The 57,671-nt window shown below is 71.0% G+C and carries 50 protein-coding genes (1 of these 50 only partly in view); 30 read left to right on the forward strand and 20 right to left on the reverse strand.

What is annotated here, in order from left to right:
* Positions 1-107 precede the first annotated feature (107 nt).
* From HJG52_RS10730 to HJG52_RS10740, 3 genes are read right to left on the reverse strand one after another with little or no spacing between them, the layout of a single operon-like run.
* Positions 108-1,703, reverse strand: coding sequence for an acyl-CoA mutase large subunit family protein (locus tag HJG52_RS10730; protein ID WP_171243583.1), 1,596 nt, complete (start codon positions 1,701-1,703; stop codon positions 108-110).
* A 34-nt stretch (positions 1,704-1,737) separates the two neighbouring features.
* Positions 1,738-2,529, reverse strand: a complete 792-nt coding sequence (locus HJG52_RS10735) for a methyltransferase domain-containing protein (protein ID WP_171243584.1) — start codon at positions 2,527-2,529, stop codon at positions 1,738-1,740.
* 10 nt (positions 2,530-2,539) lie between these two features.
* Positions 2,540-3,031, reverse strand: coding sequence for a GbsR/MarR family transcriptional regulator (locus tag HJG52_RS10740; protein WP_171243585.1), 492 nt, complete (start codon positions 3,029-3,031; stop codon positions 2,540-2,542).
* Positions 3,032-3,084: 53 nt separating this feature from the next.
* Between HJG52_RS10740 and HJG52_RS10745 the strand changes: the two genes are divergently transcribed.
* Both HJG52_RS10745 and HJG52_RS10750 read left to right on the forward strand, forming a co-directional pair.
* A complete protein-coding gene (locus HJG52_RS10745) occupies positions 3,085-4,014 on the forward strand; it encodes an ABC transporter ATP-binding protein (RefSeq protein WP_206070509.1) in 930 nt (309 codons plus the stop codon).
* Positions 4,011-5,603 (forward strand): ABC transporter permease, encoded by a 1,593-nt coding sequence (locus tag HJG52_RS10750; protein WP_171243587.1) that lies wholly within the window; start codon positions 4,011-4,013, stop codon positions 5,601-5,603. The genes HJG52_RS10745 and HJG52_RS10750 overlap by 4 nt, the downstream gene beginning before the upstream one ends.
* A gap of 11 nt (positions 5,604-5,614) precedes the next feature.
* Here the strand turns inward: HJG52_RS10750 and HJG52_RS10755 are convergent, their stop codons facing one another.
* Positions 5,615-6,697: a mannose-1-phosphate guanylyltransferase gene (locus HJG52_RS10755; protein ID WP_171243588.1), complete on the reverse strand. Its 1,083-nt coding sequence runs from the start codon at positions 6,695-6,697 to the stop codon at positions 5,615-5,617.
* Between the two features lie 136 nt (positions 6,698-6,833).
* Here HJG52_RS10755 and HJG52_RS10760 point away from each other — a divergent pair, with 136 nt between their 5' ends.
* The 6 genes from HJG52_RS10760 (at position 6,834) to HJG52_RS10785 (ending at position 12,993) form a co-directional block, all read left to right on the forward strand.
* A complete protein-coding gene (locus tag HJG52_RS10760) occupies positions 6,834-7,991 on the forward strand; it encodes a glycosyltransferase family 4 protein (RefSeq protein ID WP_346767682.1) in 1,158 nt (385 codons plus the stop codon).
* Between the two features lie 230 nt (positions 7,992-8,221).
* Positions 8,222-8,614 carry a succinate dehydrogenase, cytochrome b556 subunit gene (gene sdhC / locus HJG52_RS10765; protein ID WP_171243590.1) on the forward strand — a complete coding sequence of 131 codons (393 nt, stop codon included), beginning with the start codon at positions 8,222-8,224 and terminating at the stop codon, positions 8,612-8,614.
* 11 nt (positions 8,615-8,625) lie between these two features.
* Entirely contained in the window at positions 8,626-9,087 is a 462-nt protein-coding gene (locus HJG52_RS10770) for a succinate dehydrogenase hydrophobic membrane anchor subunit (RefSeq protein WP_171243591.1), read from the forward strand.
* A gap of 14 nt (positions 9,088-9,101) precedes the next feature.
* Positions 9,102-10,883, forward strand: coding sequence for a succinate dehydrogenase flavoprotein subunit (gene sdhA, locus HJG52_RS10775; RefSeq protein WP_171243592.1), 1,782 nt, complete (start codon positions 9,102-9,104; stop codon positions 10,881-10,883).
* Complete coding sequence (locus HJG52_RS10780; protein ID WP_171243593.1) at positions 10,883-11,647, forward strand: succinate dehydrogenase iron-sulfur subunit; 765 nt, start codon at positions 10,883-10,885, stop codon at positions 11,645-11,647. The genes sdhA and HJG52_RS10780 overlap by 1 nt, the downstream gene beginning before the upstream one ends.
* Before the next feature lie 77 nt (positions 11,648-11,724).
* On the forward strand, positions 11,725-12,993 hold the full coding sequence (locus HJG52_RS10785; RefSeq protein WP_171243594.1) for a D-alanyl-D-alanine carboxypeptidase: 1,269 nt from the start codon (positions 11,725-11,727) through the stop codon (positions 12,991-12,993).
* Here HJG52_RS10785 and HJG52_RS10790 read toward each other — a convergent pair.
* The 7 genes from HJG52_RS10790 to HJG52_RS21280 are packed head-to-tail and all read right to left on the reverse strand — an operon-like array spanning position 12,980 to position 18,865.
* The gene (locus HJG52_RS10790) at positions 12,980-14,062 is read right to left on the reverse strand and encodes a YhjD/YihY/BrkB family envelope integrity protein (RefSeq protein ID WP_171243595.1); all 1,083 of its coding nucleotides are present in this window, start codon (positions 14,060-14,062) and stop codon (positions 12,980-12,982) included. The genes HJG52_RS10785 and HJG52_RS10790 overlap by 14 nt on opposite strands.
* Positions 14,059-14,607 carry a 2'-5' RNA ligase family protein gene (locus HJG52_RS10795; RefSeq protein WP_346767683.1) on the reverse strand — a complete coding sequence of 183 codons (549 nt, stop codon included), beginning with the start codon at positions 14,605-14,607 and terminating at the stop codon, positions 14,059-14,061. Before HJG52_RS10795 ends, HJG52_RS10790 begins: the two co-directional genes overlap by 4 nt.
* A 10-nt stretch (positions 14,608-14,617) precedes the next feature.
* Positions 14,618-15,652 (reverse strand): tryptophan--tRNA ligase, encoded by a 1,035-nt coding sequence (gene trpS / locus HJG52_RS10800; RefSeq protein WP_206070510.1) that lies wholly within the window; start codon positions 15,650-15,652, stop codon positions 14,618-14,620.
* 32 nt (positions 15,653-15,684) lie between these two features.
* The gene (locus tag HJG52_RS10805) at positions 15,685-16,617 is read right to left on the reverse strand and encodes a carbohydrate ABC transporter permease (RefSeq protein WP_171243597.1); all 933 of its coding nucleotides are present in this window, start codon (positions 16,615-16,617) and stop codon (positions 15,685-15,687) included.
* Positions 16,614-17,507, reverse strand: a complete 894-nt coding sequence (locus HJG52_RS21625) for a carbohydrate ABC transporter permease (protein WP_346767684.1) — start codon at positions 17,505-17,507, stop codon at positions 16,614-16,616. Before HJG52_RS21625 ends, HJG52_RS10805 begins: the two co-directional genes overlap by 4 nt.
* Before the next feature lie 18 nt (positions 17,508-17,525).
* Positions 17,526-18,368: an ABC transporter substrate-binding protein gene (locus tag HJG52_RS10815; protein ID WP_277352123.1), complete on the reverse strand. Its 843-nt coding sequence runs from the start codon at positions 18,366-18,368 to the stop codon at positions 17,526-17,528.
* Positions 18,254-18,865 (reverse strand): extracellular solute-binding protein, encoded by a 612-nt coding sequence (locus HJG52_RS21280; protein ID WP_277352124.1) that lies wholly within the window; start codon positions 18,863-18,865, stop codon positions 18,254-18,256. Before HJG52_RS21280 ends, HJG52_RS10815 begins: the two co-directional genes overlap by 115 nt.
* Positions 18,866-19,159: 294 nt before the next feature.
* Between HJG52_RS21280 and HJG52_RS10820 the strand changes: the two genes are divergently transcribed.
* From HJG52_RS10820 to galK, 3 genes are read left to right on the forward strand one after another with little or no spacing between them, the layout of a single operon-like run.
* Positions 19,160-21,148, forward strand: coding sequence for a beta-galactosidase (locus HJG52_RS10820; protein WP_171243598.1), 1,989 nt, complete (start codon positions 19,160-19,162; stop codon positions 21,146-21,148).
* Positions 21,149-21,150: 2 nt separating this feature from the next.
* Positions 21,151-21,957 (forward strand): DeoR/GlpR family DNA-binding transcription regulator, encoded by an 807-nt coding sequence (locus tag HJG52_RS10825; protein ID WP_171243599.1) that lies wholly within the window; start codon positions 21,151-21,153, stop codon positions 21,955-21,957.
* Between the two features lie 14 nt (positions 21,958-21,971).
* Positions 21,972-23,150: a galactokinase gene (gene galK / locus HJG52_RS10830; RefSeq protein WP_171243600.1), complete on the forward strand. Its 1,179-nt coding sequence runs from the start codon at positions 21,972-21,974 to the stop codon at positions 23,148-23,150.
* A 23-nt stretch (positions 23,151-23,173) separates the two neighbouring features.
* Here the strand turns inward: galK and HJG52_RS10835 are convergent, their stop codons facing one another.
* Complete coding sequence (locus tag HJG52_RS10835; RefSeq protein ID WP_171243601.1) at positions 23,174-25,012, reverse strand: Type 1 glutamine amidotransferase-like domain-containing protein; 1,839 nt, start codon at positions 25,010-25,012, stop codon at positions 23,174-23,176.
* Positions 25,013-25,105: 93 nt separating this feature from the next.
* The gene (locus HJG52_RS10840; RefSeq protein ID WP_171243602.1) at positions 25,106-25,909 is read right to left on the reverse strand and encodes an exodeoxyribonuclease III; all 804 of its coding nucleotides are present in this window, start codon (positions 25,907-25,909) and stop codon (positions 25,106-25,108) included.
* A 51-nt stretch (positions 25,910-25,960) separates the two neighbouring features.
* On the opposite strand from HJG52_RS10840, the gene HJG52_RS10845 reads away from it, so the two are divergent.
* The 5 genes from HJG52_RS10845 to HJG52_RS10865 all read left to right on the forward strand — a co-directional run bounded on the left by HJG52_RS10845 (position 25,961) and on the right by HJG52_RS10865 (position 31,972).
* On the forward strand, positions 25,961-27,523 hold the full coding sequence (locus HJG52_RS10845; protein ID WP_171243603.1) for a S10 family peptidase: 1,563 nt from the start codon (positions 25,961-25,963) through the stop codon (positions 27,521-27,523).
* A 73-nt stretch (positions 27,524-27,596) separates the two neighbouring features.
* A complete protein-coding gene (locus HJG52_RS10850; protein ID WP_171243604.1) occupies positions 27,597-28,406 on the forward strand; it encodes a hypothetical protein in 810 nt (269 codons plus the stop codon).
* The gene (locus HJG52_RS10855) at positions 28,403-28,675 is read left to right on the forward strand and encodes a hypothetical protein (protein ID WP_171243605.1); all 273 of its coding nucleotides are present in this window, start codon (positions 28,403-28,405) and stop codon (positions 28,673-28,675) included. The genes HJG52_RS10850 and HJG52_RS10855 overlap by 4 nt, the downstream gene beginning before the upstream one ends.
* A gap of 107 nt (positions 28,676-28,782) precedes the next feature.
* On the forward strand, positions 28,783-29,580 hold the full coding sequence (aqpZ, locus tag HJG52_RS10860) for an aquaporin Z (protein ID WP_171243606.1): 798 nt from the start codon (positions 28,783-28,785) through the stop codon (positions 29,578-29,580).
* A 175-nt stretch (positions 29,581-29,755) separates the two neighbouring features.
* Positions 29,756-31,972, forward strand: a complete 2,217-nt coding sequence (locus HJG52_RS10865; RefSeq protein ID WP_171243607.1) for an NADP-dependent isocitrate dehydrogenase — start codon at positions 29,756-29,758, stop codon at positions 31,970-31,972.
* A gap of 91 nt (positions 31,973-32,063) precedes the next feature.
* Here HJG52_RS10865 and HJG52_RS10870 read toward each other — a convergent pair whose 3' ends face one another.
* On the reverse strand, positions 32,064-32,759 hold the full coding sequence (locus tag HJG52_RS10870) for an arsenate reductase/protein-tyrosine-phosphatase family protein (RefSeq protein WP_171243608.1): 696 nt from the start codon (positions 32,757-32,759) through the stop codon (positions 32,064-32,066).
* 105 nt (positions 32,760-32,864) lie between these two features.
* On the opposite strand from HJG52_RS10870, the gene HJG52_RS10875 reads away from it, so the two are divergent.
* The gene (locus HJG52_RS10875) at positions 32,865-34,250 is read left to right on the forward strand and encodes a C39 family peptidase (protein ID WP_171243609.1); all 1,386 of its coding nucleotides are present in this window, start codon (positions 32,865-32,867) and stop codon (positions 34,248-34,250) included.
* Positions 34,251-34,275: 25 nt separating this feature from the next.
* Here HJG52_RS10875 and HJG52_RS20770 read toward each other — a convergent pair whose 3' ends face one another.
* On the reverse strand, positions 34,276-35,280 hold the full coding sequence (locus HJG52_RS20770) for a GNAT family N-acetyltransferase (RefSeq protein ID WP_346767685.1): 1,005 nt from the start codon (positions 35,278-35,280) through the stop codon (positions 34,276-34,278).
* Between the two features lie 113 nt (positions 35,281-35,393).
* Here HJG52_RS20770 and HJG52_RS10890 point away from each other — a divergent pair, with 113 nt between their 5' ends.
* Both HJG52_RS10890 and HJG52_RS10895 read left to right on the forward strand, forming a co-directional pair.
* Positions 35,394-37,208, forward strand: a complete 1,815-nt coding sequence (locus HJG52_RS10890; RefSeq protein ID WP_171243610.1) for a Xaa-Pro dipeptidyl-peptidase — start codon at positions 35,394-35,396, stop codon at positions 37,206-37,208.
* Positions 37,209-37,382: 174 nt separating this feature from the next.
* Positions 37,383-38,372 carry a malate dehydrogenase gene (locus HJG52_RS10895; protein WP_171243611.1) on the forward strand — a complete coding sequence of 330 codons (990 nt, stop codon included), beginning with the start codon at positions 37,383-37,385 and terminating at the stop codon, positions 38,370-38,372.
* Between the two features lie 126 nt (positions 38,373-38,498).
* Here the strand turns inward: HJG52_RS10895 and HJG52_RS10900 are convergent, their stop codons facing one another.
* Both HJG52_RS10900 and HJG52_RS10905 read right to left on the reverse strand, forming a co-directional pair.
* Positions 38,499-38,768 carry a DUF3017 domain-containing protein gene (locus tag HJG52_RS10900; RefSeq protein ID WP_206070514.1) on the reverse strand — a complete coding sequence of 90 codons (270 nt, stop codon included), beginning with the start codon at positions 38,766-38,768 and terminating at the stop codon, positions 38,499-38,501.
* Between the two features lie 11 nt (positions 38,769-38,779).
* Positions 38,780-39,649 (reverse strand): bifunctional methylenetetrahydrofolate dehydrogenase/methenyltetrahydrofolate cyclohydrolase, encoded by an 870-nt coding sequence (locus HJG52_RS10905; RefSeq protein WP_171243612.1) that lies wholly within the window; start codon positions 39,647-39,649, stop codon positions 38,780-38,782.
* 236 nt (positions 39,650-39,885) lie between these two features.
* On the opposite strand from HJG52_RS10905, the gene HJG52_RS10910 reads away from it, so the two are divergent.
* Together HJG52_RS10910 and HJG52_RS10915 are read left to right on the forward strand one after the other, a co-directional pair.
* Positions 39,886-40,449 (forward strand): hypothetical protein, encoded by a 564-nt coding sequence (locus tag HJG52_RS10910; protein WP_171243613.1) that lies wholly within the window; start codon positions 39,886-39,888, stop codon positions 40,447-40,449.
* A gap of 130 nt (positions 40,450-40,579) precedes the next feature.
* Positions 40,580-42,211 (forward strand): alpha/beta fold hydrolase, encoded by a 1,632-nt coding sequence (locus HJG52_RS10915; protein ID WP_206070518.1) that lies wholly within the window; start codon positions 40,580-40,582, stop codon positions 42,209-42,211.
* A 31-nt stretch (positions 42,212-42,242) separates the two neighbouring features.
* On the opposite strand, the gene HJG52_RS10920 is transcribed toward HJG52_RS10915, so the two are convergent.
* Both HJG52_RS10920 and HJG52_RS21630 read right to left on the reverse strand, forming a co-directional pair.
* Entirely contained in the window at positions 42,243-45,311 is a 3,069-nt protein-coding gene (locus HJG52_RS10920) for an oxamate carbamoyltransferase subunit AllG family protein (RefSeq protein WP_171243614.1), read from the reverse strand.
* On the reverse strand, positions 45,308-46,129 hold the full coding sequence (locus tag HJG52_RS21630) for an oxamate carbamoyltransferase subunit AllH family protein (protein WP_171243615.1): 822 nt from the start codon (positions 46,127-46,129) through the stop codon (positions 45,308-45,310). The genes HJG52_RS10920 and HJG52_RS21630 overlap by 4 nt, the downstream gene beginning before the upstream one ends.
* 65 nt (positions 46,130-46,194) lie before the next feature.
* On the opposite strand from HJG52_RS21630, the gene HJG52_RS10930 reads away from it, so the two are divergent.
* The 7 genes from HJG52_RS10930 to HJG52_RS10960 all read left to right on the forward strand — a co-directional run bounded on the left by HJG52_RS10930 (position 46,195) and on the right by HJG52_RS10960 (position 55,048).
* Positions 46,195-47,889: a PucR family transcriptional regulator gene (locus HJG52_RS10930; RefSeq protein ID WP_240977788.1), complete on the forward strand. Its 1,695-nt coding sequence runs from the start codon at positions 46,195-46,197 to the stop codon at positions 47,887-47,889.
* Between the two features lie 273 nt (positions 47,890-48,162).
* Complete coding sequence (locus HJG52_RS10935; protein WP_171243616.1) at positions 48,163-49,674, forward strand: uracil-xanthine permease family protein; 1,512 nt, start codon at positions 48,163-48,165, stop codon at positions 49,672-49,674.
* A 19-nt stretch (positions 49,675-49,693) separates the two neighbouring features.
* The gene (locus tag HJG52_RS10940; RefSeq protein WP_171243617.1) at positions 49,694-50,554 is read left to right on the forward strand and encodes an FAD binding domain-containing protein; all 861 of its coding nucleotides are present in this window, start codon (positions 49,694-49,696) and stop codon (positions 50,552-50,554) included.
* A complete protein-coding gene (locus tag HJG52_RS10945; protein ID WP_171243618.1) occupies positions 50,551-51,057 on the forward strand; it encodes a (2Fe-2S)-binding protein in 507 nt (168 codons plus the stop codon). Before HJG52_RS10940 ends, HJG52_RS10945 begins: the two co-directional genes overlap by 4 nt.
* Positions 51,054-53,498: an aerobic carbon-monoxide dehydrogenase large subunit gene (gene cutA, locus HJG52_RS10950; RefSeq protein WP_171243619.1), complete on the forward strand. Its 2,445-nt coding sequence runs from the start codon at positions 51,054-51,056 to the stop codon at positions 53,496-53,498. The genes HJG52_RS10945 and cutA overlap by 4 nt, the downstream gene beginning before the upstream one ends.
* Positions 53,495-54,151, forward strand: coding sequence for an SRPBCC domain-containing protein (locus tag HJG52_RS10955; RefSeq protein WP_171243620.1), 657 nt, complete (start codon positions 53,495-53,497; stop codon positions 54,149-54,151). Before cutA ends, HJG52_RS10955 begins: the two co-directional genes overlap by 4 nt.
* Positions 54,152-55,048 (forward strand): carbon-nitrogen hydrolase family protein, encoded by an 897-nt coding sequence (locus HJG52_RS10960; RefSeq protein ID WP_171243621.1) that lies wholly within the window; start codon positions 54,152-54,154, stop codon positions 55,046-55,048.
* Positions 55,049-55,213: 165 nt separating this feature from the next.
* On the opposite strand, the gene HJG52_RS10965 is transcribed toward HJG52_RS10960, so the two are convergent.
* Positions 55,214-56,413 (reverse strand): S53 family peptidase, encoded by a 1,200-nt coding sequence (locus HJG52_RS10965; protein WP_171243622.1) that lies wholly within the window; start codon positions 56,411-56,413, stop codon positions 55,214-55,216.
* Between the two features lie 309 nt (positions 56,414-56,722).
* Between HJG52_RS10965 and HJG52_RS10970 the strand changes: the two genes are divergently transcribed.
* Together HJG52_RS10970 and HJG52_RS10975 are read left to right on the forward strand one after the other, a co-directional pair.
* Positions 56,723-57,190 carry a VOC family protein gene (locus HJG52_RS10970; protein WP_171243623.1) on the forward strand — a complete coding sequence of 156 codons (468 nt, stop codon included), beginning with the start codon at positions 56,723-56,725 and terminating at the stop codon, positions 57,188-57,190.
* Between the two features lies 1 nt (position 57,191).
* A protein-coding gene (locus HJG52_RS10975) for a serine hydrolase (RefSeq protein ID WP_171243624.1) crosses the window boundary here: on the forward strand, positions 57,192-57,671 show its 5' portion. The gene runs 972 nt beyond the window's last position; only the first 480 of its 1,452 coding nucleotides appear in the window; it begins with the start codon at positions 57,192-57,194; its stop codon lies off the right edge, out of view.

Raw genomic sequence — 57,671 nt, forward strand, 5'->3', positions numbered from 1 at the left:
CGCCGTCCTCGCCCCCGACCGCGTGTCTTCGGAAGAATGTGTACGTTCCAGCGCACACATTCTTCCGAAGACCCGCAAGCACGCGGGGTGGGGCGAGGTATGCCGCGTCAGAAGGTCTCGCGCGGGACGTAGAGGCCCCAGACGTCGCGCAGCGCGTGGCTGATCTCGCCGCCGGTGGCGCGCAGGGCGAGGGCCTCCTTCATGGGGTAGAGCACGTTGTCGGTGCCGCGGGCGGCCTCGCGCAGCCGCTCGAGCGCCGCCTCGACGGCCTCGTTGTCGCGGTCGGCGCGCAGTGCGGCGAGGCGCTCCCGCTGGTCGATCTCGATCTGCGGGTCGACGCGAAGCGGCTCGTAGGGCTCCTCCTCGTCGAGGGTGTACTTGTTGACGCCGACGACGGTCCGCTCGCCGTGGTCGATCTCGAGGGCGACCTGGTAGGCGGACCGCTCGATCTCGGACTTCTGGAAGCCCTGCTCGATGGCGGCCACCGCTCCTCCACGGTCCTCGACCGCCTGGATCAGCTCGAGCGCCGCCGCCTCGAGCTCGTCGGTCATCGCCTCGACGACATAACTGCCGGCGAACGGGTCGACGGTCTTGGTCACGTCGGTCTCGTAGGCGATGACCTGCTGGGTACGCAGCGCGAGGCGGGCGGCCTTCTGCGTCGGCAGGGCGATCGCCTCGTCAAAGCTGTTGGTGTGCAACGACTGCGTGCCACCGAGCACCGCGCCGAGGCCCTGCAGCGCGACCCGCACGAGGTTGACCTCGGGCTGCTGGGCGGTCAGCTGCACGCCTGCGGTCTGGGTGTGGAACCGCAGCATCTGGCTCTTGGGGTTCTTGGCGCCGAACTCCTCGCGCATGATCCGCGCCCAGATGCGCCGGGCCGCCCGGAACTTCGCGACCTCCTCCAGCAGGGTGGTCCGGGCGACGAAGAAGAACGAGAGCCGCGGCGCGAACTCGTCGACGTCCAGACCGGCCCCGATGGCTGCGCGCACGTACTCCTTGGCGTTGGCGAGCGTGAACGCGATCTCCTGCGCGGGCGTCGCCCCGGCCTCTGCCATGTGGTAGCCGCTAATGGAGATGGTGTTCCAGCGCGGAAGCTCCTTGGCGCAGTAGGCGAAGATGTCGCTGATCAGCCGCAGCGACTCCTTCGGGGGGTAGATGTAGGTGCCCCGCGCGATGTACTCCTTGAGCACGTCGTTCTGGATCGTCCCGGCGAGGCGCGACGCGTCCGCGCCGTTCTCCTCGGCCACGAGCTGGTACATCAGGAGCAGCGTCGATGCGGGCGCGTTGATCGTCATCGACGTCGACAGCTCGCCCAGCGGCAGCCCTCCGAAGAGGGTGCGCATGTCGTCGATCGAGTCGATCGCGACCCCGACCTTGCCGACCTCGCCGTGTGCGATCGCCTCGTCCGAGTCGTAACCCATCTGGGTCGGCAGGTCGAACGCGACAGACAGTCCACCGGTGCCCGCGTTGACCAGCTCGTGGTAGCGCTCGTTGCTCTCCTTGGCCGTCCCGAACCCGGCGTACTGGCGCATCGTCCACGGCTTGCCCGTGTACATCGTCGGGTAGACGCCGCGGGTGTACGGGTACTGGCCGGGCTCACCGAGCTGGGTCGCGGGGTCGAAGCCGTCGAGGTCGCTCGCGTCGTAGACCGCCTTGATCGGCAGGTCGGACTCGGAACGCGCTTCGGGGACTTCGGTGGCCATGCCCGTCACGATAGATCGCCCGTATGCCGCGTGGTCACCGCCCGTGGTCAACCTCACCCGCGCGGGCGGCCAGGAGGAGGCGGCGGACCAGACCGTGCGCGACGAGGTCACCCATGAGCGCCTCCTGTTCCTTGGCTGCGACGTATGCCGGGTGGTCGCCGTGGCGACGCTCCACCTCCTCCAAGATGGTCGCCTGCGCGTCCTCCCAGTCCCGCGGAAGGGGGTCGTCGACGGGGATCTCGGCCGTGTCCTGGACGACGAGGCCGGCGGCCCGGACCATCCGCCCCACCTCCGCCACGGGCGGGAAGACGTTGCCGGTCGGGGCGACGAGAGCCTCGTCCTGCGAGGTCACCAGGACCATCACACCGACCGCTCCACCCGGGCGCACGACCCGCGCCAGCTCGGCCACGAGGTCGGCCTGGTGCGGCGTCGTGCAGAGAACGCCGAGCGACCACACGGCGTCAAAGCCCTTGTCCCGCAACGGAAGACTCTCCGCGTCGGCGCGCGCGACCGGCATACCGAACAGGTCGCCGGCGGCCCGCGCGGCGGCGGGCTCGGGCTCCAGCAGGACGGGTCGCACCCGGTCACGGTCCCGCGCGAACGCGGCCGGCCCACCCAGCCCGGCACCCACGTCGAGGAGTGTCGTGCCCGGCGCCATCGCCATCCGGTCGAGCAGCCAGGTGAGCACCCGCGGACCGCCCGTGCCACGACAGGCGGCCGGGACGGCATACCGGTCGCCGCGCGAGCGCACGGCCTCGGCGACCCACCCGGCCATGGCGTCGAACTCGGCGTCGAGGCCGGACTCCTGTCCGGGGTCGTCGCTCACTCGTCCAGCATCACATGCCCAGCTCGGCCCTGCGCCTCTCCCAGCGCTCGGACAGCGCTGCCATCTCGGCGGTGATGAACTCGAGGAAGGCGACGCTGAGCGCGAGCCGGGCACCGGCGTCGGTGCCACGGCCACCCACCTGGTCGACGCCGTCGCGCAGCGTCTGGGTGAGCGGGGCGTAGGTGGACTGCGAGCTCATCATCACGTCGTGCCACGCGTCGTCGGCCACGACGTAGACGTCGCGCCGGCTGCCGGGCTCGCGCTCCCGGTGGATCATGTTCATCTGCTGCAGCGACCGCACCGCACCGGAGACCGAGGCGGCACTCACCGACAGCGCGTCGCTCAGCTCGGTCGAGGTCATCCGGCCGTCCTCGTCGGCGAGGAGTGCGGCGAAGACCCGTGACGGCAGCCGCTGCATCCCCGCGGCCGTCAGGGCTGACCCGAACCGCTCCACGAACTGGGCACGGTCGGCGGCACGGCTGGCGGCGTTCTTGCGGGGCATGCGACCAGTTTAGAACATTCAGTATTTTCTGAAAAGTGTGTATGGTGATCGGCATGGCACCAGTCATCGAGGCCACCGGCCTCATCAAGAAGTTCGGCCCCACCACCGCTCTCGACGGCCTCGACCTGACCGTCGACGAGGGCGAGGTGCACGGCTTCCTCGGCCCGAACGGCGCCGGCAAGTCGACCACCATCCGCGTCCTGCTCGGGCTGCTGCGCGCCGACGGCGGAACCGTGAGCCTGCTCGGGCGCGACCCGTGGCGCGACGCGACCGAGCTGCACCGGCAGCTCGCCTACGTGCCCGGCGACGTCGTCCTGTGGCCCAACCTCACCGGGGGCGAGGTCATCGACCTGCTCGGCCGGCTGCGCGGCGGCGTCGACGCGGGCAAGCGCGACAAGCTGCTCGAGGCGTTCGAGCTCGACCCGACGAAGAAGGGCCGCTCGTACTCCAAGGGCAACCGGCAGAAGGTCGCCCTCGTCGCCGCATTCGCCTCCGACGTGCCGCTACTCGTCCTCGACGAGCCGACGTCGGGCCTGGACCCCTTGATGGAGAAGGTCTTTCAGCAGCAGCTGACCCAGGTGCGCTCCGAAGGCCGCACGGTCCTGCTGTCGAGCCACATCCTCTCCGAGGTCGAGACCGCAGCCGACCGCGTGAGCATCGTGCGCGCCGGCAAGGTCGTCGACTCCGGCAGCCTCGCCGACCTGCGCCACCTGACCCGCACCAGCGTCGTCGCGACCCTCGCCGACCCGGTCGCCGTCACCGACGCCGCTCACTGGCCCGGCGTCCACGACGCCCGCCTCGAGGGCGACGCCACCAACCGGATCGCCATGTCGGTCGAGACCGACGCGGTCGGCGACGTCGTGGGTCGCCTTGGGGCACACGGCATACAGGCCCTCACCTGCCAGCCGCCGACGCTCGAGGAGCTCTTCCTCTCGCAGTACCGCACCGACATCCGCGAAGAGGCTCAGGCGGTGACGGTATGAGGGACAGCCTGGCCGGCACGGGGCAGCTGCTGCGGCTCGCGTGGCGGCGCGACCGGTGGATCATCGTCGCCGCCGCCCTCCTCATGGCCGCCCTCGCGGCCGGGTCGATGCAGGCGACCTTCGACCTCTACCCCAGCGACGCCGAGGCGGCAGCCGGGGCCGAGGCGCTCACGGCCAACCCGTCGTTCGCCGCGCTCTACGGGCCGCTGCCGTCGGCGACCGCGGCCGGGATCGGGGTCGTCAAGACGATTCTCATGGGGAGCCTGTTCGGGGCGTTCCTCGCGTTCGCGATCGTGCGCCGGCACACGCGGACCGAGGAGGAGGAAGGCCGGTTCGAGCTGGTCGCGGCGGGTGTCGTCGGGCGCCGGGCGCCGCTCGTCGCCGCCGTCCTGCTGGCCGTCCTGGCAGTCGTCGCCTCGGCCGCGCTGAGCACCCTCGGCCTCGTCGCCGTGGGTGCCGACGCCACCGGCTCGATGGCCCTCGGCGTCGTCATCCTCGTCGGTGGGCTGGTCATGGCCGGGGTCACCGCGGTGGCCGCCCAACTGACCTCCACGACTCGCGGAGCCGGCGGAATCGCGTTGGCAGTGCTGGGAATCGCCTTCATCGTGCGCGCCGCGGCCGACACCGCCACGGGGTCCGGGCAGGACCTCGTCTGGCTGTCCTTCCTCGGCTGGGCGGAGAAGGCCAGCCCCTACGGACAGAACCGCCTCTGGGTGCTGCTGCCCGCCGTCGCGGCGCTCGTGGTGCTCCTGGTGGCAGCCGACGTGCTGCTGCACCGCCGCGACCTCGGCGCCGGCCTGTGGGCGGCGCGCCCCGGACCCGCCCGGGCGAACGCACGGCTCTCGAGCCCGCTCGGCCTCGCGTGGCGGCTGCAGCGGGGCTCGCTGCTGGGATGGACCATCGGGTATGCCGTGCTCGGCCTCGTCGTCGGCTCGCTCGCCAAGTCGGTGGCGAGCGCCGCGGACAGCCCTGCGATCGAGGACATGCTGCGCAAGATGAGCGGCGGCGGGGGCAGCATCGTCGACGTCTTCTTCGGCACCGAGCTGCGGTTCATCGCCGTCGGGGCCGCGGCCTACGGCATCACCACGGCACTGCGGCTGCGGGCCGAGGAGTCCGCCGGACGCGCCGAGGTCGTGCTCGCGACCCCGGTGAGCCGCTGGAGCTGGCTCGCCAGCCACGCGGTCATCGCCACGCTCGGGTCCATCTGGCTGCTCGCGGTGGCTGGGCTGGGCGCCGGCCTGAGCGCCGGGGCGGCCAGCGACCGCGGGGTCGGCGACCTGCTGCCCGCCGCGCTCGCGACCTGGCCAGCAGTGGCGGTCTGCGTGGCGCTCACCGTGCTGCTGTTCGGCCTGCTGCCGCGGCTGTCGGCGGCGGCGTGGGCACTGCTGGCGTTCTTCGTGCTGGTCGGCGAGTTCGGGGCGATCCTGTCGCTGCCGGACTGGGCCCTCAAGGCCTCGCCATTCGACCACCTCGGCACCCTGCCCGGCGGTGACGCCAACGCGGCCGGCCTGGTCGGCCTCCTGGTGCTGGCGGTCGTCGTCGCCGCGACCGGTGCCGCCGCCTTCCGCCGCCGCGACCTCACCACCTGACCCCAGGGCCCTCAGGTCAGGTCGGTGCGGCCGTCGGCCTTGAGGGCGTCGACGACCTTCTTGACGTCCTGGGCGCGGTCCTTGGCGACGACAAGCACCGCGTCCGGGGTGTCGACGACCACGACGTCCTCGAGCCCGACCAGGGCGACCGTCCGCCCCGAACCTGGCACCACCACGCCGCCGGCATCGACCACGCGCACGTCGTCGGCCGACCCGAGGACGCGCACACCCGGCATACCGTCGGCGTCGCGCAACAACCCACCCAGGGAGGCGAAGTCGCCCACGTCGTCCCAGCCGAAACCGCCCGGCACCACGGCGACGCGCCCGGCGTCGGCGGCCGGCTCGGCGACGGCGTGGTCGATCGCGATCTTCTCCAGCCCGTCCCAGACGTCGTCGAGCCGAGCCGGGTCGGTCGCGAGCGAGCGCACACCGGCGGCCAGCCCAGGGTGCCACTGGGCGAGCAGGTCGAGCAGCACCCGCGCCTTGACGACGAACATGCCCGCGTTCCACCGGAACCGCCCGGTCGCGAGATAGGCCTCCGCCCGCTCCCGGTCGGGCTTCTCGACGAACTGCACGACCGCGCGCGCCGCACCGCCAGTGGCGAGCGTCTCCCCCATCTCGATGTAGCCGAAACCCGTTGCAGCGTATGTGGGTTCGATGCCGATGGTGACGACGTAGTCCTGCTCGGCGGCGGCCACCGCGTCGGCGACACAAGCCCGAAAGACGTCCTCGTCACCAATGACGTGGTCGGCCGCGAACGAGCAGACGACCGCCTCGGGGTCACGCGCCTCGAGCACCGCGGCGGCCCACCCGATCGCCGCCATCGAGTCCCGCGGCGACGGTTCGGCGAGGAGCTGGTCGGCCGGCAGGGACGGCAGCTGCGAGCGCACCGCCGCCTCGTGCGCGCGCCCGGTCACGACGACGATGCGCGAACCCACCAGCGGCGACAGCCGGTCCCAGGTCTGCTGCAGCAGCGAGCGTCCCGCGCCGGTCAGGTCGTGGAGGAACTTGGGCGACGACGCCCGCGACAGCGGCCACAGCCGCGTCCCCGCTCCCCCGGCCGGGATGATGGCCCAGACGTGCTCGTTCCCCATGGCGCGCAACCGTAGCCGACCACCGCTCCCACACGGCCGCCCCACACTGCCGCGCGCACCGGCTCGTCACCTGCCGCTCACTCGACACACCCCGAGGCGTCGCCAACGCCTCACCGCCGCTGCGGAGGCTGGTGTCGTGCGGATCGCCATCGTCACCGAGTCGTTCCTGCCGACGTTCAACGGAGTCACCACGAGCGTCTGCCGGGTGACCGAGTGCCTCCGGGCCGGTGGCCACGACGTGTTGATCGTGGCGCCCCGGCCGGCACCGGCGTCCTACGCGGGATACCCCGTCGTGAGCGTCGCCTCGGTGACGGTCAAGGACTTCCCCCTGGGTATGCCGTCCGGCGAGGTCGAGCCCGTCCTCGCCGGCTTCGCGCCCGACGTCGTCCACGTGGCGTCACCGTTCGTGCTCGGCGCACGCGCGCTCACCGCCACGAGCAGGCTGGGCCTGCCGAGCGTCGCCGTCTACCAGACCGACATGCCGTCGTTCCTCCTCAAGCACGGCCCGCTGCCGGTGGCCAAGGGTGCATCGAAGGCAGCCTGGCGGTGGGTGCGGCACCTGCACGAGAACGCCGACCTGACGCTGGCCCCGTCGACCGCCGCCCTGGAGGACCTGCGCGCGCACGGTGTGCCGCGCACCGCACTGTGGGGGCGCGGCGTCGACACCGGCCTGTTCCACCCGGGGTGGCGGCTCGACGCCGCGACCCAGCGGCTGCGCTCGGGGCTCGCGCCGCGCGGTGAGGCGCTCGTGGGCTACGTCGGCCGGCTCGCCGCGGAGAAGGAGCTCGACCGGCTGGTCCCTGTCGCCGCGCTCCCCGGCACGAGGCTCGTGCTCGTCGGCGACGGTCCCGACCGGGGCCGGCTCGAGGGCCTGCTCACCGAGGCCGCCACCCGCGCCGGCTCGCCGCCACCGGTCTTCCTCGGCCGCCGGGACGGTGACGACCTGGCTCGGGCGTATGCCGCGTGCGACGTCTTCGTGCACACGGGCACCCGGGAGACGTTCGGCCAGACGCTCCAGGAGGCCGCCGCGACCGGGCTGCCGGTCGTGGCCCCCGCCAAGGGTGGCCCGCTCGACCTGGTGGACCACAGCCGCACCGGGCTGCTGTTCGACCCCGACAGCGCGGACGGGCTACGCGACGCCGTCGCCCACCTCGTCGGCGACCGGGTCAAGCGCGAGGCGATGGGGACCGCCGCCCTCGACCGGGTCCGCGGTCGCAGCTGGGCCGCGCTCACCGACCAGCTGCTCGGCCACTACGCCACCGCCCGCGCGAGCCACGCGGCGGCGACCGCCTGAGCCACGCGGCATACGGCACGGGCCACACCCCACGCGGCACCTGCGGCCACGCGGCCACCCCGCGCGAGCCACGCGGCATACCAACTGGTAACCCGGCCTGTCTGGTTTCTCACAGGCGACCGGTTCGTGAGGACGACACGCCGACCGATAACCTGAGCGCTGGCACGACGGCCACGCCTCCGCAAGGACGAGCGACGCCGTGAACACCTTCGCTCGAAAGGGACGCGCACGTGGCGCAGGCAGCAACGGCCCCCAAGGGAGGGGGCACCCTCTACCGCGGCCGGGAAGGCATGTGGTCGTGGGTCGCCCACCGGATCAGCGGGCTCCTCCTCTTCCTCTTCCTCTTCGCGCACGTGCTCGACACCGCGTTGGTCCGTGTCTCGCCGGAGGCCTACAACCAGGTGATGGAGGCGTACAAGAACCCCGTCGTCGGGCTGGGTGAGGCCGGGCTCGTCGCCGCGGTCATCTTCCACGCGCTCAACGGCCTGCGGATCATCGCCGTCGACTTCTGGTCCAAGGGCCCGAAGTTCCAGAAGCAGATGTTCTGGGGTGTCGTCATCGGCTTCGTCGTCCTGTTCGTGCCGTTCGCGATCCGGCACCTGACCAACGTGTTCACGCACTGAAGGGCGCTGACATGACCGCCACCACCGACCAGACGGCGACCGCCGCCACGTCCGCCAAGCTCTCCCCCTACAAGCGCTTCACCCCGACTCGCGGCAACTTCGAGCTGTGGTCCTGGGTCTTCATGCGCGCCAGCGGGATCCTGCTGCTCGTGCTCGTCTTCGGGCACCTCTTCGTCAACCTCATGCTCGGCGAGGGCATCCACGCGATCGACTTCGCGTTCGTCGCCGGCAAGTGGTCGAGCCCGTTCTGGCAGGTCTGGGACATGCTGATGCTCTGGCTGGGCATGCTCCACGGATTCAACGGGGTCCGCACGATCATCAACGACTACACCGAGCGTGAGGGCACCCGCTGGGTGCTCAAGACGCTGCTCGTCGTCGCAACAGTCTTCACGATCGTCCTCGGCACGCTGGTGATCTTCACGTTCGACCCGTGCATCGACCCGAACTCCACCCTCAGCGTCTGCACCAAGTAAGGACGAGAGACCGAATGCAGATCCACAAGTACGACGTCGTCATCGTCGGCGCGGGCGGTGCCGGCATGCGCGCGGCGCTCGAGTCGAGCAAGCGCGCCCGGACCGCCGTCCTCACCAAGCTCTACCCCACCCGCTCGCACACCGGTGCGGCGCAGGGTGGCATGTGCGCGGCCCTCGCGAACGTCGAGGAGGACAACTGGGAGTGGCACACCTTCGACACGGTCAAGGGTGGTGACTACCTCGTCGACCAGGACGCCGCGGAGATCATGTGCCGTGAGGCGATCGACGCGGTCATCGACCTCGAGAAGATGGGCCTGCCGTTCAACCGCACGCCCGAGGGCAAGATCGACCAGCGCCGGTTCGGTGGGCACACCCGCAACCACGGTGAGGCCGCGGTGCGCCGCTCCTGTTTCGCCGCCGACCGCACCGGCCACATGATCCTCCAGACGCTCTACCAGAACTGCGTCAAGCAGGACGTCGAGTTCTTCAACGAGTACTACGTCCTCGACCTGCTCATGAACACCGGCCCGGACGGCATCGAGCGCACCGCCGGTGTCGTGGCCTACGAGCTCGCGACCGGTGAGCTGCACGTCTTCCAGGCCAAGTCGGTCGTCTTCGCGACCGGCGGCGCGGGCAAGGTCTTCAAGACCACGTCCAACGCCCACACCCTCACCGGTGACGGCATGGGCGTCGCGTTCCGCCGCGGCCTGCCGCTGGAGGACATGGAGTTCTTCCAGTTCCACCCGACCGGCCTCGCCGGTCTCGGCATCCTGCTGTCGGAGGCGGCCCGCGGTGAGGGCGGCATCCTGCGCAACGCCGACGGCGAGCGGTTCATGGAGCGCTACGCCCCCACCATCAAGGACCTCGCCCCGCGCGACATCGTCGCCCGGTCGATGGCCAACGAGGTGCGCGAGGGCCGCGGCGCCGGCCCGAACAAGGACTACGTCCTGCTCGACCTGACCCACCTCGAGCCGGCGCACATCGACGCCAAGCTGCCCGACATCACCGAGTTCGCGCGCACCTACCTCGGCGTCGAGCCCTACACCGAGCCGGTCCCGGTCTACCCGACGGCGCACTACGCCATGGGCGGCGTGCCGACCAACGTCGAGACCGAGGTGCTGCGCAACAACACCGACGTCGTGCCCGGCCTGTATGCCGCGGGCGAGGTCGCGTGCGTGTCCGTGCACGGCTCGAACCGCCTCGGCACCAACAGCCTCCTGGACATCAACGTCTTCGGGCGCCGCGCCGGCATCGCTGCGGCGGAGTATGCCGTGGACGCACCGTGGGTGGACCTCCCCGAGAACCCCGAGTGGCTGGTCGAGGGCATGGTCGAGGGCATCCGCGGCCGCGAGAGCGGCGAGCGGGTCGTCGACCTGCGCAAGGCGCTGCAGGAGACCATGGACCGCAACGTCCAGGTGTTCCGCACCGAGGCCTCCATGAAGGAGGCGCTGGGCGTGATCGAGGAGCTCAAGGAGCGCTACGCAAACGTCGTGGTGCAGGACAAGGGCAGGCGTTACAACACCGACCTGCTCGAGGCGATCGAGCTCGGCTTCCTCATCGAGCTCGCCGAGGTCATCACCCTCGGTGCCCTGGCCCGCAAGGAGTCCCGCGGCGGCCACTTCCGTGAGGACTACGAGGCCCGCGACGACGTGAACTTCATGCGTCACACGATGGCCTACCGGCCGCCCGTGACCGTCGAGGAGGAGTCGCCCAGCGCCCCGTTCGCCGATGAGGTGACGCTCGACTACAAGGCCGTGACCGTGACCCGCTACCAGCCGATGGAGCGCAAGTACTGATGACCGCCACCGCCACCCAGCCCAGCAGCGACGAGCAGAAGGCCGGCGCCGTCCCGACCTTCACGGTCACGCTCAAGGTCCAGCGCTACAACCCCGAGGTCGACGAGGCACCGCACTTCGAGACCTACGAGGTGACGGCGCACGCCACGGACCGCGTCCTCGACGCGCTGCACCAGATCAAGTGGGAGCAGGACGGCTCGCTGACCTTCCGCCGGTCCTGCGCGCACGGTGTGTGCGGCTCGGACGCCATGCGGATCAACGGCAAGAACCGGCTCGCCTGCAAGACTCTCATCAAGGACGTCAACCCGGACAAGCCGATCACCGTCGAGCCGATCAAGGGCCTGCCCCTCGAGAAGGACCTCGTGGTCGACATGGAGCCGTTCTTCGACGCCTACCGCGAGATCCAGCCGTTCCTCATCACCAACGGCCACGAGCCGACGCGCGAGCGCATCCAGAGCCAGGCCGACCGCGACCGCTTCGACGACACGACCAAGTGCATCCTGTGCGCCGCCTGCACGACGAGCTGCCCGGTCTTCTGGAACGACGGCCAGTACTTCGGCCCGGCGGCGATCGTCAACGCGCACCGGTTCATCTTCGACAGCCGTGACGACGGCGGGTCGCAGCGCCTGGAGATCCTCAACGACAAGGAAGGCGTGTGGCGCTGCCGCACGACCTTCAACTGCACCGATGCCTGCCCGCGCGGCATCCAGGTCACCAAGGCGATCCAGGAGGTCAAGCGGGCCCTCCTCACGAGCCGGTTCTGATCCGGGCCCAGCGCCGCCACGAGGCGGTATGCCGCGGACGCCTGCGCAGGGCGGCCGCGGCTTCGCTGTGTGCGGGGGTGGCGCTGCTCACCGCCGTGACGGCCTCGCCGCAGGCCGCGGTGGCGGCGACCACCCCACCACCGACCCCCGGCACCACGACGACGTCCGGCGGCAAGCCGACGACCAGGACGCCGACGCTGCCGGTGCCCAGGAACACGGTGGTGCCCGAGCTCGCCGTCGGTGGCGAGAAGCTCGCGTCCACGGGTGTCGTCACTGACCTGCCCGCCGGTGTGCCGGCACCTCCCGCCCTCAAGGACGTCTCGTGGGTGCTGGCCGACCTCGACACCGGTGACGTGGTCGCGGCCAAGGCACCGCACGCCCGGCTGCTGCCCGCCAGCACGCTCAAGACCCTGACGGCGCTCACCCTGATCCCCAAGGTGCCGAGCACCACGGTCATCAAGGCCACGCCCGAGGACGCGGCGGCCGACGGCACCCGGGTCGGCCTGGTGCCGGGTCTCCCCTACACCGGCAAGCAGCTGTTCCAGGCGCTGCTCATGTCCTCGGGCAACGACGCGGCATACGCCCTCGCGGGGGCCGGCGGCGGGCGTGACCAGGTGCTCGCCGAGATGAACGCGGTCGCGGCCAACCTGGGCGCCCACGACACCGTGGCCAAGGACCCCTCCGGTCTCGACGCCCCCGGGCAGACCAGCAGCGCCTACGACCTCGCCCTGATCGGACGGGCAGCGTTGCAGCTGAAGGACTTCCGCGCCTACGTCACGACCAAGCAGGCCGTCTTCCCCGGCACGCTCAACGCCAAGACGAAGAAGCGCGGCACCTACAAGATCTCCAACCACAACACGCTGCTCTACAACTACCCCGGCACGATCGGCGTGAAGAACGGCTACACCCAGGCCGCGCACCGCACGTTCATCTCCGCGGTGACGCGCGGCGGCAAGACCTACCTGCTCAGCGAGATGTACGGCCTCGACAACTCCTGGCGTCCCCAGGCGGCGATGTACGACTGGGCCTTCAAGTACGGTGCCACGGCTCGCCCGGTGGGCCGGCTGGTCGACCCCGGTGAGGTGCCCACCGCCCCGAAGCCCACGCCGACGGCGACCCCCACCGCTCCGGCGGCCCCCGAGCCGGCCGGCCCGCTCGGCGCGGCCGGGGCCGCCGTCGTGCCGCGGCATACCGACTCGTCTTCACCGGTCACGTTGACGTGGAAGGTGCACCCGGCGTGGCTGGCCGCCCCCGCGGGTGCGCTGGCGCTGCTGGCCCTGTGGTTCGCCGCGTGGCGCTCACGGCGGCGTCGCCACCGCGGACGGCACCGCCTCAGCGGCGCCTGACCAGCGCCCGTATGCCGCGTCGCGCGGTGCCGAGGGCGAAGGCGCCGACCGCGCCGAGCACCGCCCCTGCAGCGAGCGTCGCCCGGTCTCCCGCCCGCGGCCCGAAGGTGGGCAGCCCCGCATCCGTGCGCTCGCGGTAGGTGGCGAGCGGTTCGGGAGCCGGGCCCTCCATCGCCTTGTGCTCCATGCCGTCGCTCGTGTCGCGGCCGGTGCCGGCGTCGAGGTCGTTGGCCGCCCAGGACGCCGACAGCAGGAGCGCCCGCGCGATGAAGTTGAGGTAGACGAGCAGCGCCGCCGGGATCGCGACGGCGGCCAGCGCGTTGTTGTTGAGCGTGCCGGACAGCAGCTGGGTGCTGAAGACCTGGATCAGGGTGAGCAGCACGCCACCGGCGATGGCGCCGTTGCGCAACCCGTCCCACGGCAGTGGGACCCCGGACAGCAGCCGCAGCAGCAGCGCGACGATGAAGGTGTTGAGCAGCAGCTGGGCCAGGATGCCGATCACCGTGAACAGCCAGCCCTGGCCGCTCAGGCCCACGAGGCCGGCCAGCCACTCGGCCACCCCGTTGGCCGCGGTCGAGACGAGGACCGAGACGACGATGCCGAGACCGATGAGGACGAGCACGCCGAGGTCGCGCAGCTTGGCCAGGACGAAGTTTCCCGGAGTCCCCTCGACACCGAAGATCGCCCGGATGCCCTGCCGGGTGCTGCTCAGCCAGCCCAGGCCTCCCCACAGCAGCGTGGCGAGGCCGGCGACGAACGTGATCGACAGGGTGCGACCGCTCGGCACCGAGAGGGTGATGATGCCCTTCGGGTCATCCGGACCCTGCTTGACGAAACCCGGCAGCTGCTCGTTGATCGCGTCGCGGATGTCGTTGATGAGGCCCGGCTGGTCGCGCAGGACGAGCCCGAACACCGCGAACGCCAGCGCCAGCACGGGGAAGATGGACAGGAACGCGACGTAGGAGATGCCGCCGGCGAGCAGGCCGCCGTTGTGGGTGTTGTAGCGGTCCCACGCGCGGTAGGCCGAGGTGCCCTTGAGCCGGGCGAACCACTTCTTGAGCGTGGTCACTGCCCGCCGCCCCCGTGGGACTGCTCGTGGCTGTCCCGGTTGAGTGCGAACGTGTGGGCGGGACGCCAGACGGCGTCGGCACCGTGCTCGTAGAGGTGGAACTCGGTCACGTCGAAGCGGCACTCGAAGTCGGCGAGGTCGGTGAAGGCTCGGTCGAGCGCGTCCTCGGGGACGTGGTGGGCCACCGTGACGTGCGGGTGGTAGTAGAAGTCGAGCTCGCGCTCCAGCGGGCCCCGTCGCACGGAGCGCTCCAGCATCTCGCACTCCGCGAGGCCACCGGACACCTGCACGAAGACGACGGGCGACACCGGCCGGAACGTGCCGGTGCCGCGCAGCACCATGGGAAAGGCGTGCCCGGCCTCGGCCACCGCCTGCAGGTGCTCGGTCACCTCGCCCATGGCCGCGTCGTCGACCTCGGTCGGCGGCAGCAGCGTCACGTGCGTGGGGATGGAGTCGGCCAGGGGGTCGCCGTAGGACGCCCGCTTGGCCTGGAGCAGCTCGGCATACGGGGAGGGAATGGCGATCGACACGCCGATGGTCGGCACGGTCGCGACCCTACCGAACAGCAGCGGCGAGCAGGCCGACCCGTTCGCGCACGCGCGTCATCGTCGCGGTGGCGACCTCACGCGCCCGGTCGGCCCCGTCGGCGAGGATGCGGTCGAGCTCGGTCTCGTCGGCGAGCAGCTCGCGCATGCGCTCCTGGAACGGCGTCAGCGCCTCCACGACCACCTCGGCCACCTCCTTCTTGAGGTCGCCGTAACCCTTGCCCGCAAAGGCCTCTGCGACCTGCTGGACCGGCGTGCCGGAGAGCACGGAGTGGATGACGAGCAGGTTGGAGACGCCCGGCTTGGCCTGGGGGTCGTAACGGATCTCGGTGTCGGTGTCGGTCACCGCCGAGCGGATGTTCTTGGCGATCTTGGCAGGGTCCTGCATGAGGTCGATGAGGCCCTTGGGGCTCGAGCCGGTCTTGCTCATCTTCGCCTCGGGCTCCTGGAGGTCCATGATCTTGGCCGACTCCTTGACGATGTAGGCGTCGGGCACGACCAGGGTCTCGCCGAAGCGGTGGTTGAACCGCTCGGCGAGGTCGCGGGTGATCTCGAGGTGCTGGCGCTGGTCCTCGCCGACTGGCACGTATGCCGCGTCGTACATGAGGATGTCCGCGGCCATGAGCATGGGGTAGGTGAGCAGGCCGACGTTGGCGTTCTGGCCCTTGGCGACCTTGTCCTTGAACTGGGTCATGCGCCGCGCCTCGCCGTCGGCGGTGAGGCAGTTCATGACCCAGCCGAGCTCGGCGTGCTCGGCGACGTGGCTCTGGCAGAACACCGCCGACCGCTTGGGGTCGACGCCGCCGGCGATGAACTGGGCCGCCGTCACGCGGGTGCGGCGGCGCAGCACCTCGGGGTCGGTCGGCACGGTGAGCGCGTGCAGGTCGGCGACGAAGTAGAAGGCGTCGAACTCGTCCTGGAGCTTGACCCAGTTGACCAGCGCGCCGAGGTAGTTGCCGAGGTGCAGGCTGTCGCTGGTCGGCTGCATGCCGGACAGGATCCGGGGCAGGGCCGTGGGCGTGGACGATTCAGACATGCCCACCATTGTGTCAGGAGCCGTCGCGCGGATTTCCGGGGTCACCCCTTGGTCGCACCCAGGGTGAGCCCGGCGACGAACTGCTTCTGCAGCAGGAAGAAGATGATGAGCGTCGGCAGCGCGATCACCACGGAGCCGGCAGCCACGAGGTTGTTGTCGGTGAAGAACTGGCCGCGCAGGTTGTTGAGCGAGCTGGTGACCGGGAACTTGTCGCCGGACTGCAGCAGGACCGTCGCCCAGAAGAACTCGTTGTAGATCCAGGTGACCTCGAGCGTGGCGAGCGCCGCCAGCGGCGGCCGGCACAACGGCAGCGTGATCTGGAAGAACTGGCGCAGCACACTGGCCCCGTCGACGACGGCGGACTCGTAGAGCTCGCGCGGCAGCGTCTTCATGTAGTTGGAGAGCACGAACGCGCAGAAACCGGTCTGGAACGCGACGTTGACCGCGATGAGCCCCGAGTAGCTGTTGAGCAGCGTGCCCGACTCGCTGAACCAGAACGGCACCTCGATCGCGCGGAACATCCGGTAGACGGGGATGAGCAGCGCCTGGGGCGGCAGCAGGTTGGCCGCGGTGAAGAGCCCGAGCAGGAACAGGTTGAGCTTGAACGAGAAGCGCGCGACCACGAAGGCGATGCAGCACGACAGGAAGAGGGTGAGGATGACGGCGGGGACGGTGATGTATGCCGAGTTGAGCATCGTGTGCGAGAAGTTCGCCTGCGCCCACGCGTCCTTGTAGTTCTGGAGGGTGAACCCGCCGAACGAGAAGTAGCCGTGCTTGGACGTGTAGTCGTAGTCACGCAGGCTGCCCAACACGGCATACAGGACCGGGAAGAGCCAGACCACGGCGACGACCGCGAGGAAGGTCTGGACCGCCCACCGCGATCCCCCGGAACCGGCGGGTCTGGGCGCGCGGCTCGGCTCGAGCACGTTCTTCCCGGGTGCTGCCGCCTGGGGCAGCTCACTGGCGGCGGTCATCGTTGCTCCCTCATGACGATGCGCAGGTAGATGACGATGAAGACGGACGAGATCAACAGCATCAGGGTGGCCAGCGCCGACCCGAAGCCGATGCGGCTCGCCTCACCGACGATGTTGGTGGTGACCAGCGTCGAGATCAGCTCGAGGCCGTTGCGGCCCTTGTTGATCACCCAGACCAGGTCGAACGCGCGCAGTGACTCGATCACGGTCACGACGAGCACGATGATGTTGATCGGTGCCATGACGGGGAAGACGACCTTGAAGAAGGTCGTGCGCTCGTTCGCGCCGTCGACCCGGGCGGCCTCGCGCAGCGTCGGGTCGACGCCCTTGAGCCCGGCCAGGTAGAGCAACATGATGTAGCCGACGTGGCGCCAGCTGGAGGCGACGAGCGCCGCCCACAGGTTGTAGCGCGGGTCGCCGTACCAGTCGATGGTGCTGCCGGTGAGCTGGTTGATGAACCCTTGGTCGCGGCTGTAGATGAGCTGCCAGATGAAGCCGACGAGGGCCAGCGAGAGCACCACCGGGAGGTAGATCGCCGTCTGGTAGAAGCGCGAACCGCGCATCTGGCGGTCGAGCAGGACGGCGAGGAAGATCCCGAGCGGCGTGGCCACGAGGAACATCACCGCGAGCCAGATCAGGTTGTGCTGCACCGCCGGCCAGAACGGCGGGTAGATGGTGAAGACGTCCTGGTAGTTCTTGACCCCCACCGGCTTGGCCGACGAGAGTGGGCCGATGCCGTCCCAGTTGGTGAAGGACAGCAGCACGGACCCGACCGCGGGGAACCACACCAGCCAGACGACCAGGAGGGTGGGGATCGCCACCATCAGCCCGACGACGATGCGGTCGACGGGGCTGAGGTGGTCGATCCCCTTGTACTTCGAACGTGCCACGAGGTGCTCCGTCGATCGTCAGCTGGTGAAGATGCTCTTCTTCTGGTTCTCGATCGAGTTGCAGAGCCCGTTGATGTCCTTGGGGTTCTTGATGAAGCTCTGGATCGCCGGGATCATCACGGTCGACGCGAAGTCGGGGCGGGTGTCGCGGTCCATGAACTGCGCGATCGACTTGGCGGACTTCACGAACTCCACCGACTTCTTCTGCAGGGCGGTGTAACCGGACTGGTCGGCCTCGGAGCTCGTCGCGATGACGCTGGGGTCGGCCTTGACCGCGATGCCCTGCGCCTCGGGACCGCCGAGGTAGCCGAGCAGCTTCTTGGCGCCGGCCTCGTTCTTCGGCCGCTTGGACATCATGAAGCCGTCGATGGGGGCCTCGATGGCGTCGGCGCCGATGGTGCTGTCGATCTCGGGGAAGTTGAAGAAGTCGAGGTCGTCCTGCTCCGAGGCGTCGAACTGCTGGGCCACGAACGAGCCGAGCAGGTAGGTGCCGGCCTTCTTCTGCTGCAGAGCCTGGGCGGCCTCCTGCCACGTGCGGCCGAGGGCGTCGGGCTGCTGGATGTCGAACAGGCCGGCCCAGGTGTCGAAGACCTTCTTGACCTTGTCGCTGTTCCAGGCCTCTTTGCCCGCCATCAGGCTGACGTGGAAGTCGTAGCCGTTGATGCGCAGGTTGAGCTGGTCGAAGGTGCCCATGGCGGGCCAGCCGTCCTTGTCGCCGAAGGCGATCGGGACAAGCCCGTCCTGCTTCATCTTCGCGCCGAGCGTCTTGAACTCGTCGAGGGTCTTGGGGATCTCGTAGCCCTTCTCCTGGAAGACGCTCTTGCGGTAGAAGACGGCCCACGGGTAGTAGGTGAACGGCATGAAGTACTGCTTGCCGTCCTCACCGGTGGAGGACTTCTGAGGGCGTCGGACATGCCCTTGACGTCCTTCCAGACGTCGCTGATGTCGCCGATGAGGCCCTTGCTGGCGAAGAACTGCATGCGGTAGCCGGCGAACCACGTGAACACGTCGTCGGGCGAACCCTGCAGGTAGTTGTTGATGTTCTCCTGGAACGTGTTGTGGTCGATCGTGTTGATCTTGACCGAGAGGCCGGAGTTCGCCTTGGCGAAGCTGTCCATGACCGCCTGGTATGCCGCCTTGGGCTTGGCGTCGGACTGGTTCGACCCGAAGGTGATGGTGCCGCTCGCCTTGCCACCGGCGCCACTGTCGCCGCCGCCGCAGGCCGCGAGGAGGGCAGGCATGGTGAGCAGGGCTCCCGCACCGGCGGCGCCGCGCAGGAGGGTCCGGCGGCTCAGACCGCGCACGGACTCCGGGGTCAGGCTGGCGAGGTACTCGGCCTCGGATGCGGGGCGGGTCATCACGGTCTCCTTTGACGTGGGCTTCGACCGCCGGTGGTCTCGTCTCACAGAATCGATCAGAAACCACCAACGCAAGAGTGAGAATGTCCGTCTCCGACGAGCCTGTCAAGGGGCTCGCCGGAACGCGGACGGGATATCTCGATCACGGACGGATCGGCTCCTTCCGCTCAACCGCAACGCATTTCACCCCCTGACAGCCAACGCCGAGCACAACTGCGCAGGGCCATCGACACCGCCGACCACCCGTGTTTGATTGTGTTGACAAATGTGTGGGCGTTCCAGACACTGGCCGTCATGCGCTCATGGCCGAGTGACCGGATCGCCTTTGGCGGCGACTACAACCCCGAGCAGTGGCCCCGCGAGACCTGGGCCGAGGACATGGCTCTGATGCGGGAGGCCGGGGTCAGCTTCGTGTCGCTCGGGATCTTCTCGTGGTCCTGGCTCGAACCGGCCAAGGGCGAGTACGAGTTCGGCTGGCTCGACGAGATCATGGACCTCCTGCACGCCAACGGCATCGCTGTCGACCTGGCCACCGCCACGGCGACTCCCCCGCCGTGGCTCTCGGCCGCGCACCCGGAGATGCTGCCGGTCGACCACGAGGGGCACACCCTGTGGCCGGGCAGCCGCCAGGCCTGGTGCCCCAGCTCGCCTGTCTTCCGCGAGTACGCCCTGGCCCTGACCCGCGAGCTCGGCCGCCGCTACCACGACCACCCGGCCCTGGCCCTGTGGCACGTCTCGAACGAGTACGCCTGCCACAACGTCCCCTGCTACTGCGACACCTGCGCAGCCGAGTTCCGGGTGTGGCTGCGTCGCCGCTACCCCGACCTGGACGCGATCAACGACGCGTGGGGCACCGCCTTCTGGAGCCAGCGCTACACCGAGTGGGACCAGATCCTGCCGCCGCGCAAGACGACGACCTTCGCCAACCCCACCCAGCTGCTGGACTACCGCCGGTTCCAGTCCGACCAGCTGCTCGACTTCTACCGCGCCGAGAAGGCCGTCCTCGCCGAGACCAGCCCCGGCGTCCCCGTGACGACGAACTTCATGACCCTCACCAGCTTCCGTCACCTCGACTACAACCAGTGGGCCCCCGACCAGGACGTCGTCAGCACCGACCACTACCTCGTCGCCAGCCTCGACGACCCGGCCGCCGAGCTGTCGTTCTCCGCCGACCTCACGAGGGGCATCGCCGGCGGCCGGCCCTGGATGCTCATGGAGCACTCCACCAGCGCCGTCAACTGGCAGCCGGTCAACCCCGCCAAGGCTCCGGGCGAGATGACCCGCAACAGCCTCGCCCACGTCGCCCGCGGCGCCGACTCCCTCGGGTTCTTCCAGTTCCGCCAGTCCCGTGCGGGCGCAGAGAAGTTCCACTCCGCCCTCGTCCCCCACGCCGGCCGCGACAGTGACCGGTTCCGCGAGGTGGCAGCGCTCGGCGCCCTCGCCGGCCGCCTCGGCGAGGTGGTCGGCAGCACCGTGACCTCGTCGGTCGCCATCCTGTTCGACTACCAGTCGAACTGGGCCGCTCAGGGGCCGTGCATGCCGTCTGCGGACCTCGACCCGGTCACCATGGCGACCACGGTCCACCGGCTCCTGCGCGAACGGGGCATCGCCGCGGACGTCGTGCACCCGGGTGCCGACCTCGCGGCATACGACGTGGTCGTCGTCCCGACCCTGTATGCCGTGAGCGACGAGCACGCGGCGGCCGTCGCCGCCGCGGCGGAGCGGGGCGCGCAGGTGCTCGTCACCTACTTCTCCGGCATCAGCGACCTCGATGACCACGTCCGTCTCGGCGGCTACCCGGGCGCGTTCCGCGACCTGCTGGGAGTGCGGACGGAGGAGTTCTACCCGCTGGTGGCCGGGGACGCCGTCGCGCTCGGCACGGGCACGGGGACGCGGTGGTCCGAGCACCTCACCAGCACCGGAGCAGAGGTGGTGGACAGCTACGCCGACGGACCCCTCGCCGGGCGACCCGCGATCACCCGCCGGCCCGTCGGCTCAGGCGCCGCGTGGTACCTCTCGACCTCACCCGACGACCACACGCTCGGCGCGCTACTCGACCGGATCGTCTCGGACGCGGGCGTCCGGCCGGTCGCCGACGTCCCTGCGGGCGTCGAGGCCGCTCGCCGCAGCGCTGAGGGCGGGGCCTCGTGGCTGTTCCTGCTCAACCACACCGGCCAGGAGCAGGTGGTACCCGCGAGTGGGCACGACCTCGTGGCCGACGCGGCGGTCGACGGCCAGGTGACGCTGGCGCCGGGCGGCGTCGCCGTCGTCCGGGAGGGCTGAGGATGCTGGCGGGCCAGCGACGCAACCACATCGCCGAGGTCGTCGAACGCACCGGTGCCGTCCGGGTTTCGGACCTGGTGTCCGAGCTGGGCGTCTCCGACATGACCATCCGGCGCGACATCGACCAGCTCGCCGAACAGGGCCTGGTCGAGCGGGTGCACGGTGGCGCCGTCGCACTCTCGTCCCGCACCAGCGACGAGCCCGGGTTCCGCGCCAAGTCCACGCTCATGACCCGCCAGAAGCAGGCCATCGGCGAGGCGGCCGCGGCGCTGGTCGAGCCGGGTTCCTCGATCGGCATCTCCGCCGGGACCACGACGTACGAGCTGGCCCGCGCCGTGCGCTCGGTGCCGGACATCACCGTCGTCACCAACTCGGTGCCGGTCGCCCAGCTGCTGCACGAGTCGGGCACACCGGGCCAGACCGTGGTGCTCACCGGCGGGGTCCGCACTCCGTCCGACGCGCTCGTCGGTCCGGTCGCGGTCGCCGCGCTGCGATCCCTGCACGTGGACCTGCTCTTCCTCGGCGCCCACGGGGTCGACCCGCAGGCGGGCCTCACGACGCCGAACCTGGTCGAGTCCGAGACCAACCGTGCGCTCGTGGCCTGCGCCCGCCGCACCTGCGTCCTCGTCGACCACACGAAGTTCGGCGTCGTCGGCCTCAGCACCTTCCTCGCCCTGGCAGACGTCGAGGTGCTCGTCACCGACGACGAGCTGTCGTCGCGGACCCGCGCCTCGGTCGCCGACGCGGTGGGCACCCTGGTCACCGCGAAACGCCAGCGCATCCCCGGCCGCCTGCGGACCGGCTCGTGAGCCATGCTGGTCCGGTGACTGGACACGACAGGGTCGATGCCGCGAACGCGTTGTTCGAGCGCCACCTCGGTGGGACCCCCGACGGCGTGTGGTCGGCCCCCGGCCGGGTCAACCTCATCGGCGAGCACACCGACTACAACGCCGGCCTCTGCCTGCCGATCGCGTTGCCACAGCGGACGTTTGCGGCCGTGCGGCGCCGAGACGACACACTCCTGAAGATGGTGTCCGACCTGGACGGAGCGGTCGTCGAGGTCGACCTGTCCGAGGTCGCACCCGACCGCCCCGGCGGGTGGTCCGCCTACGTCGCCGGAGTGCCGTGGGCCCTGCGCAGGGCCGGGTATGCCGTGGAGTCCGGTTTCGACGTCGCCGTCACCAGTGCGGTGCCGGTCGGCGCCGGGCTGTCGAGCTCGGCCGCCCTGGAGTGCGCGATGGGTGCCGCGGTCAGCGACCTCGTCGACCTCGGGCTCCTGGCCGACGACGACGCGCGCAGCGCCCTGGCCGCGGCCTGCGTCGAGGCCGAGAACACCATCGCCCAGGCCCCGACCGGGGGCATGGACCAGTCGGCGTCGATGCTCGGGCAGTCCGGGCACGCGCTGCTCCTGGACTGTCGCGACCTCACCCACGAGCAGGTGCCGTTCGACCTGGCGTCGGCCGGCCTGGCGCTGCTCGTCGTGGACACCCGAGCCGAGCACGCCCTCGTCGACGGACAGTACGCCGAGCGGCGCGCCAGTTGCGAGCAGGCCGCCCAGGAGCTCGGCGTCCCGACCTTGCGCGAGGTGTCGGTGGACGAGCTCGACAGTGCGCTGCCGCGGTTGTCCTCCGACCTCCTGCGCAAGCGAGCCCGGCACGTCGTCACCGAGATCGACCGCGTCGTCCGCGCGCGGGAAGCGTTGCGGCGAGACGACTTCGACGAACTCGGCCGGTTGTTCCTGCAGTCACACGCCTCGATGCGCGACGACTTCGAGATCTCCGTCGACGAGCTCGACACCGTGGTCGAGGCCGCCGTGGCCGCGGGCGCCCTGGGTGCGCGCATGACGGGTGGCGGGTTCGGTGGCTCCGCCATCGCACTCGTCCGCGCCGACGCAGTCGATGAGGTCTCGGCTGCGGTGTTGGAAGCCTTCTCCCGCAAGGGTTTCCGCGCGCCCGACCCGTTTGCGGTCACCGCGGCCGAATCTGCGCACCGCGACACCTGACAAGCCCGGCACTTGCGCGCGGTTCAGCGCGCGGAGGTCAGGGCCTCACCGGCTGCGAACACGTCGAGCACCACGTTGACGGCACCGATCGCACCGTTGCTCGCCGTGCTGTAGGTCGCCTGGCGTCCGTCGGCCACGACCACGGAGATGCCACCGGCAACTCGGGCCCCTGCGCCCGGCGACAGCGCGACCGCCGTGCCGTCCGCCACGCCGAAGGCGAGCTGCGTCGGGTCGGCCATGGTCGCGGCATACAAGCGGCCCCAACGGTATTCGCTCGTCAGGCTGGGCACGATGCTCGCCGACACGAGGCCGAGTCCGGGCTGCCACTGCGCGTCGTCGGCACGGAACGCTGCGATGCCCTGGTCCTCCACGGTGCTCGAGGTCGGGTCGGCCTTGGGCGACCAGCGGGCGCCGACGGCGGCCGCCATGTGGTCGTCGGCGAGGAAGGCGGGCGCGGTGCGGGCGGCCCCACCCACCCAGCTCCGGAACGACGCGTCACCCATCGCCGGCGCCAACGTGGTCGCGTCCGCGGCGGTCACCACGACACCGGCAGCACCGGCGAGGTCAGGAGCAGTCCAGCCCGGTCCGTAGGTCGAGGTCACGACCGACCCGGCCCAGCCGGCGGTCTTGAGGGCCGCGGCATACGCCTGGGCGGTCGCGGTGTCACCGGACGAGGCCGACACGACGACGATGCGCGACTGCTTCGGCGAGGCGACGCCGGCCGACGCGGTGCGCACGAAGTCGGGCAGCGCACCGTCCTTGACCGCACCGTCGAGCAGCCCACCACCGAGGTAGGTCGTGCCCGTGCCGGGTGCCGAGGGCGCACGCCACCCGGTGGGGGCCGGCGGGGCGACCGGCGCACCGTCGATGCTCGGGGTGCGCGTCGTCATGTCGTATGCCGCCGTGCCCGGCGTGAGCAGGTGGGTGAGGACGTTGCGCGCCGAGAGCAGGGCGAGCGGGCCGACCCACTGGTGGGTGGCGTTCAGGGTCTCGAAGTCGACGACCGCCGCCGAGCTTGCGCCGAAGACGCCGCTCAGGGTGGTGTCGTCGTCGGCGCGGACACCGGTCGCGTAGTCGACGCCGACCCCGAGACGCGACTGACCGGCATACCTCTCGTCGCTCGTGGCGATCGTCGACAGCAGCCGCCCGAAACGACCACGCTGGTAGAAGTGCTGGTCGAAGATCGCGCGCTGCGACCCGAACGACAACCCGCGCTCGAGGTCAGGGTCGTCACCCCACCACATGAGGGTGCTGCCCTGCCGCAGGCCGTCGGCCGGTCCGAGCTTGCCCGTGAACCCGTTGATCATGTTGCGCGACTCGACCGCGGCGCCCGCGCTCGTGCCGCCCAGCGCGACACCGCGGGTCACGGCGCGCTCCATCGCCTGCTCGGCGGGCGAGCCGGCCAGCACCTGCATCGCGATGCCCTGGTCGCCGCCGAGGACGTAGATGCCGTCGGTGGAGGGCGCGTCGAAGATCGTGCTGTTGGCCGGGTTCATCGCGTCCTTGCGGTTCAGCAGGACGGCCAGCGTGGCGGTGCAGCCGGTGTAGGGCGGCGGCACGACGGAGTCGCAGATGGCGTCGATCTGGTCGGTGCGCTGCTGGGCCAGGGCGAGGTTCTCGGCGCGGTCCTTGGCCTTGTCTCCGTAGGAGCTCGGCACGACGACGAGGTCGACGGTCGGGCCGCTCGCCCCCTCGGCGGCGATGCGCGAGAAACCCTCGAGCGAGGGCCGCTCGTAGCCACCGCCGATCGGCACGAGCGTGCCCGTGGGCGGGGCCGCCCCAGCCGGTGCCACGGCGACGACGGCGGGCACCACGAGGGTGACGACACAGGCGGACAGGGCGGTGCGGACGGTGCGCCTCATGAGGGCAACGTAGCCCGGTTCGGGTGCCCGCAGCGCGCTGAGCAGCGACTTTTCGGTGGGCGGACCCGGCTGGTGCGGCCTGCGGCGGGCGGCTCAACCGAGGTCGTAGTCGACGACCACCGCGGCGTGGTCGGACCAGCGCTGGTCGTATGCCGCCGCGCGGCCGGCCCACGCGGTCGTCGCCCGCCGGGCGAGCGGTGCGCTCGCGAGCTGGTAGTCGATGCGCCACCCCGAGTCGTTGTCGAACGCCTGCCCACGCCACGACCACCACGTGTACGGGCCCGGGCCGGGGCCGTGGTGGGCCCGGTGCACGTCGACCCACGCGCCCCCGTCGAACCAGCGGTCGAGGTAGGCCCGCTCGTCGGCGAGGAACCCGGACTTCTTGAGGTTGCCCTTCCAGTTCTTCAGGTCGTGCTCGTGGTGGGCGATGTTGAGGTCGCCGGTCACCACGGCGAGCGCACCTGCCGCGGCCCACCCCTGCAAGCGGGCCGTCAGCGCGTCGAGGAAGCGGTACTTCTCGGCCTGCCGATCGGTGCCGGCCTCCCCGGTGTGGACGTAGGTCGACGCGACCGTCACGATGCCGGCCGGGGTGTCCAGGTCGGCCTCGACCCAGCGGCCGGCGCCGTCGAACTCGACTGGCCCGACCGACGTCGAGACGCGCAGCTGCGGGTCACGGCTGACGACCGCGACAACGGCGCGCCCCTTCGACTCCGCCTCGGTGTGCGCGACGTGCCACCCCACGAAGCCCCCTTCGTCGAGCACCGTCCGCAGCTGCTCGTCGCTGGCCCGCACCTCCTGCAGGCACAGGACGTCGGGTTGCTGCTCGGCCAGCCACTGCAGGCCGCCTCGGCGGGCGGCGGCGCGAATCCCGTTGACGTTGGCGCAGATCAGTCGCACGCCGCATATTCTCCGTGTCGGCTCCAAGCCGCCCGCACTAGGGTGCGGACCATGAGCGACGACGCGGCCGACCGCCCCACCTCCTCGACGCCGACGACCCCCGCGGCGACGGCACCGACTGCGAGCCGGGAGGGCGACACCACCACGACCTCGACCGACACCACGACGGTGACGACGACCCCCGCACCGCCGAAGGACGACCTCGTCACCACCCAGCACACCATCTCGATCGGGCGCCGCAAGCTTCGCTACAGCGCCACGACCGGTCGGGTCGTGCTGCGCGAGGAGGTCTTCGAGGACGACGTCTTCAAGGGGTTGCGTGCGAAGGCCGAGCTCAACCTCACGGCATACGTCGCCGACGTCCCCAAGGGGACCAACCGCCCGGTGACGTTCGCCTTCAACGGTGGCCCCGGGTCGAGCTCGGTCTGGCTGCACCTCGGGCTGCTCGGGCCGCGGCGCGTGGACTCCGGCGACGTCGGCGACCTCACCCCGCCGCCCTACGCGCTCGTCGACAACCCACAGTCGCTGCTGGCCGTCTCCGACCTCGTCTTCATCGACCCCGTCTCGACTGGGTACTCGCGCGCGGTCGAGGGCGGCAAGGCCAAGGACTTCCACGGGTTCACCAAGGACATCGAGAGCGTCGGTGAGCTGATCCGGCTCTGGACGAGCCGCGAAGGCCGTTGGCTGTCACCGAAGTTCGTCGCCGGCGAGTCGTACGGCACCATCCGCGCGTCGGCCCTGGCGGAGCACCTCCAGTCGCACTACGGCCTCTACCTCAACGGCATCATGCTCATCAGCTCGGTCATCGATCTCGACACCGTCGACTTCGAGTACCGCAACGACCGGGCGTACGTCGACTACCTGCCCACGTACGCGGCGACCGCGCACTACCACGGCAAGCACGGCCGCAAGGCGCTCAAGACCGTGCTCGCGGAGGCGCAGGAGTACGCCGAGCGCGACTACCCGTGGGCGCTGGCCCGCGGGTCGCGCCTCACCAGGGCCGAGCGAGCCGAGCACGTCTCTCGGCTCGCCGGCCTCATCGGCCTGTCCGAGGACTACGTCGACCGCGCCGACCTGCGGGTCGAGCACGTGCACTTCTTCACCGAGCTGCTGCGCGACGAGGGGCTGGCCGTCGGGCGCCTCGACTCGCGCTTCACCGGTCCCCTGGCCCACGGCAACGCCGCCACGTGGGACGCCGACCCGTCGATGGACGCGATCACGGGCCCCTACACGGCCGCCCTCAACCACTACCTGAGTGAGGAGCTCGGCTACCGCCAGGACCTGCCCTACACGACCAGTTCCAGCCGGGCCTTCAAGGAGTGGAGCTACAAGGAGTTCGAGGGCAAGCCGGTCGACGTCAGCGGCAAGCTGGCCCGGGCGATGCGCGCCAACCCGCACCTCCAGGTCCACGTGTCCTACGGCTACTACGACGGGGCCACGCCCTACTGGGCCGCCGAGGACGCGATGGCCCACCTCGACATCCCGGCCGAGCTGCGCACCAACCTGCACCACGACTACTACGACGCCGGCCACATGATGTACGTCCACGAGCCCAGCCGGCTCCAGCAGTCCGCCGACCTTGCCGCGTTCGTGGAGCGCGCCAGCAACCAGTGACCCTGGCCGCTCGCCGCGTCTGCGTGAGTGGTGGTCATGGCCGCCATTCACGCAGACGCAAGGAGGCACCGAGGTGAGACGCGGGCGGTATGCCGTGGACGCGATGGGCGTGCGCGTCGTCACCGAGGTGACCGGTGACCGCGCGGACGAGGTCCTCGACCGCCTCCCCGACCTCTGGGACCTCTGCCCGGCCGACGCCCTCCCCGAGGATCCACCCACCGCGACGGTCGAGGTCGTCCACGACACCGACGAGGCGACCGGCCGCGCCGCCGACGCGGCCGGCCAGGTCTCACGGCGGCATACCGATGACCTCCTGCAGGTCCTCACGCAACGCATCACCGTGGCGGCCATCGACGCCCTCGCCGGTCGGCTCCACCTGCTCCACGCCGCCTGCCTCGCCGACCCGGCCACCGGGGCCGCGCACGCGTTCGTCGCCCCGGGCGGCACCGGGAAGACGACGCTCGTGCGCACCCTCGGACCCGGCCTCGGCTACGTGACCGACGAGACCGTCGCCGTCGCCGACGACCTGGCGATCCGTCCCTACCCCAAGCCGCTGTCGATCCGTCGCGCACCGGGCAGCCTGCTCAAGGACGAGACGCCGCCGCGAGCGCTCGGCCTCACCGCACCGACCGGCCCGGTGACGTTGCGCGCGCTGTGGCTCCTCGACCGCCGCGACGACCATGAAGGGCCGCCCACGACCGAGCTGTTCGACCCGCTGGGCGCCGTGGTCGCCCTGACCCAGCAGGTCTCCCACCTCGCCGCGCTGGACCGCCCCCTCCGGCGCCTGGCCGCACTCGTCGACGCCGTCGGCGGCCTGCGGCGCGTCACCTACCGCGACGCGACCGACCTTCGGCCCCTCCTCGACGAGGGGGTGACGCCATGATGGTGCGCGCCGTGCCGCCGACGGACCGCATCGACCACGAGGGTGAGGCGGTGGTGCTGGTCGGCGCGCAGGTCGTGCGCCTGAGCGCCCTCGCCACGACCGTGCTCGACCTCGCGGTCACGTGGCGAGGCGATGGCGAGCTCGCGGCGCGGCTGGTCGCCGCCCACGGCCCGCCACCGGGCGACGCGGACCCGCAGTCCGCCACCCGGGCGGTGCTCGAGCAGCTCGTCGCCCACGGCCTGCTCGAACGGGACGAAACCGCTCCGTGACCCGGCGCGCGGTGCGTCGCCGTGGGCAAACCGGGCAGAGTGCGCCACAGTGGTGGGCGATGCGGGTCGCCCGACGCGCCCGCCAGCGTGGACAAAGGAGCAAGGGCATGAAAACACCCCCGCTGCAGAGGCGACTGCTCGCCGAGGCGCTGGGCACCTTCTGGCTCGTGTTCGGCGGCTGCGGCAGCGCGATCTTCGCCGCGAAGTTCCTGGTGCCGAACATCACCGCGGGTGGCACCGCCGTGCAGCTCGGCATCGGCTTCCTCGGCGTCGCCCTCGCGTTCGGGCTCACCGTGCTGACGATGGCGTATGCCGTGGGTTACGTGTCGGGTGCGCACTTCAACCCGGCCGTGACGATCGGTGTCGCCGTGGCCAGGCGGTTCCCGTGGAAGGACGTGCCGGCCTACATCATCGTCCAGGTCGTGGGCGGCCTCCTCGCGGGCCTGGCGCTGTGGGGCATCGCGCGCGGCGTCCCCGGGTTCGAGGTCACCGGCAACCTCGCGGCCAACGGCTACGGCGACCACTCCCCCGGCGGCTACACGCTGACCGCGGTCCTGGCCGCCGAGGCGATCCTCACCGCGTTCTTCCTCTACGTCATCCTCGGCGTCACCGACGAGCGCGCGCCCTCGGGCTTCGCGCCGCTGGCCATCGGCTTCGCGCTGACGCTGATCCACCTCATCTCGATCCCGATCAGCAACACCTCGGTCAACCCGGCCCGCTCGACCGCCGTCGCCTTCTTCAACGGCAACGGTGCACCCGGACAGCTCTGGGCGTTCTGGCTGGCGCCGATCGTCGGTGCGGCGATCGCCGGTGCGACCTACCACCTGGTCACCGGCGTCGACCGCCGCGCCGAGGACATCGTCGGCGTCTCCGACCCCGAGGTGCTCACGCCGGACGTCACCTGAGCGATCCACACCCTCACGACGACGCGGGTATGCCGCCGTCCCCGAGCCGGGGACGGCGGCATACCTTTGCCTGCCCTCGCCCCGGGCCATAGCCTGAGCGCGCCTGGAGTCCGCTAGGATTTCTCTTGACGTCAAGATAATCCGTCCACCACAGCGAGGAGCGTCGACGCGCACCATGGCCAAGATCATCTACACCATCACCGATGAGGCGCCGATGCTGGCGACCTACTCGTTCCTGCCGGTCATCGAGTCCTTCGCCGGCACGGCCGGGGTCGACGTCGAGACCCGCGACATCTCGCTCGCGGGACGCATCATCGCCGCCTTCGACGACCAGCTCCCCGAGGACCAGCGCATCGGCGACGCGCTCGCCGAGCTCGGCCAGCTGGCGACCACGCCCGAGGCCAACATCATCAAGCTCCCCAACATCTCCGCCTCGGTGCCGCAGCTGAAGGCGGCGATCAAGGAGCTGCAGTCGCAGGGCTACGCCCTGCCCGACTACCCGGACGAGCCGTCCACGGATGCTGAGAAGGACGTCCGCGCCCGCTACGACGCGGTCAAGGGCAGTGCCGTGAACCCCGTTCTGCGCGAGGGGAACTCGGACCGCCGCGCTCCCCTCGCCGTCAAGAACTACGCCCGCAAGCACCCGCACTCGATGGGGGCGTGGACCGGTGACTCCCGGACCACTGTGGCCACGATGGGCCAGGACGACTTCCGCAGCAACGAGCAGTCCGTCGTCATGCCGGCCGACGACACCCTGACGATCCAGCATGTCACCGACGACGAGGTGAAGGTCCTCAAGGACGGCCTCAAGGTCCTCGAGGGCGAGGTCGTCGACGCCACCGTCATGCGGGCCGCCGCACTCGACGCCTTCCTGACCGAGCAGGTCGCCCGGGCCAAGGCCGAGGGACTGCTCTTCTCGGTGCACCTCAAGGCCACGATGATGAAGGTGTCCGACCCGATCATCTTCGGCCACGTCGTGCGGGCGTTCTTCCCCAAGACGTTCACCCAGTACGGCGCCGACCTCGCCGAGGCCGGCCTCTCACCCAACAACGGGCTCGCCTCGATCCTCGACGGCCTGTCGGGCCTGTCGAACGGCGAGGAGATCCGCGCCTCCATCGAGGCCGAGATCGCCGACGGCCCGCGGCTCGCGATGGTCAACTCCGACAAGGGGATCACCAACCTCCACGTGCCGAGCGACGTCATCATCGACGCCTCGATGCCGGCCATGATCCGCACCTCGGGCCACATGTGGGGCCCGGACGGCGAGGAGGCCGACACCCTCGCGGTCATCCCGGACAGCTCGTATGCCGGCGTCTACCAGGCCGTCATCGACGACTGCCGCGCGAACGGCGCGTTCGACCCGACCACCATGGGCTCGGTGCCCAACGTCGGCCTCATGGCGCAGAAGGCCGAGGAGTACGGCAGCCACGACAAGACCTTCGAGATCACCGAGCCGGGCCGGGTGCAGGTCGTCAACTCCGCGGGCGAGGTGCTGCTGGACCACGAGGTGCAGCAGGGCGACATCTGGCGCGCCTGCCAGACCAAGGACGCCCCGATCCGCGACTGGGTCAAGCTGGCCGTCACCCGTGCCCGCGCGACGGGCGACCCGGCCGTCTTCTGGCTGGACGAGTCCCGCGCCCACGACCGCAACCTCATCGCCAAGGTCAAGGAGTACCTCGGCGACCACGACACCGAGGGCCTCGACATCCGGATCATGTCACCGGTCGAGGCCGCGACCCTCTCGGTCGAGCGGATCCGCAAGGAAGAGAACACGATCTCGGTCACCGGCAACGTGCTGCGTGACTACAACACCGACCTCTTCCCGATCCTCGAGCTCGGCACCTCCGCGAAGATGCTCTCGGTCGTGCCGCTCATGAACGGTGGCGGCCTGTTCGAGACGGGCGCCGGCGGTTCGGCTCCCAAGCACGTGCAGCAGCTGGTCGGCGAGAACTACCTGCGCTGGGACAGCCTGGGCGAGTTCATGGCGCTGGCCGAGAGCTTCCGGCACGAGGCCGACCACGACGACAACCCGCGTGCGCGGGTGCTCGCCGACACCCTCGACCGGGCCACCGAGACGCTCCTGAACGAGAACAAGTCACCGGCCCGCAAGGTGGGGCAGATCGACAACCGCGGCAGCCACTTCTACCTCGCGCTCTACTGGGCACAGGAGCTGGCCAAGCAGACCGAGGACGCCGAGCTCGCCGCCGCCTTCGCCCCCGTGGCCGAGGCCCTGACGAGCAACAAGGCCACCATCGACGAGGAGCTCATCGGCGTCCAGGGCAGCCCGGCCGACATCGGTGGCTACTACCGCCCCGACCCGGCCAAGGCGGCCGCCGTGATGCGTCCGTCGGCGACCTTCAACGAGGTGCTGGCCCGGCTGACCGACAGCTGAACGACGCTGCCGGCATCCCGGAGCGTGCCAAAAGTTGAGGCCCGGACCATCGGGGGGAAATGGTCCGGGCCTCCGTCCTGGGCAGGGGGTCTCAGGACGCCTGCGCCAGCCGCGGAGCCAGTGCATCGACTCGGGCTGTGAGGTCTTCGTAGGCCGCGTCGAAGGCGGCGGGCGTGCCCTTGCGCACGGGGTCGGGCACCGACCAGTGCGCCCACCCCAGCCCACCGAGCTCCTCGTGGGCGCGGTCGCAGACGGTGACCACGAGGTCGTCGTCGCGCAGGGCCTGGTCGAAATGCTGCGGCGCCACCTGCGGCAGGGGCAGGCGGTGGCGGCGGGCAGTCGCCACGATGCCGGGGTTGATGCGCTCGCCGGGGTGGGTACCCGCCGAGGCGGCGGCGATCGGGCTCGCCTGCCGCCACAGGGCAGCGGCGAGGTGGGACCGGGCGCTGTTGGCCGTGCACACGAACAGCACCCGTCGGGGCGCGTGGCCTGGCAGGACCGGCGCCGTCGCGAGGTCGAGTCCGGGCATCCGGGCCGCCGGCCCCAGCGCGAGGTACGAGCGGCGCCCGTCACCCTCGGACCGGTGCCGCACCACGAGCCCGGCTCGCTCGAGGGTCCGCAGGTGGAAGGCCAGCAGGTTGGACGGCACGCCCATCGCTGCGCCCGCCTCCGAGGCGGTGAGGTTGCCGATGGTCAGCAGGTCGACGAGCTGCAGCCGGGTTGCGTCGGCCAGCGCGGCGTGCACCCGCACCCGCGCACCGAGGTCGCCCGCCCAGTCCCCTGACATTGCCTCAATGGTGACTGAGGCAATGTGGTCGCGTCAAACCACCCCCTCGGGAAGCCCGCCCGTTTCCGGTGGCAGGATGTCGGAAACCGTTTACGCTCAGGGGGTATGCCGCGTGGAAAACTTTCACAGCCCTCGTCGCCTCGCTCCTCGCTCGCGATCCCGCCCCTCACCCGCCGGGCCGTCCTCGGCGCCGGAGCCGCCGTGGCGGCAACGCTCGTGACCGCGACCGGTGAGGCGTCCGCGAACGGCGGGCGGGCGGCATACCAAGGCATCGGGGGCGCGGCCGCCCCACCGTCGCCCGGCCCACGACACATCGAGTTCCACGCCTGGCGGGGGCAGCACCTGCGCAAGGGCTCCCACGACGGCACCGCGGTCGGGCGGGGCGGCCTCGTCATCGACCGCGCCACGGGCACGAGGTCCTACACCGACCCGTACGGCGACGGCACGGCCGTCGACTACGAGACGGCGACCTGGACCTCGCCGGTCGTGACACCGCCGTTCCCGCTCACCGAGCTCATCGCCTCGTGGAACGCCACCACGCCGGACGGCACGTGGCTCGAGGTGCTCGTGCGGGGCACGGCCGACGACGGCACGCTCACCGGCTGGTACGTCCTGGGCCGCTGGGCCAGCGACGACCCGGCCGACGGCGGCGCCATCCACCGCACGTCGGTCGGCCGGCAGGGCACCGAGCACGCCACCGTCTACGTCGACACCCTGGCCACGCTGAACGACCACGTGCTGCGCGACTGGCAGCTGCGGGTCGTCCTGCTGCGCCGCGTGGGGTCGGCCGCGACGCCCGCGGTGACCCTGGTCGGTGCCGTCGCCTCGAACCTGCCGGGCGATTCGACCGTCGCGACCAGCGCCCCCACCGGGGTGGTGCGCACGCTCGACGTGCCGACGCTGTCGCAGGAGGTGCACATCGGCCACTACCCCCAGTGGGACAACGGCGGCGAGGCCTGGTGCTCCCCCACGTCGACGTCAATGGTGTTGGGGCACTGGGGAGTTGGGCCGACAGCGGCCGACCTTGCGTGGGTCGACCCACCCGTCGACGCCACGGTCGACTTCGCGGCGCGGAACGTCTTCGACTACCGCTACGACGGCGCCGGCAACTGGCCCTACAACACGGCGTATGCCGCGGAGTTCGGGCTCGAGGGCTTCGTCACGCGGCTGCGTTCGCTGGCAGAGGCCGAGGCATTCGTCGCGGCCGGGATCCCGCTCGTGGCGTCGGTGTCCTTCGCGAAGGGTGACATGGACGGCGCCGGCTACGGCACCAACGGGCACCTGCTCGTCATCGTCGGGTTCGCGTCGAACGGCGACGTCGTCGTCAACGACCCCGCATCCCACCTCATCCCGGACAACGACGAGGTACGGGTGACCTACCGGCGCGACCAGTTCGAGAACGCGTGGGTGCCCCACTCCGGCGGCACGGTCTACGTCATGCGGCCGCCCACCGTGAAGCTGCCCAAGGCGCCGCGCGAGGCCAACTGGTGAGGTCGCCGGCCGCGCCGTCAGGCGTTCAGTCGCTCAGCGGCAGCTTGAACCCGGTGTGGCTGGGGATGAACCCGAGGCGCTCGTAGAACCGTCGCGCGTCGGCCCGGACGGCGTTGCTCGTCAGCTGCACCACTCGTGCGCCGCGACTGCGGCTCTCCTGCACCGCCCACTGCACCATCTGCCCACCGAGACCGCTGCCGCGTCGGTCGGCCGCGACCCGCACCGCCTCGATCTGCGCACGCCACGCGCCCTGGTGCGAGATCCCGGGGATGAGCGTCAGCTGGAGCGTCCCGACCACCTCACCGTCGTCGTCGAGGACGACGAGAAGCTGGTGCGGGTCGGCGTCGATGGCGGCAAGACCGCGCCGGTATGCCGCGAGGTCACCTTCGTCCTCGCGGGTCGCCCCCAGCTCGTCGTCGGCGAGGAGGCGCACGATCGCGGGCAGGTCTGCGTCGGTGGCGCGCCGGACCACCACGTCCCGGTCGCCGTCGCGAAACGTGGCGAGCACCCTGCGCTCGGTGCGGTCGGCACCCGGGCCGGGGACGGCGGCATACCGGTCGCCGTCGAAGGTGGCGCGTCCGGTGAAGGCGAGTGCCCGCTCGAGCTTGAGCCGTGCGCTCGGGCCGAGGTCGTCCGGGAGGGAGTCGGGGTCGAACCACGCCACCTCGGTGAGCTCGCCGTCACCGACGGCGGGCTCACCCGACACGTGGCTGCACAGGAAGCAGACGTCGAGGTACTGGGACCGGTCGCCGTTCGGGTAGGTCATCTCGGGCAGGGTCCACACCGACACGACCGAGTCCACGGACACGACGACGCAGGTCTCCTCCTCGATCTCGCGGGCGAGGCCCTCCGCAGGCTGCTCGCCGGGCTCGAGGATCCCGCTCGGGACCGACCAGAGACCGGTGTCGGACCGGCGACCGAGGAGCACCTGGCCGGCGTCGTTGCGCACGACCCCGGCGACGCCGGAGAGGAACAGCAGGTCGGTCCCGATCTTCTCCCGCAGCGACACGATGAAATCGGGAGTGGGCACCACCCCACCCTACGAGGCCATCAGGTCAGGGCCGCGTTCTCGCCGCGACACGGGCGCTGCCGGGAAGTAGCGTCGGGCCATCCGCCGGTCCGCACCCGAGTTCGGAGTCGATGATGCCCACGCGTCGCCTTGCCAAACCTGCCCTCGCCGCCACCGCCGCGGCAACCGTCCTCGCCTCCTGCCTCGTCAGCCAGTCGTCGGCGACCGCCGCACCCCAGCCGGCCGTAGCCGGGGCCACCGGTCCCGTGGTCGTCGACGGCCAGAGCCAGCCGGTGTTCAACGCCGACCCCGCCACGTGGATCCGCCAGGAGCTGTGGGTGGAGACCGAGTCCGACTCCGACCGCGACGGACGCCTCGACCGGGTGCACGTGTCGCTGGCGCGACCGGCCGAGACCGCCGACGGGGTCAAGGTGCCCGTCATCTACGAGGACAGCCCCTACTACGCGGGTCTGGCGAACGCGAGCAACTGGGACGTCGACCACGAGCTCGGCGACCCGCCTTCGTCTCGCCCCGAGACCCCGCCCTTCACCGCCCGCAACACCAGCCCGGTCATCAGCCGCGGTTACGAATCCACTTGGATCCCAAGGGGATTCGCGGTGGTGCACTCCGAGTCGCCGGGCACGGGACTGTCCGATGGCTGCCCCACGAGCGGTGGCCGCAACGAGACGCTCGGCGGCAAGGCGGTCGTCGACTGGCTCGGCGGTCGCGCCAAGGGGTTCGCCAGCCGCGACGCGCAGGAGCCTGTGCCGAGCCCGTCGTGGACGACGGGCAACGTCGGCATGACCGGCACGTCCTACAACGGCACGCTGCCCATCGCCGTCGCGACCACCGGGGTCCCGAACCTCAAGGCGATCGTGCCTGTGTCAGCCATTTCCAACTGGTACGACTACTACCGCTCGCAGGGGCTCGTGCGGGCCCCCGGCGGCTATCAGGGCGAGGACCTCGACGTGCTGGCCGACGCCGTCCTGACCCGTTCGGACCGCCCGGTCTGCCAGCCGGCGCTCGACGAGATCGCCCGGGAGCAGGACCGCGTCACCGGGGACTACTCGCCGTTCTGGGCCGAACGCGACTACATGCAGGACGTCGGCAACGTGCGCGCGGCGACGCTGGTTGCCCACGGCTTCAACGACTTCAACGTCATGACGAAGAACGCCGCCCAGTTCTATGCGGCGCTGCGCGCCCAGGGCGTTCCCCACCAGGTCTACTGGCACCAGGGCGGCCACGGCGGCGCCCCGACGGACACCCTCATGAACAAGTGGTTCACCCGCTACCTGTGGGACGTCCAGAACGGTGTCGAGGGCGACCCGCGCGCCTGGGTGGTGCGCGAGGGCGCCAGCCGGCAGAACCCGACGCCGTATGCCGAGTGGCCGGTGCCCGGGTCGGCGCCCCTCACCCTGCGCCCCGGTGGCAATGGCTCTGCGGTCGGCACCCTGACGACCGGTCCGAGGTCGATGAGCGACCAGCGGATCGTGGACGACGCATCGGTCCGGCTGGCCACCCTCGCCGCCGCCCATGCTTCGCGGAACCGGCTGCTGTTCACCACCGAGCCACTCGCCCGCGACACCCACCTGAGCGGCACCCCGTCGGTCACCCTGACAGCCCGCTACAGCGCTGCGCGGATGAACCAGTCGGTCGCGCTCGTGTCGTACGCCCCGGACGGCAAGGCCACCGTGCTGACCCGCGGCTGGGCCGACCCGCGCAACCGCACCTCGCTGTCGCGGGAGAACCCGGTCAACGCCAACCAGCCGGTGCGCACGACGGTCAACCTGCAGCCCAAGGACTCGGTCGTGCCTGCGGGCTCCCGGCTCGGGATCGTCATCTACTCCAGCGACAACGAGTTCACCGTGCGGCCCGCCCCCGGCGGCACGGTCGACGTCGACCTCAAGCGCACCACCGTCACGCTGCCGGTCGTCGGCGGCCGCCTCTGACCCGGTTGGCTGACGACGCGCCGGCGTTCCCCGGCGCGTCGTCGGCCACCCAGCGGATCGGGCGCCCGCACCCCCGCTCCGGCCCTTTGCTAGCGTCGGGTGAGAGCAGCGACGACGCGCCCACGCGGCATACCCATCGCTGTTGGACCCCACCTCGGCCAGAAGGGCACACCCGTGAGCACAACCCCCGTCAAGGTCGCCGTCACCGGCGCAGCCGGCCAGATCGGCTACAGCCTCCTGTTCCGCATCGCCAGCGGTGCGATCTTCGGCCCGGACACCCCCGTCGAGCTGCGTCTCCTCGAGATCACGCCGGCCCTCAAGGCGCTCGAGGGCGTCGTCATGGAGCTCGACGACTGCGCGTTCCCGACGCTGGCCAAGGTCGAGATCGGCGACGACGCGGAGAAGATGTTCGACGGCGTCAACCACGCCCTGCTCGTCGGCGCCCGCCCGCGCGGTCCCGGCATGGAGCGCGGTGACCTGCTCGAGGCCAACGGCGGCATCTTCGCCCCGCAGGGCAAGGCCCTGAACAAGGTCGCCGCCGACGACATCCGCGTCACGGTGACCGGCAACCCGGCCAACACCAACGCCCTCATCGCGATGAGCAACGCCCCCGACATCCCGCAGGAGCGGTTCGCGGCGCTCACCCGCCTGGACCACAACCGCGCCATCTCCCAGCTCGCGGCCAAGCTCGGCGTCCCCGTCACCGAGATCCGCAAGATGACCATCTGGGGCAACCACTCCGCGACCCAGTACCCCGACCTGTTCCACGCCGAGGTCGGTGGCAAGAACGCCGCCGAGGCCGTGAACGACCAGGACTGGCTGGCGAACACGTTCATCCCCACCGTCGCCAAGCGTGGCGCCGCGATCATCGACGCCCGCGGTGCGTCGTCGGCCGCGTCCGCCGCCTCGGCCACGATCGACCACGTCCGCGACTGGGCACTCGGCACCCCCGAGGGTGACTGGGTGTCGATGTCGGTCGTGTCCGACGGCTCCTACGACGTGCCCGAGGGGCTCATCTCCTCGTTCCCCGTCACCGTCAAGGACGGCGAGTGGGAGATCGTCCAGGGCCTGGAGATCGACGACTTCTCGCGCGGCAAGATCGACGCCTCCACCAAGGAGCTCGCCGAGGAGCGCGAGGCCGTCAAGGGCCTGGGCCTGATCTGAGCCAGACGCGCTTGGGCACAACGGCAGTTGCGCGGCATACCCACCAGCTGTTGCTCGTGGTGTTACCGCGCAAACGCCGTTTCTCGTGACCGATGCGCGGGTATGCCGCGTCGCTGGCTTCCCGGGTCAGGGAAGCGGGCGCAGGTCCACGACGCTGGTGAGGAAGGCCAGGGCCAGGGCGAAGCCCACCAGCACCGTCACGTCGACCAGTCGCGAGCGCACGGCGAGGCCGCCGGCGTCCGCCTTCGGCAGGACCAGCCGGATGATCGCGCCGAGACCGGCGCCCGCGGCGAGCAGGTAGCCGCCGAGCAGGATGCGGTCGAAGGCGCAGGCGAGCAGGCCCAGCGCGAGGATCGGGGCGACGACCCACCACCAGCCGAGCTTGGGCGTCGCCACGGGCGCCTCCGTCAGGCGTCCGCGTCGGCGGCGCGTTCGGCAGCCGCGACGATGTTGGACAGGAGCATGGCTCGGGTCATCGGGCCGACACCGCCGGGGTTGGGGCTCACCCAGCCGGCGACCTCACGCACGTCGGCGGCCACGTCGCCGGCCACCTTGGACTTGCCGTCCTCGGCGACGATGCGGCTCACCCCGACGTCGAGCACGGCGGCACCGGGCTTGACCATGTCGGCGGTGACGAGGCCGGGCTGGCCGGCGGCGGCGACCACGATGTCGGCCTGGCGCACCTCGGCTGCCAGGTCGCGAGTTCCGGTGTGGCACAGGACAACCGTGGCGTTCTCAGAACGCCGGGTCAGCATCAGTCCGAGCGGGCGACCCACCGTGATGCCGCGGCCGACGATGGCGACGCGGGCGCCGGCGATCGGCACGTCGTAGCGGCGCAGCAGCTCGATGCACCCGGCCGGCGTGCACGGCAGCGGCGCCTCCTTGCCGAGCACGAGCCAGCCGAGGTTGGTGGGGTGCAGGCCGTCGACGTCCTTGCTCGGGTCGACCCGGGACAGCAGCGCGAACTCGTCGAGCCCGGTCGGCTGCTGCACCAGGAACCCGGTGCACTCGGGGTCGGCGTTGAGCTCGTCGATGACCGCCTCGACCTCGGCCTGTGGGGTGCCGGCGGGCAGGTCACGGCGGATCGAGGTGATGCCGACCTCGGCGCAGTCCTTGTGCTTGGCGTTGACATACCACTTGCTGCCGGGGTCGTCGCCGACGAGGACGGTCCCGAGCCCGGGGACGACCCCCCGCTCCCGCAGCGCAGCCACGCGCCCGCGCAGCTCGTCCTTGATGGTCGCCAGGACCGCTGAACCGTCGAGGATGCCTGCTGTCACGGTCGCCCATCCTGCCATGCGGCTCCGCGCCGCCCGCTGCCCCCACCGCCTGCCGAGCCGGTGCCGCCTCTCGCCGCGAACCTGCCATGATGGCTGCCGCACGAGCGACGAAGGACGCGTATCAGCGGCGACGGCGACCTGGACTCCGATGCCACCCTCCTCGTCACCGAGCTCTTCGATGCGATCATGAGCACGTGGCGCTGGCTCGAGCAGGCCACCACACCCGAGGATTCCCGATGAGCCGACTCAGCCGGACGCCCGCCGAACGTGACCTCCAGGTGTTCGCCGTGGTGTGCGTCGGCGTGCTCGTCGTCGCGGTGCTCGCCGTGTTCGCACTGCAGCTGCCGTCGCTGGCCAACGACCCGGGCGACCGCCCCAGCGGTCGCTCGCTCCTGGCGTGGCCCTCGATCGTCGCAGGGGCTGCGCTGCTGGCCGTGAGCCTGCGCCTGCCGGTACTCGTGGCGCGCCACCGCTCCGACATCGCGACAACCCCCGGTCTCAAGAGCCAGTACGTCACCGGCGCCCTCCTGCCGCTGGTGTTCGGCGTGTTCGTCCCGCTCTTCTGGTGGCTCGGCCCGGCCGCTTCCCTGGTCGGCCTGGTGGCGCTCGTGCTCGTGCTGCGGGTCAGGCAGGTCTCACGCCGGGCGAGCACTGACGGCCTCGACATCCACTCCCCTAAGGCGTGGGGGTCGGCCGCCACTGGGAGCGGCCTCACCTTCGGGCGGGCGCTGCTGGTCGGACTCATCCTGGGCATCGTGATCATCGGGGCGGTCTTCGCCTGGGCCGCGCTCGGTTCCTGAAAGCCCCAGCCGCGCGAGCGGTCGCGGTCACGCCGCAACTTCTGCGGAATGCACCACCCGAGACCGCCACATCTGTCACAGTTCTCCTGCTCGGTGTCGGCGTGGGCCGGCACGAGGTCAGGGAGGGAAAGTGTCAAAGCTCGGTCGGCAGCTGGTCGCTGCCGCAGTCGCCACCACCGCGCTCGTCTCAGGGGCAGGCTTGATGTCGGCGCAGGCCACGCCGATCGGTCCCAGCACGACCACGCCGAAGCTGCGCACCTACGTGCCGCCGCGCGTGAGCTGGGGAACCTGCTCCGATGCCGGTCTGCGGCAGTCGGGCGCACGGTGCGGACTGATGACGGTGCCGCTGGACTACGCCCAGCCCAAGGGACCGAAGATCAAGATCGCGCTCTCCTGGATCAAGCACACCACCGCCGACTCCTCGGCCCAGGGGCTGATGCTCGTCAACCCCGGTGGCCCGGGCGCCTCCGGACTTGCGCTGTCGCAGATCGGTCAGTGGGTGCCGAAGGGCGCCGGCGACGCCTACGACTGGATCGGCTTCGACCCCCGCGGCGTCGGTGCCAGCCAGCCGCGGCTCAACTGTGACGGCAACTACTTCCCCTACAACCGGCCGGACTACAGCGACCCCGCCCAGGAGCAGGTGTGGCGCGACAAGGCCGCCGGGTATGCCGCGAAGTGTGACGCCGCAGGCGGCGCCCTCCTCGACCACATGACCACCCGGGACTGGGTCCGCGACATGGAGTCGATCCGGACGCTGTTCCGCGCGCAGCAGATCAACTTCTACGGGTTCTCCTACGGCACCTACCTCGGCCAGGCCTACGCCACGGCATACCCCTCGCGGGTCCGGCGCATGGTGTGGGACGGCGTCGTCGACTGGAAGGACGCCTGGTACGAGGCGAACTTCGCCCAGGACCCCGCCTTCGAGAAGAACCTCAACATCTACTTCGGCTGGATCGCCCAGAACAACACCACCTACGGTCTCGGCACGACCGCGGCCGCCGTCCGCGCGAACTGGCAGTCGTTGCTGGACGCGTCGCGGCAGTCCCCGCTCGGCGGCAAGCTCGGGCCGGACGAGTGGCTCGACTCGTTCGTCAGCGCCGCCTACTACGTCTACGACTGGCCCGGTCTCGCGCAGGACTTCGTCGCCGCCAAGAACGGCAGCTACGCGCCGATGATCGCCCGCTACGACGGCGCCAACGGCTCCGGCCCCGGCTCGGACAACACGTATGCCGTCTACAACGCGGTGCAGTGCACCGACGCGCCGTTCCCGGCGGACTGGACCACCTGGAAGGCCCGGACCACCCAGGTTGCCCAGACCGCGCCGTTCCTCACGTGGAGCAACACCTGGTACAACGCGCCCTGCCTCACCTGGGGTGCCAAGCAGGCGACGACCCGACCCACCATGAAGGACGTGGGGGTGCCGCCGATCCTGCTGATCTCCGAGACGAACGACGCGGCGACCCCCATCGCCGGGGCCCGCACCGCGCGCGCCACGTTCCGCAACTCACGGCTGATCGAGGGCCTGAAGGGCACCACCCACGCCTCGTCGTTGTCGGGCGTCCGGTGCGTCGACTACGCGATCGCGGACTACCTCATCAACGGCAAGCTGCCGCCACGCCTGGCGGGCGACGTGTCCGACCTGAAGTGTGGCGCGGTGCCGCCGCCGTCGCCCGCCTCGGCCATGGCGCGTGGCGCGGCCAGGTCCGACCGCCTGCCGGCCGACCTGCGCGCGATCATCACGGACCAGCCGGTGCGCCGCTGACCATCCGCGTCACCGACCGTGCTGGCCGCCGTCACCCACGCCGGGTGGCGGCGGCCAGTGCGTCGAGTGCGGCAGTGAAGCACTCCGCGGGCGGGTTGACCAGCCCCGCGCCCACCTGACCGGTGCCCGCCACTCGCCCAGCCATGCCGGTGTTGATCTGCGGCAGGACGCCGGTGCGCGCGACGGCGGTGACGTCGATGCCGGTGGGCGTGCCGCGGAACTCCAGGATCGGCACCTGGTATGCCGTGTGCTCACCGACGGTGATCTCATACATCGTGCGCGTGGCCCGCAGCGCGAACGGCACGTCACCGCCGACGAACCGGACAATGGCCGGCGCCGCGGCCATGGCGAACCCGCCGATGCCGGCGGTCTCGGTGATGGCGGAGTCGCCGATGTCGGGGTTGGCGTCGTCGGGGCCGTAGTCGCCGAGGAACAGGCCCTCGGGCGTGTTGGCAGGTCCGGTGAACCACCGGTCGCCCGTGCCCGCCGTCCGGATGCCGAAGTCGGTGCCGTTGCGCGCCATCGTGGTCACGACGGTCGACCCGGCGATCCCCTCGGCGGCCATCGTCGAGAGCTTGCACGCCGGCATACCGAGGTTGAGGAAGAAGTGCTCGTTCGCTCCCGAGAAGCGCACCGCCTCGGCGATGTCGACAGACGGCGCATCGGCCGCGATGAGGGCGGGCAGCAGCTCGCGCAGGAGCATGAGTGAGCCGGCACGGTTGCGGTTGTGGCCCTCGTCGCCCATCTGAAGCATCTGGGTGATGATCGCCTTGATGTCGATCGGGCCGGCCGCGCGCACAGCCTGCTGGAGCAGCGGCCCGAGCGTGGTGTTCATCCAGTGCAGTCGGTCGACCACCTCGGACCCATAGGCGCCGTAGCGCAGCACCTTGCCCAGCCCCTCGTTGAGCGAGCACCAGGAGGTGTGGTCGTGCACCTCGTCGCGCAGCTCGTAGAGCCACATCGAGGGCGAGACGACGCCGGCCATCGGCCCGACCGCGTCGCGGTGGTGGCAGGGCTCGAGGGTGTATGCCGCGGCCGCCAGCTGGCGCTCGGCCTCTTCCGCGGTGTCGGCCAGTCCCTCGAAGAGGACGGCGCCGATGAGGGCGCCGCGCATGGGACCGGACGCGCGCTCCCACTCGATCGGCGGCCCGGCGTGCAGGAACGTGCCACGCTCGAGCCCGAGGGCCTCCCACGCGGGACGCACATCGACGAGGTCGGCGCCGGCAGCCGTCATCCGTTGCAGCGCAAGGGCATTCGCCTCCCGGCGTCGCGGGTCGGCGAGGACCTGCGCCAGGTGTCGCTCGGTGCCGGGCAGGGGCGGCTGCCAGTCGGTCTCCGTCACCGGCACCGCTTGGTCGCGCAGTGCATCGGCGAACAGGCTCACGCCGGCAGTCGCGACCACCGGGTCCTCGTCGAGCAGCACTCGCCCAGCGGTTCGAGGTAGTACAGCCCCGGTTTCGGGTGCGTTGTCACCTCGAACCACCGGGTCCACCGCCGGAGCCTGTCCGGTTCGAGGTGAAACGGCGCCGGATCCGGGTGCGTTGTCACCTCGAACCGGGAGGAGGTCGACGGCTCGACGGGTGGCCTCGGCAGCCGACAGGAACACCTCGGCGCCCGCGGCAGCCAGCGCCCCAGCCGTGGACGAGATCCCTTGTGGGTCACCGGTGGTCCCCACCAACGCGACGACGACCGGTAGCTCGCGCCCGTCGGACGCCGCCGCCGCCCGAGCAGCACGGATGGCGTCGGCGAGCTCCGGCCCGGGGTCAGGGTGCGCGCCGTGGCCGAGCACCAGGTCGAGCAGCAGCACCCCGCAGGTCGGGTCGCCCCCCTCTGCCGCGATGCGTTCCATCCGCAGGGTGGGGTCGATCATGGGGTGCGCACGGCCGCGGGTCAGCTCGTCGTCACCAAAGTCGATGACCACATGCCCTTCATCCCGCAGGTCGGGTCCGAGCGCCAGCTCCGGCGACAGCGGGATGTTCGACCGGATCGGGCCCACCCGCTCCCCCGCCACGAGCATCGCCTCGTCGGCGAGCGTGCCGCCGACGAACAGCCCGCGCAGCGACCCGCCGCGCGCCGACTGACTCGGCGAGCCCGACAAGCCCGACGAGCCCGGCGCCTGGTCCGCGTCCGGCGCCTCGGCGTCGATGAGCGGCTTCCAGTGCGGCCACTCCTCGGGTATGCCGTGCCCCAGCTCGGTCAGGGCGCTCGCCACTGCGGTGGTGAGGTCCGGACGACCCGGCCCGAGCGTTGCCCAGTGGACCGGCGTCGCCAGCCCCGCGGCATACCGCTCCAGCGCGGCCAGCACGTCGGGGGCCGGGGGTTTCGAGACGACGAGGATCGCGGTCGTGGCCTCGTCGGCGTCCAGCGCCGCGAGCGCCTGCCGCGTCGAGCGACCGGCGACCTGCGCCGACAGGTCGCGACCGCCCACGCCTAGGCAGTGGCTGACGCCGACGCCGGCCGCGTCGAGCAGCGCCATGACCTCCTGTGCGCCGGTGCCCGATGCCGCGACGATCCCGATCGGCCCCGGCCGGACGACGTTGGCAAACCCCAAGGCCGCCCCGCCGACGACAGCCGTGCCGCAGTCGGGTCCCATCATCAGCACGCCCCGACGGGCAGCCGCGTCCTTGAGCGCGACCTCGTCCTCGACCGAGACGTTGTCGGAGAACACCATGACCGACGCGCCCCGGTCGATCGCGTCGAAGGCCTCCGTGGCTGCGTGCTGGCCCGGCACCGAGACCAGGGCGAGCGTGGCACCGGCCTCCTCGACCGCGCGTCCCAGCGTGCGCGGCGACGACGCCTCTCCAAAGCCCGCCGCCGAGGACCCGCCCGCCCGCAGCCCGGCCAGCGCGTCCTCCAGTGCCGCCCGGCCGGAGGCGAGGCCGGCGTCGGAGTCAGCTCGGATCGCGACGAGCAGGTCGTTGGTGCCGAGGCCGTCGGGGAGGTCGAACCCCATGCCGCGGATCACCTCGAGGTTGAGGTCGGTCGCCATCGCCACCTGCGCCGCCACGACCCCGTCGGCTGCCGCCACCTGGCGCGAGACCTGCATCAGGCTCACCGAGTCGTGGTAGCTCCCGGGGCGCACCTCCACCACATCGGTCACGGGTGTGCTCCTTCCAGGGCGGTCACGGGCCGTGCGGGATCGGCGCCCCCGCCGGCGTCGAGGGCGGCGGTGAACCCGGCCAGCAGGTCGGTGCCCGAGGTGTGCCCGATCGCGCGCACCTCGTCGACGGCCCGGACCGCGAGCGCGCGGTCACCGGCCGCGAGGGCGCGGGCGAGGCGCACGACGGGTGGCACGGCATACCCCTGCGACGCCTCGGTGAGCAGCGACGCGGACAGGGACGTCGTCGCCGCCAGCCACGGCCGCACGGCCCGCCACAGCACCTCCGCCTCGGCCAGTCGTCCGCGCAGCCGCAGCCCCAGGAGGATGCCGCAGAGCACGTCGTCCCCGCTGGGCGTGAGTCCCCCTCCGGCCCCGACGAGCACGCTCACCCGGCCGTCGACCTCGCCACCCGAGAGCAGGGCGTCGACCAGCACCCCGGCCGCCTTTCGCCACGGACCGGCAGCCGCGAAATCCGTTGCCACCGTTGACAAGTGGGCGGTCGAGGGCACGCGCGCGGGCCGCCACGTCCGCCCCCCGCGCACCGTGACACCGGGCAGCTCGACGAGGCCCCGACCGACCCCGAGGTGGTCGCCGGGTTGCACGCCCCAGCCCACGACGCGCGCTGGCTGGGCGAGCACGACGGCGGTCGGCAGGCGCAACGCATCCCTCGCCACCACGGGCAGGACGCGGTCAGCCACGAGCAGGTAGACGGCGGCGGGAAACGCCCCGAGGACGCGGGCCGGCACCGGCTCGGGGGCGCCAACCAGGTCGGCCGAACGCTGCGACACGGCAGCCGGCCACACCGTCGACGCTGGCACGGGCGACCTCCGCGGGTTGGGTTGACCGACGGTGCGACGCTACCCAGTGCGATTACAGTCCCCTCATGGTGAATGTTGCCAACGATCCAGCCCTGCGTGACGCGGAGTTGCCATCGGTGGCGCCCGCGTCCGCCGCCCGCGAGCTCGTCGCCGGGCTGCCGCTGCACCGCCTCCTCGAGCTCCCCTCCCTCGCCTCCGCGGAGGTGCTCGGCGACACCGATGTCGTGGTCACCCGCGCGTCGTCCGACGACCGGTCGGGTATGCCGCGTGCGCACCACCTCGTGTGCGTGGACGCCGCGTCGGTCGAGCCGGCGCGCTCCGGCGAGGTCATCGCGCGGCTGGCCGAGGAGGGCGCGGCCGCCGTGGTGCTGGCAGGTGGCGCACCGGTCACGGCGACGCGCCGCAAGGCGTTGCGCGCGGCCGCTGGGGCCACCGGGGTGGCCGTCGTCGTCACGGACTCCGCCGCCGCCGTGGTCGTGACCGAGGCGCTGGGTGCGCTGCTCGACCAGCAGGCCGGCATCCTCGCGAGGGTCGACGAGGCACACCAGATCCTGGTCGACATCGTCCTCGCCGGGGGTGGCCTGGAGGACCTGTGCGGGAGGCTGGCCGAGTTCCTGGGCGGCGCCACCATGGTCACGTCGACGGACGGGCGCGTCCTGGCCGAGGCCGGGTCGGGGGCGGCGCTGGAGGCCGCGCACGCGCTGGACTGCTTCGACCGGACGGGCCGGCTCATCACCGAGCACGAGCGCGTGGGCATCCGGCCGGCCGGGGCGCGTGACGCCGGGCGGGCACTCGTGCGGATCGTGGCCGGACAGCTCAACCACGGGCTGCTCGTGGCGTTCGTGCCGGACCGTGACCTCACCGCCGACGACGTGCACCTGCTCGAACGCGCAGCCACGGTGGCTGCGCTCGCCATCACCAAGGAGCAGGCCGTCTCCGCGGTGGAGAGCAAGTACCGCGCGGAGTTCCTGCGCGACGCGCTGGCCGGGCGGGCCGGTGCACCGCCGGAGGCGATCCTGCACGCCGCAGCACTCGGGTGGGACATCGACCGGCGGCTGGTCGTGGTCGTGGCCGAGACCGACGAGGACGACGAGCACACGACGCGGACGAGCGAGGAGGTCACCGAGCTGCAGCAACGGTTCTCGCGCGCGTGGAACCAGGCGATGGCGGTGCGCGACCCGCGTGCGCCGGTCATGGGCTTCAGCCAGGAGGTGGTGGCCCTCTTCGCGGTCGCCGACGATGCCGACACCGACGCCGTGATGCGACAGGTGGGTGACGTCGTGCGGGTCGTGCGCGGTGACGGCGGCGGCGGACGACGCACCTTCTCCACCGGCGTCTCCCGGCCGATCGACTCGGTGGCCGACCTGCCCCGGGCCTACGACGAGGCGCTCAGCGCTGTCGGTGTCGGCCGGCAGCTGCACGGTGACTCGGCGCTGACCCATTTCGACGGACTTGGCATCTTCCGGTTGCTGGCACTGGTGCCCGACAGCACCGACCTGCGCCGGTTCGTGCAGGAGTCACTCGGTCCGCTCGCGGACGACGACGTCGCCGAGAACGCCGACCTGCGCAACACGCTGTCGATCCTCATCGACACCAACATGAACGTCGCCGAGACCGCGCGAATCCTGTTCTTCCACTACAACACCCTGCGCTACCGCATCGCCAAGCTGGAGCGGATGCTCGGGCCCTTCACGACCGACCCACAACTGCGGCTCAAGCTGGCCCTGGCGCTCAAGGTCCACCAGATGCGCGGCATCTGAGGTCGCCTCCCCACTCGTTGCCGACCACCCGGCAGATGCACGCCCCGGCCGCCAGAGACGCCGACCCACCGGCAACAGGTGCAGCGGGGCGCGGGAGCGAGCACGCGGCATACCTGCGTCTCGTGCCGCAAGGCACGTCTGTCGACACGACATGCCGGGCCCGATAGCAACAATTGCCCAATGCACCGGGGCGGGAGGCCGCTAGGTTGCGCGTATCGAGCAGGGCTGAGCCGCGCCACCCCCTGACTGCGCGGCCGTGACGAAGGAGTCCGCATGAGCTTGGGCCTGGGTTGGAAGCTGCACGGCGACGGCAACCTCGCCGGACCGGACGACGTCGTCGCTCCCGACGAGCGGCTCGGGTGGGGCAAGACCGTCGGGCTGGGCGCGCAGCACGTGGTGGCGATGTTCGGGGCGACCTTCGTCTTCCCCCTGATCATGGGTCTGAACCCGCAGCTCGCGATCATGATGAGCGGGATCGCGACGATCGTCTTCCTGCTCATCGTGTCGGGTCGCGTCCCGAGCTACCTCGGCACGTCGGCGGCGTTCGTCGGTGGTGTCGCGGCGATCCGCGCCCAGGGTGGCGACTCCAAGGAGGTCACCGGGGCGATCCTGGTCGCCGGACTGGTGCTTGCCGTCATCGGTCTGCTCGTGCACTTCCTCGGCTCCGGTCTGCTGCACAAGATCCTGCCCGCCTCGGTGACCGGTGCCGTGGTCATGCTCATCGGGTTCAACCTGGCGCCAGTGGTGGCCGGGATCTACTGGCCCCAGGACCAGTGGGTCGCCCTGGCCGTCATGATCTTCACGATCATCTTCGCCGTGGCCTTCAAGGGATTCATCGGTCGTATCGCCGTCTTCCTTGCCCTCATCTTCGGCACGGCCCTGTCGTGGTTCCTCGACAAGACGACGGGGCAGATCAACTCGGTCCTCGGCGGAGCGACCAAGGCGACAGACCACTTCCGCACCGACTTCTCGTCGCTGACCTGCTCGGCCGGGGAGAAGCTCGCCAATGGGTCGCTGTGCCCCTCCTGGATCGGCTTCCCGTCCAAGACCATGATCGCGGCGGACGGCAAGGAGGTTGTGGGCTGGCACACGCCAAGCTTCTCGATGGCCGCCATCCTGCTCGTGCTGCCCGCCGTCATTGCGCTCATCGCCGAGAACACCGGGCACGTGAAGGCGGTCGCCGAGATGACCCGGCACGATCTCGACCCCTACATGGGCAAGGCCATTGCCGCCGACGGCATCGGCACCGCCCTCGCCTCGTCCGTGGGTGGGTCGCCGACGACGACGTATGCCGAGAACATCGGCGTGATGGCCGCCACCAGGGTCTACTCCACCGCGGCCTATTACGTGGCTGCGCTCGTGGCGATCCTGTTCGGCCTCTCCCCCAAGTTCGGCGCGCTGGTCTCGTCGGTGCCCGGCGGTGTGCTCGGCGGGATCACCGTGGTGCTCTACGGCATGATCGGCCTGCTCGGCGCCAAGATCTGGAAGGAGAACGGCGTCGACTTCGGCAACCCGATCAACCTCGTGCCGCTCGCCGCGGGCATCATCATGGGCATCGGCAACGTGTCGCTGAAGTTCTCCGACAACTTCTCGCTCTCCGGCATCGCGCTCGGCACGATCGTCGCGATCGCCGGGTACCACCTTGCCAAGGCGGTGGCTCCGCGCGAGCTGCGCGACCGAGCGAACGCGCCCGGTGGGGCCGCCATCACCGTCGGCGGCCGGGAGACCTATGGCGACAGCGACGGCGTGGACGACCTCTACCAGGACGACCGACGGAACCGGTGAGCCGGGGCAGGATGGTTGCATGAAGCCGGCTCCCTTCGTCCACCATGCGCCGCGGTCGGTCGACGAGGCCGTCGCGGTGCTGGGCGAGGTCGGCCACGACGGCAAGGTGCTCGCCGGCGGCCAGAGCCTCGTGCCGATCCTCAACATGCGGCTCGCGTCGCCGGGTCATCTCGTCGACATCAACCAGGTGGCCGGGCTCGACACGGTGGTGGTCGACGACGCCACCGTGCGGGTGGGTGCGCTGGTGCGGCACACGGGTCTGGAGCGTCACGAGGGGGCGTATGCCGCCTTGCCGCTGCTGCGCCAGGCTCTCGCCCACGTTGCCCACCCCGTGATCCGCAACCGCGGCACCACGGTCGGGTCGATCGCGCATGCCGACGCCGCCGGTGAGATGCCGACGATCCTGGCGATGTGTGACGGCGTGGTCGAGGCTGTCGGCCCGGCCGGGCCGCGCGAGATCCCTTGGGCTGACTTCTTTCTCGGACCGTTGGAGACGTCGCTGGCCGAGGACGAGCTGGCGACCGGCGTACGGTTCCCGCGGTTCGCTCGCGGCACGGGCACCGCCTTCCTCGAGCGCGCCCGCCGGCACGGTGACTACGCCCTGGCCGGCGTCGGGGCGGCGGTGACCGTGACCGGCGGCGTGGTGAGCGGGGTGCGGCTGGGCTTCGTCTCGGTCACCGACGTCCCTTCCGTCCTCGACCTCACTGATGCGTATGCCGGTCAGGAGCCTTCCGCGGTCGACTGGGCTTCCAGCGCGGACGCCGTCGCTGACGCGGTGTCGCCGGAGGACGACATCCACGCCACCGCGGCATACCGGCGCATGCTGGCGGTCGAGCTGGCCCGCCTGGCCCTCACCGAGGCCGCCGGGAGGGCAGCATGAGCGAACCCGTTGCCGAAGAGCTGCTCGACGTGACCATCACCGTCAACGGCGTCCCGCACCACGCCCGGGTGCCGGCCCGGCGTCTGCTGTCGGACTTCCTGCGGCACGACCTCGGCCTGACCGGCACCCACGTCGGGTGCGAGCACGGCGTGTGCGGCGCCTGCACGGTGCTCGTGGACGACGAGCCGATGCGCTCGTGCCTGATGTTCGCGGTCACGGCCCAGGCGCACCGCATCACCACCGTGGAGGGGCTCGGCACGATCGACGCGATGAGACCGGTGCAGCGGGCGTTCACCGAGTGCCACGGGCTCCAGTGCGGCTTCTGCACACCCGGTTTCGTCACGACGATCACGGCCTACCTCGAGGAGAACCCCGACCCCACGGCCGAGGAGGCGCGCGAGGCGATCTCGGGCAACCTGTGCCGCTGCACGGGCTACCAGAACATCGTCAAGTCGGTGCTGCGCGCCGCCGAGCTGCGACGCAAGGAGGCGAACGACCAATGACGACAAGCATGTTCGGTGCGCCCGTCGCCCGTCGCGAAGACCCCCGCCTCGTCACGGGCAACGGTCGGTTCCTCGACGACCTGGGCCACGACGCGCTTGCGGCCGCGTTCGTCCGCAGCCCGCACGCGCATGCCCGCATCGTCGACATCGACGTCACCGACGCCCTCGACGTCGACGGACTCGTCGGCATCTGGACGCACGAGGACCTGCCCGGCCGGGTCGGCGAGCCGTTGCCGCTGCTCATCCCCCACCCCACGCTCACCCACGGCCGCACGGCATACGCACTCGCCAAGGACGAGGTCAACCACGTCGGTGAGCCGATCGTCCTCGTCATCGCCCGCGACCGCTACGTCGCCGAGGACGTTGCGCAACTGATCCGAGTCGAGTACGACTTCCTCACCCCGGTTGTGGGCATCGAAATGGCCAGGGACGCAACGGATCTCGTGCACGACGACGTCCCGGACAACGTCTCCGCACACATGTTCCAGGAGGTCGGCGACGTCGACGCCGCCATGGCTGCCGCACCGCGCACCCTCGAGCTCGACCTGTCGATCGAGCGCAGTGCGTGCATGCCGATGGAGGGCAAGGGCGTCTACGCCCGGTGGGACGACGAGAATGGCGAGCTGCGGCTCTACTCCTCCACCCAGACCTCCACCGGCGTGCGAGCGGCCGTCGCCGCCAAGCTCGACCTGCCCCTCGCCAAGGTCGAGTGCATCGCGCCCGACGTGGGTGGCGGGTTCGGGGTCAAGATCAACCACCCGTGGCCCGAGGAGGTCCTGATCCCTTGGGCCGCAAGGCTTCTCGACCAGCCGGTCAAGTGGGTCGAGGACCGTCGCGAGCACTTCACGTCCAGCGCGCACGAGCGCGGCCAGCTCCAGACCGTCAAGGTCGGCTTCGACGACGAGGGTCGCATCCTGGCGCTCGACGTGAAGCTCTGGCACGACAACGGCGCCTACACGCCCTACGGCATCATCGTCCCTATCATCACCTCGACCCAGCTGCTCGGCCCCTACAAGCCGGGCGCCTACCGCGTCGAGTTCTGGTCGCTCTACACCAACACCGTCCTCGTCACGCCCTACCGGGGTGCCGGCCGGCCGCAGGGCTGTTTCGCCATGGAGCGCACCGTCGACGCGATCGCCGACGAGCTCGGCCTCGACCGCACGGAGGTGCGCAGCCGCAACTTCATCCTCCCCAGCGAGATGCCCTACGACCACGGACTGCTCTTCCAGGACGGCCGACCGTTGCGTTACGACTCCGGCGACTTCCCCGCGAGCCTGGACAAGCTCAAGGCACTCGTGGGCTGGGACGACTTCGCGGCCTACCGGGCCGAGGCGGAGGCAGCCGGGCGCAAGGTCGGGCTCGGCATCGGTTGCTACGTCGAGGGCACCGGCGTCGGGCCCTACGAGGGCGGCCACATCCAGGTCGAGACGAGCGGCCGCGTCAACGTCTCGACCGGCCTCACCTCACAGGGGCAGGGGCACGAGACGGTGTTCGCCCAGATCGTGGCGAACGAGCTCGGGGTGCCCATCGAGGACGTCCACGTCACCACGGGTGACACGAGACGGATGCCGTATGCCGTGGGAACGTTCGCCTCGCGTGCCGCCGTGATGAGCGGCAACGCGATCGCCCTCGCCGCGCGCACCGTCCGGGCCAAGGCACTGCGGATCGCGGCCGACGCGCTCGAGGTCAGCGCCGACGACCTCGAGATCGTCGACGGCGACATCCGGGTCAAGGGCGCACCCGGCACCCACATGTCGCTCGGCACCGTGTCGGTGATGTCCAACCCGCTGCGCTACGCGTTCGACGAGGCCGCCAAGGCCGCGACGCAGTTCGCCGGCAGCAACGACCCCTCCAAGCCACCTGTGGCCGACGACGACGAACCCGGCCTGGAGGGCAAGGACTTCTACTCCCCCACGCAGGCGACCTTCGCCAACGGCATGCACGCCGCGATCGTCGAGACCGACCCGGTGACGGCCGAGATCCGCATCCTGCGCTACTGCGTGGTCCACGACTGCGGGCCGATGATCAACCCGATGATCGTCGAGGGGCAGGTCCACGGAGGCGTCGCGCAGGGCGTGGGAGGGGCCCTCTACGAGCGGATGGTCTACGACGAGTCGGGCCAGCTGCTCAACGCGTCGTTCATGGACTTCCTGATGCCCTACGCCTCCGAGGTGCCGGTGATCGAGACCGACCACCTCGAGACGCCATCGCCGCTGAACCCGTTGGGAATCAAAGGCGCCGGCGAGGCCGGGTGCATCCCCGTCAGTGCCGTCATCGCCTCCGCCATCGAGGACGCCGAGGGCTTCCCGATCCGCTCGATGCCCATCTCGCCGGTCGAGCTGTGGGAGCTGCGCCAGCGGCACGCGGCCGGTGACTGGCCCTCCCTCCGGCGCCCGCGGCATACCTCGTCATCACCCACCGACACCCAGGAGGACCGGTGAAGATCTCCGGCACGGCTGCCCTCAAGGCCGACCCGCAACAGGTCTACGACGCCTTCCACGACCCCGAGGTGCTGGCCCGCACGCTCCCCGGCTGCGAGACGCTGACCGACACGGGGGCGGGCACCTACGCGATGACCGTCACGGCGGGCGTCGCGGCCATCAAGGGCACGTACGACGGCACGGTCGCGCTGCTCGACCCGCAGCCGCCGAACCAGTTCCGGCTCAAGGCGCGCGGTGCCGGTGGGCCGGGCACCGTCGACGCCGATGTCCTGGTGCGGCTCGCGCCGGGCGCGGGTGGCGGCACCGACCTGTCCTACGACGCCGACGCGGTCGTGGGCGGTGTGATCGGTGGCGTCGGGCAGCGGATGCTCACCGGGGTGACCCGCAAGATGGCCGGGCAGTTCTTCGCCGCCGTCGACGACGACATCGCGGGGGTGCGCCCAGTCGCCGACAAGAAGCCGACGAAGCCCGCGGGCTCCTACATCAGCCCCGGCGTCTACGTCGAGGAGAGCCCCACGGACGTGCGGCCCATCAACTCGGTCGGCACGTCGACTGCCTCCCGTGGACCGCACGACTTCCGTCGCGGCGTGCTCACGGGCGGGGCGGTCGCCCTGGCCGGGGTTATCGTGGGATGGGCGATCGGAGGCCGATAGATGCGCGCATTCACTGCAGCCGCAGTCCAGATCGCGCCGGTGCCCGGGCCGCTGACGCCCGAGACCGTGCGCAAGAACCTCGACAAGTGCGTCGACTTCACGCGCCGCTGCGTCGACGCGACCGGGGCTGAGCTGGTTGTCCTGCCCGAGTCGGCGACGACCGGGTTCACACCCGACTGCACCGCCGAGGAGCTCTGGGACCTCGTCAGCGAGATCCCCGGGCCCGTCACCGAACCGGTGCAGCAGGTCGCGAAAGACCTTGGTGTGTATGCCGTCCTCGGCACCTACGAGCGCGGGCCGGAGCGTGGCATCGTCTACAACGCGGCGGTCCTCATCGACCGTTCCGGCGAGGTTGCGGGCGTCTACCGCAAGACGCACCCGTTCTGCACCGAGCACGTCGACGGCGGCGGGTGGGTGACCCCGGGCGACACCGTCACGGTGGTCGACACCGACCTCGGGAAGATCGGGATGATCGTCTGCTTCGACGGCGACTACCCCGAGCTGTCACGCATCCAGGCCGTCCGGGGCGCCGAGGTGATCGTGCGGCCGTCGGCGCTGCTGCGGTCGGCCGACATCTGGGAGCTGACGTCACGGGCCCGCGCCTACGACAACCACGTCTTCGTCATCGGGGCCAACGCCACTGGTGCCGACCCGGCCGGCGTCCTCTACTTCGGCAACTCCCACATCGTCACGCCGATCGGCCACATCGTCGCCAAGGCCGCGTCGCACGAGGGCTGGGTGTCGGCCGTGCTCGACCCCGCCACGGCCCTGTCGTCGCTGACGCCCGGCTCCAACATCGGCCAGGGCTTCGACCACCTGCGTGACCGCAACCTCGACCTCATCCGGGGCTACCGCGACGACCTCGAACGACCCGCGCAGACGTCGTTCCCCCACTGAGGCGACCACGCGGCATACCTCGCTCGTCGGGGACGGACGATCGCGCACCTTGGCACGGCTCGCGCAGCTGCGGGTGCGCGAGCCGTGCCGAACTGCGCGACCCTGGCACGATCACGCGGCATACCCCTCACCGATGGCGAGAGGTATGCCGCGTGGAGCGTTCGCTCAGAAGGCGGAGGTGCCGTTCGGGGTGCCGAGGCCGGTGGGGCCGTCCCAGCCGGACTTGGCGGTGCACCAGCTGGCGCAGGTGCCGTTGCTGCCGGAGGTGACGTCGAACAGGCCGGCGCTGTTGGCGTAGGGGATGGTGTTGGCGTAGCCGGCCGTGTTGCCGGACAGCGCGTAGACCGCGGCCACGATCGGGGCGGAAAGGCTGGTGCCGCCGTACTGCGCCCACGACGAGCTGGACTTGGTGGTCGGGGCATAGGTGGCGAGGCCGGTGTTCGGGTCGGCGACGGCGGACACGTCCGCGATCGCGCGGCCCGAGCAGGCGGTCATGGCGGTGGTCTGCCCGGCCGGCGCGGCGTTGAGGGTGGTGCAGCCGGATCCTGCTCCGCTCCAGGCGGACTCGGACCAGCCGCGGGCGCTGCCGTCCTTGACCAGCGAGGTGCCACCAACGGCGGTGACGTAGTGCGAGGAGGCCGGGTACGAGCCGCCCTGGTAGCCGTTGTCACCGGTCGAGGCGGTGACGGCGATGCCCGGGTGGTTGTAGTAGCTGCCGTAGCTGCTGTCGGCGAGGTCGCCACCGCCATAGCTGTTGGAGATCGCGACGACGCCGGGCTGCTTGGCCGCCGTGTTGACGGCGGTGCCGAGGTTGGTCAGGGAGGCGCTGCTCGCCTGCACGAGCACGATCTTGCAGTCGGGGCAGGTGGCCGAGACGGCGTCGAGGTCGAGGGCCTGCTCACCGGCCCAACCGACGTCGAAGCGCGGCAGCGAGGTGCCACCGGTCTGGTTGATGATGCGCAGGCAGCCGTTGGCGACGGTGCACGCCGGCAGTCCCCACTGGGAGCGGTAGACGCCGAGGTCGCGCTCGGCGTTGGGGTAGCCGTAGGCGTCGACGATCGCGACGGTCCGGCCGCCCGACGACAACCCGGCCACCTTGTAGGCGCTCTGGATGTCAGCCGGGCTCTTGCCCGAGATGGCGTTGGGGGTGATGGTGCGGCCGCTGGGGCTGACCGCGACGCCCTGGTCGTTGACCAGCTTCATCGAGCTGCACGCTGCGGTGGTCGGCGAGCTGGTGGTGGCGCACACACGGGCGGCGTGGGCCCGTCCGTGGCTCGACGCAGCCGTGGCCGTGGTCGTGGCCCCGGCCGCAAGGCCGATCGCGGCGGCCGACGCGAGGGCGGCCGAAAGGATCTGCTTACGCATTCACTGTCTCCTTGGGGGGTGAGGACGGTGGTGCCGTCGAGTGGCAACCTGTCCCGAGTTCCCTTGTCGCGCAATGGCTTGCGACACCTTCTGACGAGTGCGACGAAGAAATGACGCGTGGTTGGGGAAGAGTTGACGCGAACTCGTGACGGATGTCATGGCGGTCGGCGCGATGCCCGTGCGATGGACGGGCGTTCGCGCACCTTGACACCATTCGCGCAGCGGCGGGTGCGCGAACCGTGGCGAGCTGCGCGATCGTCGCCCTCGAACCGGTGGACCGCGACGGGTGCGAGCACCAGACTGACGCCCATGGACTGGACCCTCGAAGTCGTCGTGCTGCCCGTCTCCGAACTCGACCGCGCGGTCGCGTTCTACCGCGACCAGGTCGGCTTCAACCTCGACCACCACACCACCAACGAGCACATGGACGTCGCGCAGCTGACACCGCCCGGCTCGGGTTGCTCGATCGTCGTCGGCAACCTGCCGTCGCAGCAGGACATGGCGCCGGGGTCGATGCGTGGGCTCCAGCTCGTCGTCGCCGACGCCGCCGCGGCCCGCGAGGAGCTCGTCGGGCGCGGTGTGGAGTGCAGTGAGATCCAGGTGATCGACCCCCGTGACGGCGGCACGTTCTTCGGTTTCGCCGACCCGGACGGCAACACCTGGGCGGTGCAGGAGATCAAGGCGCGGGCCGACCAGCCGCTCATCCCGCGCGAGCACCGCGGCCGCTTCGGTGCCGAGTCCGAGGCCGGGTCGGGCGCCGAGTCCGAGAAGGGCTGACGTGGCGTCCCTCCTCCCGACCAGCGCCCCGTCCGCGCAGGACGTCGACGCCCGCGGCGTCCTGGACTTCCTCGATGCCCTCGAGCGCGACGGCCACGATCCGCACAGCATCGTCCTGTCACGGCACGGCCAAGTCATCTCACGCGGTTGGTGGGCGCCTTACTCCCCCAACCGGATTCAGCTGCTCTACTCCCTCAGCAAGTCCTTCGCCGCCACCGCGGTCGGCCTGCTCGTTGACGAGGGGCGGGTGAGCCTCGACACCCCGGTGTTCGACCTCATCCCCTCGGGCAGCCTCCCCGCAGACGTCACCATCCCCGAGCGCTACCGGCGGCTCACGCTGGGGCAGTGCCTGCAGATGGCGACCGGCCACGACACCGAGGCCTGGCTCCCGGGACCCAACCAGGCGGCATACCTGCCCTCGAGCGACGGCACCGACCCGGTGCTGACGGCCATCCTTGCCCACGAGCCAGAGCACGAACCC

Source organism: Knoellia koreensis (assembly GCF_013041615.1).
GTDB lineage: Bacteria > Actinomycetota > Actinomycetes > Actinomycetales > Dermatophilaceae > Pedococcus > Pedococcus koreensis.

Bases quoted from the DNA above. Each gene is read 5' to 3' on its own strand.
- HJG52_RS10730 (WP_171243583.1), bottom strand. From the start codon at position 1,703: ATGGCCACCGAAGTCCCCGAAGCGCGTTCCGAGTCCGACCTGCCGATC.
- HJG52_RS10740 (WP_171243585.1), bottom strand. From the start codon at position 3,031: ATGCCCCGCAAGAACGCCGCCAGCCGTGCCGCCGACCGTGCCCAGTTC.
- HJG52_RS10745 (WP_206070509.1), top strand. From the start codon at position 3,085: ATGGCACCAGTCATCGAGGCCACCGGCCTCATCAAGAAGTTCGGCCCC.
- HJG52_RS10750 (WP_171243587.1), top strand. From the start codon at position 4,011: ATGAGGGACAGCCTGGCCGGCACGGGGCAGCTGCTGCGGCTCGCGTGG.
- HJG52_RS10755 (WP_171243588.1), bottom strand. From the start codon at position 6,697: ATGGGGAACGAGCACGTCTGGGCCATCATCCCGGCCGGGGGAGCGGGG.
- HJG52_RS10770 (WP_171243591.1), top strand. From the start codon at position 8,626: ATGACCGCCACCACCGACCAGACGGCGACCGCCGCCACGTCCGCCAAG.
- sdhA (WP_171243592.1), top strand. From the start codon at position 9,102: ATGCAGATCCACAAGTACGACGTCGTCATCGTCGGCGCGGGCGGTGCC.
- HJG52_RS10780 (WP_171243593.1), top strand. From the start codon at position 10,883: ATGACCGCCACCGCCACCCAGCCCAGCAGCGACGAGCAGAAGGCCGGC.
- trpS (WP_206070510.1), bottom strand. From the start codon at position 15,652: ATGGTGGGCATGTCTGAATCGTCCACGCCCACGGCCCTGCCCCGGATC.
- HJG52_RS10805 (WP_171243597.1), bottom strand. From the start codon at position 16,617: ATGACCGCCGCCAGTGAGCTGCCCCAGGCGGCAGCACCCGGGAAGAAC.
- HJG52_RS10815 (WP_277352123.1), bottom strand. From the start codon at position 18,368: ATGCCGTTCACCTACTACCCGTGGGCCGTCTTCTACCGCAAGAGCGTC.
- HJG52_RS21280 (WP_277352124.1), bottom strand. From the start codon at position 18,865: ATGACCCGCCCCGCATCCGAGGCCGAGTACCTCGCCAGCCTGACCCCG.
- HJG52_RS10820 (WP_171243598.1), top strand. From the start codon at position 19,160: ATGCGCTCATGGCCGAGTGACCGGATCGCCTTTGGCGGCGACTACAAC.
- HJG52_RS10825 (WP_171243599.1), top strand. From the start codon at position 21,151: ATGCTGGCGGGCCAGCGACGCAACCACATCGCCGAGGTCGTCGAACGC.
- HJG52_RS10835 (WP_171243601.1), bottom strand. From the start codon at position 25,012: ATGAGGCGCACCGTCCGCACCGCCCTGTCCGCCTGTGTCGTCACCCTC.
- HJG52_RS10845 (WP_171243603.1), top strand. From the start codon at position 25,961: ATGAGCGACGACGCGGCCGACCGCCCCACCTCCTCGACGCCGACGACC.
- HJG52_RS10855 (WP_171243605.1), top strand. From the start codon at position 28,403: ATGATGGTGCGCGCCGTGCCGCCGACGGACCGCATCGACCACGAGGGT.
- aqpZ (WP_171243606.1), top strand. From the start codon at position 28,783: ATGAAAACACCCCCGCTGCAGAGGCGACTGCTCGCCGAGGCGCTGGGC.
- HJG52_RS10865 (WP_171243607.1), top strand. From the start codon at position 29,756: ATGGCCAAGATCATCTACACCATCACCGATGAGGCGCCGATGCTGGCG.
- HJG52_RS10870 (WP_171243608.1), bottom strand. From the start codon at position 32,759: ATGTCAGGGGACTGGGCGGGCGACCTCGGTGCGCGGGTGCGGGTGCAC.
- HJG52_RS10875 (WP_171243609.1), top strand. From the start codon at position 32,865: ATGCCGCGTGGAAAACTTTCACAGCCCTCGTCGCCTCGCTCCTCGCTC.
- HJG52_RS10890 (WP_171243610.1), top strand. From the start codon at position 35,394: ATGCCCACGCGTCGCCTTGCCAAACCTGCCCTCGCCGCCACCGCCGCG.
- HJG52_RS10910 (WP_171243613.1), top strand. From the start codon at position 39,886: ATGAGCCGACTCAGCCGGACGCCCGCCGAACGTGACCTCCAGGTGTTC.
- HJG52_RS10930 (WP_240977788.1), top strand. From the start codon at position 46,195: ATGGTGAATGTTGCCAACGATCCAGCCCTGCGTGACGCGGAGTTGCCA.
- HJG52_RS10935 (WP_171243616.1), top strand. From the start codon at position 48,163: ATGAGCTTGGGCCTGGGTTGGAAGCTGCACGGCGACGGCAACCTCGCC.
- HJG52_RS10940 (WP_171243617.1), top strand. From the start codon at position 49,694: ATGAAGCCGGCTCCCTTCGTCCACCATGCGCCGCGGTCGGTCGACGAG.
- HJG52_RS10945 (WP_171243618.1), top strand. From the start codon at position 50,551: ATGAGCGAACCCGTTGCCGAAGAGCTGCTCGACGTGACCATCACCGTC.
- cutA (WP_171243619.1), top strand. From the start codon at position 51,054: ATGACGACAAGCATGTTCGGTGCGCCCGTCGCCCGTCGCGAAGACCCC.
- HJG52_RS10960 (WP_171243621.1), top strand. From the start codon at position 54,152: ATGCGCGCATTCACTGCAGCCGCAGTCCAGATCGCGCCGGTGCCCGGG.
- HJG52_RS10965 (WP_171243622.1), bottom strand. From the start codon at position 56,413: ATGCGTAAGCAGATCCTTTCGGCCGCCCTCGCGTCGGCCGCCGCGATC.
- HJG52_RS10970 (WP_171243623.1), top strand. From the start codon at position 56,723: ATGGACTGGACCCTCGAAGTCGTCGTGCTGCCCGTCTCCGAACTCGAC.